Origin of the sequence: Sorangium sp. So ce362, assembly GCF_051519845.1 — a bacterium.
GTDB lineage: Bacteria > Myxococcota_A > Polyangia > Polyangiales > Polyangiaceae > Sorangium.
Genome location: NZ_CP150332.1, coordinates 9827501 through 9885171 on the forward strand (window position 1 = coordinate 9827501; position 57671 = coordinate 9885171).

The 57671-nt window shown below is 71.6% G+C and carries 45 protein-coding genes (2 of these 45 running past the window's edge); 27 read left to right on the top strand and 18 right to left on the bottom strand.

The features are described 5' to 3' along the window. On the top strand, positions 1 to 541 hold the 3' portion of the coding sequence (locus WMF17_RS37845; RefSeq protein ID WP_437645852.1) for a hypothetical protein. 293 nt of this gene lie to the left of the window's left edge; only the last 541 of its 834 coding nucleotides appear in the window; its start codon lies off the left edge, out of view; the stop codon is at positions 539 to 541. Then, positions 538 to 1215 carry a hypothetical protein gene (locus tag WMF17_RS37850; RefSeq protein ID WP_437645854.1) on the top strand — a complete coding sequence of 226 codons (678 nt, stop codon included), beginning with the start codon at positions 538 to 540 and terminating at the stop codon, positions 1213 to 1215. Before WMF17_RS37845 ends, WMF17_RS37850 begins: the two co-directional genes overlap by 4 nt. A 19-nt stretch (positions 1216 to 1234) precedes the next feature. On the opposite strand, the gene nadA is transcribed toward WMF17_RS37850, so the two are convergent. Then, entirely contained in the window at positions 1235 to 2194 is a 960-nt protein-coding gene (gene nadA, locus WMF17_RS37855; protein WP_437598244.1) for a quinolinate synthase NadA, read from the bottom strand. A 131-nt stretch (positions 2195 to 2325) separates the two neighbouring features. On the opposite strand from nadA, the gene WMF17_RS37860 reads away from it, so the two are divergent. The 4 genes from WMF17_RS37860 (at position 2326) to WMF17_RS37875 (ending at position 8214) form a co-directional block, all read left to right on the top strand. Next, on the top strand, positions 2326 to 2709 hold the full coding sequence (locus WMF17_RS37860; RefSeq protein ID WP_437645855.1) for a DUF3634 family protein: 384 nt from the start codon (positions 2326 to 2328) through the stop codon (positions 2707 to 2709). Between the two features lie 43 nt (positions 2710 to 2752). Further along, positions 2753 to 4144: an ABC1 kinase family protein gene (locus WMF17_RS37865; protein ID WP_437645857.1), complete on the top strand. Its 1392-nt coding sequence runs from the start codon at positions 2753 to 2755 to the stop codon at positions 4142 to 4144. Positions 4145 to 4252: 108 nt separating this feature from the next. Beyond that, on the top strand, positions 4253 to 6310 hold the full coding sequence (locus tag WMF17_RS37870) for a protein kinase domain-containing protein (RefSeq protein WP_437645859.1): 2058 nt from the start codon (positions 4253 to 4255) through the stop codon (positions 6308 to 6310). Between the two features lie 17 nt (positions 6311 to 6327). Further along, positions 6328 to 8214: a hypothetical protein gene (locus WMF17_RS37875; RefSeq protein WP_437645860.1), complete on the top strand. Its 1887-nt coding sequence runs from the start codon at positions 6328 to 6330 to the stop codon at positions 8212 to 8214. Positions 8215 to 8285: 71 nt separating this feature from the next. On the opposite strand, the gene WMF17_RS37880 is transcribed toward WMF17_RS37875, so the two are convergent. Then, positions 8286 to 10232: a ribonuclease R family protein gene (locus WMF17_RS37880; RefSeq protein WP_437598251.1), complete on the bottom strand. Its 1947-nt coding sequence runs from the start codon at positions 10230 to 10232 to the stop codon at positions 8286 to 8288. Positions 10233 to 10551: 319 nt separating this feature from the next. Here WMF17_RS37880 and WMF17_RS37885 point away from each other — a divergent pair, with 319 nt between their 5' ends. Next, a complete protein-coding gene (locus WMF17_RS37885; protein WP_437645862.1) occupies positions 10552 to 11085 on the top strand; it encodes an FHA domain-containing protein in 534 nt (177 codons plus the stop codon). Between the two features lie 19 nt (positions 11086 to 11104). Here WMF17_RS37885 and WMF17_RS37890 read toward each other — a convergent pair whose 3' ends face one another. Next, complete coding sequence (locus WMF17_RS37890) at positions 11105 to 12793, bottom strand: PEGA domain-containing protein (protein WP_437645863.1); 1689 nt, start codon at positions 12791 to 12793, stop codon at positions 11105 to 11107. Between the two features lie 161 nt (positions 12794 to 12954). Next, positions 12955 to 15729 carry a serine/threonine-protein kinase gene (locus WMF17_RS37895; RefSeq protein WP_437645865.1) on the bottom strand — a complete coding sequence of 925 codons (2775 nt, stop codon included), beginning with the start codon at positions 15727 to 15729 and terminating at the stop codon, positions 12955 to 12957. A 372-nt stretch (positions 15730 to 16101) separates the two neighbouring features. Between WMF17_RS37895 and WMF17_RS37900 the strand changes: the two genes are divergently transcribed. Next, positions 16102 to 17499: a cytochrome-c peroxidase gene (locus tag WMF17_RS37900; protein WP_437645867.1), complete on the top strand. Its 1398-nt coding sequence runs from the start codon at positions 16102 to 16104 to the stop codon at positions 17497 to 17499. 54 nt (positions 17500 to 17553) lie between these two features. Here WMF17_RS37900 and WMF17_RS37905 read toward each other — a convergent pair whose 3' ends face one another. Both WMF17_RS37905 and WMF17_RS37910 read right to left on the bottom strand, forming a co-directional pair. After that, entirely contained in the window at positions 17554 to 17871 is a 318-nt protein-coding gene (locus WMF17_RS37905; RefSeq protein WP_437598255.1) for a hypothetical protein, read from the bottom strand. A gap of 116 nt (positions 17872 to 17987) precedes the next feature. Continuing rightward, positions 17988 to 18542, bottom strand: a complete 555-nt coding sequence (locus tag WMF17_RS37910; RefSeq protein WP_437645869.1) for a hypothetical protein — start codon at positions 18540 to 18542, stop codon at positions 17988 to 17990. A gap of 289 nt (positions 18543 to 18831) precedes the next feature. On the opposite strand from WMF17_RS37910, the gene WMF17_RS37915 reads away from it, so the two are divergent. Beyond that, entirely contained in the window at positions 18832 to 19542 is a 711-nt protein-coding gene (locus WMF17_RS37915) for a caleosin family protein (RefSeq protein ID WP_437598257.1), read from the top strand. A gap of 511 nt (positions 19543 to 20053) precedes the next feature. Here WMF17_RS37915 and WMF17_RS37920 read toward each other — a convergent pair. Continuing rightward, on the bottom strand, positions 20054 to 20755 hold the full coding sequence (locus WMF17_RS37920; RefSeq protein WP_437645871.1) for a M23 family metallopeptidase: 702 nt from the start codon (positions 20753 to 20755) through the stop codon (positions 20054 to 20056). Between the two features lie 41 nt (positions 20756 to 20796). Between WMF17_RS37920 and WMF17_RS37925 the strand changes: the two genes are divergently transcribed. The 3 genes from WMF17_RS37925 (at position 20797) to WMF17_RS37935 (ending at position 22988) form a co-directional block, all read left to right on the top strand. Next, positions 20797 to 21021, top strand: a complete 225-nt coding sequence (locus WMF17_RS37925; protein ID WP_437645872.1) for a hypothetical protein — start codon at positions 20797 to 20799, stop codon at positions 21019 to 21021. Positions 21022 to 21337: 316 nt separating this feature from the next. Beyond that, positions 21338 to 21544, top strand: a complete 207-nt coding sequence (locus tag WMF17_RS37930) for a caleosin family protein (protein ID WP_437598262.1) — start codon at positions 21338 to 21340, stop codon at positions 21542 to 21544. A 76-nt stretch (positions 21545 to 21620) separates the two neighbouring features. Continuing rightward, a complete protein-coding gene (locus tag WMF17_RS37935) occupies positions 21621 to 22988 on the top strand; it encodes a glycosyltransferase family 87 protein (protein WP_437598263.1) in 1368 nt (455 codons plus the stop codon). Here the strand turns inward: WMF17_RS37935 and WMF17_RS37940 are convergent. Then, complete coding sequence (locus WMF17_RS37940) at positions 22951 to 24309, bottom strand: hypothetical protein (RefSeq protein WP_437598264.1); 1359 nt, start codon at positions 24307 to 24309, stop codon at positions 22951 to 22953. The genes WMF17_RS37935 and WMF17_RS37940 overlap by 38 nt on opposite strands. Positions 24310 to 24398: 89 nt before the next feature. Between WMF17_RS37940 and WMF17_RS37945 the strand changes: the two genes are divergently transcribed. The 3 genes from WMF17_RS37945 to WMF17_RS37955 all read left to right on the top strand — a co-directional run bounded on the left by WMF17_RS37945 (position 24399) and on the right by WMF17_RS37955 (position 28845). Beyond that, positions 24399 to 24854: a PIN domain-containing protein gene (locus WMF17_RS37945; RefSeq protein WP_437598265.1), complete on the top strand. Its 456-nt coding sequence runs from the start codon at positions 24399 to 24401 to the stop codon at positions 24852 to 24854. A gap of 260 nt (positions 24855 to 25114) precedes the next feature. Continuing rightward, complete coding sequence (locus WMF17_RS37950) at positions 25115 to 26371, top strand: putative metal-binding motif-containing protein (RefSeq protein ID WP_437645874.1); 1257 nt, start codon at positions 25115 to 25117, stop codon at positions 26369 to 26371. Positions 26372 to 26598: 227 nt separating this feature from the next. Then, complete coding sequence (locus WMF17_RS37955) at positions 26599 to 28845, top strand: glycoside hydrolase family 2 protein (protein ID WP_437645875.1); 2247 nt, start codon at positions 26599 to 26601, stop codon at positions 28843 to 28845. 22 nt (positions 28846 to 28867) lie between these two features. Here WMF17_RS37955 and WMF17_RS37960 read toward each other — a convergent pair whose 3' ends face one another. Beyond that, complete coding sequence (locus tag WMF17_RS37960; RefSeq protein WP_437645877.1) at positions 28868 to 29722, bottom strand: hypothetical protein; 855 nt, start codon at positions 29720 to 29722, stop codon at positions 28868 to 28870. A gap of 366 nt (positions 29723 to 30088) precedes the next feature. Here WMF17_RS37960 and WMF17_RS37965 point away from each other — a divergent pair, with 366 nt between their 5' ends. Both WMF17_RS37965 and WMF17_RS37970 read left to right on the top strand, forming a co-directional pair. Then, entirely contained in the window at positions 30089 to 30856 is a 768-nt protein-coding gene (locus WMF17_RS37965; protein WP_437598269.1) for an SDR family NAD(P)-dependent oxidoreductase, read from the top strand. A gap of 218 nt (positions 30857 to 31074) precedes the next feature. Beyond that, positions 31075 to 31437, top strand: a complete 363-nt coding sequence (locus tag WMF17_RS37970) for a GFA family protein (RefSeq protein WP_437598270.1) — start codon at positions 31075 to 31077, stop codon at positions 31435 to 31437. A gap of 776 nt (positions 31438 to 32213) precedes the next feature. On the opposite strand, the gene WMF17_RS37975 is transcribed toward WMF17_RS37970, so the two are convergent. Beyond that, on the bottom strand, positions 32214 to 33476 hold the full coding sequence (locus tag WMF17_RS37975; protein ID WP_437645878.1) for a ferritin-like domain-containing protein: 1263 nt from the start codon (positions 33474 to 33476) through the stop codon (positions 32214 to 32216). A gap of 490 nt (positions 33477 to 33966) precedes the next feature. On the opposite strand from WMF17_RS37975, the gene WMF17_RS37980 reads away from it, so the two are divergent. Continuing rightward, entirely contained in the window at positions 33967 to 34746 is a 780-nt protein-coding gene (locus WMF17_RS37980) for a DUF4328 domain-containing protein (protein ID WP_437645880.1), read from the top strand. A 54-nt stretch (positions 34747 to 34800) separates the two neighbouring features. Here WMF17_RS37980 and WMF17_RS37985 read toward each other — a convergent pair whose 3' ends face one another. Continuing rightward, a complete protein-coding gene (locus WMF17_RS37985; protein ID WP_437645882.1) occupies positions 34801 to 35733 on the bottom strand; it encodes a hypothetical protein in 933 nt (310 codons plus the stop codon). A 484-nt stretch (positions 35734 to 36217) separates the two neighbouring features. Here WMF17_RS37985 and WMF17_RS37990 point away from each other — a divergent pair, with 484 nt between their 5' ends. Continuing rightward, positions 36218 to 36340 carry a hypothetical protein gene (locus WMF17_RS37990; RefSeq protein WP_437598276.1) on the top strand — a complete coding sequence of 41 codons (123 nt, stop codon included), beginning with the start codon at positions 36218 to 36220 and terminating at the stop codon, positions 36338 to 36340. Between the two features lie 126 nt (positions 36341 to 36466). On the opposite strand, the gene WMF17_RS37995 is transcribed toward WMF17_RS37990, so the two are convergent. Further along, complete coding sequence (locus WMF17_RS37995) at positions 36467 to 36802, bottom strand: hypothetical protein (RefSeq protein WP_437598277.1); 336 nt, start codon at positions 36800 to 36802, stop codon at positions 36467 to 36469. Between the two features lie 901 nt (positions 36803 to 37703). On the opposite strand from WMF17_RS37995, the gene WMF17_RS38000 reads away from it, so the two are divergent. Then, a complete protein-coding gene (locus WMF17_RS38000; RefSeq protein ID WP_437645884.1) occupies positions 37704 to 39023 on the top strand; it encodes a DUF4041 domain-containing protein in 1320 nt (439 codons plus the stop codon). 55 nt (positions 39024 to 39078) lie between these two features. Here the strand turns inward: WMF17_RS38000 and WMF17_RS38005 are convergent, their stop codons facing one another. Then, the gene (locus WMF17_RS38005; RefSeq protein ID WP_437598280.1) at positions 39079 to 39924 is read right to left on the bottom strand and encodes an AraC family transcriptional regulator; all 846 of its coding nucleotides are present in this window, start codon (positions 39922 to 39924) and stop codon (positions 39079 to 39081) included. A gap of 148 nt (positions 39925 to 40072) precedes the next feature. On the opposite strand from WMF17_RS38005, the gene WMF17_RS38010 reads away from it, so the two are divergent. The 5 genes from WMF17_RS38010 (at position 40073) to WMF17_RS38030 (ending at position 44325) form a co-directional block, all read left to right on the top strand. Further along, positions 40073 to 40822 (top strand): siderophore-interacting protein, encoded by a 750-nt coding sequence (locus WMF17_RS38010; RefSeq protein ID WP_437598281.1) that lies wholly within the window; start codon positions 40073 to 40075, stop codon positions 40820 to 40822. 66 nt (positions 40823 to 40888) lie between these two features. After that, positions 40889 to 41587 carry an O-methyltransferase gene (locus WMF17_RS38015; protein ID WP_437645886.1) on the top strand — a complete coding sequence of 233 codons (699 nt, stop codon included), beginning with the start codon at positions 40889 to 40891 and terminating at the stop codon, positions 41585 to 41587. A gap of 596 nt (positions 41588 to 42183) precedes the next feature. Next, on the top strand, positions 42184 to 43257 hold the full coding sequence (ada, locus tag WMF17_RS38020; protein WP_437651433.1) for a bifunctional DNA-binding transcriptional regulator/O6-methylguanine-DNA methyltransferase Ada: 1074 nt from the start codon (positions 42184 to 42186) through the stop codon (positions 43255 to 43257). Further along, positions 43161 to 43409: a 2OG-Fe(II) oxygenase gene (locus WMF17_RS38025; RefSeq protein WP_437645888.1), complete on the top strand. Its 249-nt coding sequence runs from the start codon at positions 43161 to 43163 to the stop codon at positions 43407 to 43409. Before ada ends, WMF17_RS38025 begins: the two co-directional genes overlap by 97 nt. A gap of 148 nt (positions 43410 to 43557) precedes the next feature. Then, complete coding sequence (locus WMF17_RS38030) at positions 43558 to 44325, top strand: hypothetical protein (RefSeq protein WP_437645890.1); 768 nt, start codon at positions 43558 to 43560, stop codon at positions 44323 to 44325. Positions 44326 to 44361: 36 nt separating this feature from the next. Here WMF17_RS38030 and WMF17_RS38035 read toward each other — a convergent pair whose 3' ends face one another. From WMF17_RS38035 to ypfJ, 3 genes are all read right to left on the bottom strand, one after another. Beyond that, on the bottom strand, positions 44362 to 44949 hold the full coding sequence (locus tag WMF17_RS38035) for a Uma2 family endonuclease (protein ID WP_437598285.1): 588 nt from the start codon (positions 44947 to 44949) through the stop codon (positions 44362 to 44364). 228 nt (positions 44950 to 45177) lie between these two features. Then, positions 45178 to 49815, bottom strand: coding sequence for a capsule biosynthesis protein CapB (locus tag WMF17_RS38040; RefSeq protein ID WP_437645892.1), 4638 nt, complete (start codon positions 49813 to 49815; stop codon positions 45178 to 45180). A 336-nt stretch (positions 49816 to 50151) separates the two neighbouring features. After that, positions 50152 to 50988 (bottom strand): KPN_02809 family neutral zinc metallopeptidase, encoded by an 837-nt coding sequence (gene ypfJ / locus WMF17_RS38045; protein ID WP_437598289.1) that lies wholly within the window; start codon positions 50986 to 50988, stop codon positions 50152 to 50154. Between the two features lie 386 nt (positions 50989 to 51374). Here ypfJ and WMF17_RS38050 point away from each other — a divergent pair, with 386 nt between their 5' ends. Continuing rightward, a complete protein-coding gene (locus tag WMF17_RS38050; RefSeq protein ID WP_437598290.1) occupies positions 51375 to 51956 on the top strand; it encodes a peroxiredoxin in 582 nt (193 codons plus the stop codon). A 19-nt stretch (positions 51957 to 51975) separates the two neighbouring features. Here the strand turns inward: WMF17_RS38050 and WMF17_RS38055 are convergent, their stop codons facing one another. Both WMF17_RS38055 and WMF17_RS38060 read right to left on the bottom strand, forming a co-directional pair. Continuing rightward, entirely contained in the window at positions 51976 to 52989 is a 1014-nt protein-coding gene (locus WMF17_RS38055; protein ID WP_437598291.1) for an ADYC domain-containing protein, read from the bottom strand. A 136-nt stretch (positions 52990 to 53125) separates the two neighbouring features. After that, a complete protein-coding gene (locus tag WMF17_RS38060) occupies positions 53126 to 57082 on the bottom strand; it encodes an nSTAND1 domain-containing NTPase (protein WP_437645894.1) in 3957 nt (1318 codons plus the stop codon). A gap of 342 nt (positions 57083 to 57424) precedes the next feature. Here WMF17_RS38060 and WMF17_RS38065 point away from each other — a divergent pair, with 342 nt between their 5' ends. Next, positions 57425 to 57671, top strand: partial view of a type VI secretion system Vgr family protein gene (locus WMF17_RS38065; RefSeq protein ID WP_437598295.1) — the start only. 1952 nt of this gene lie beyond the right edge of the window; 247 of the gene's 2199 nt are visible here — the first part of the coding sequence; it begins with the start codon at positions 57425 to 57427; the stop codon falls past the right edge of the window.

Consider the following 57671-nt stretch of genomic DNA (forward strand, 5'->3'; position numbering starts at 1 on the left):
CGGTCTCGGCATCCACGCGCGCTGGGAAATCCTCGAGCTCCTGCGCTTCTCCGCCTTCGTCGTGCTTTCCCGGCACGAGCTCGCCCTGCAGCAAGGCGCGCTGGGGCAGCCCGGCGCCATCACGGCAGAGCCGCGCGAGGACGGCGCGCCCGGGGTGCGCGCCCTCGCGCTCGGCGCGCGCCTCGCGCCGACGCTGTCGCTCGGCGAGCGCGCCCGCGCATGGGCGTCGGTCGGCGTCGGCTACGACCGGTTCGACTTCGGCCGCATGCGCGTCTCCGACCCGGGGGGCGAGTTCACCATCCGCGAGCGCGGGGCCTCGTATGTCGCCGTCCCGCTGGGGCTCGGGGTGTCGTTCGACCTCATCCGCGACTGGCTCACGATCGAGCTGGAGACCTCGGGGGCCTTCGTGCTCGGCCGGGGCGGCGACGCCACGCGGGAAGGCCAGGCCATCGACGGCCTGGGGCTGCGGCGCACCATCGGCGCGCTGCCGCAGGTTCGAGGCTCGTTCACGCAGACCCTCGGCCTGTCCCTGGTGCTGTGATCGCCCGCGCGCGCGGCAGGCGGGTGGTCCTCACCGCCGCGGTCGCTCTGGCGGCCACGGCGTGCGGCGGGCCGGCTCCGAGGGGACGCCCGCCAGCGCCGCCGCGATCGCCCGCTCTCACGGCGTCGTCGGCGCGCTCGCAGCACGGCGCCGGCGGGACATCGCACGCGGGAGGCCAGGGCCATGCCCCGGCGCGAGGCCAGGGCGATGCCCCGGCGCGAGGCCAGGGCGACGAGCCGGCGCGAGGCCAGGGCGACGAGCCGGCGCGAGGCCAGGGCGACGAGCCGGCGGGTTCCAGGAAAGACGCCGCCGCAGCGCAGCCGCGGGAGCGGCCATTCTCGGCCGCCTGCGCGGGCGACGCGGACTGCGGTTACGATCCCGCGAGCGAGCGCTGCGGCGCCGATCCCCGGCTGAACCGGCAGCCGCCCGTCACGGATCAGGGGATCGTCTGCTACTGCGACGCGGGCGCGTGCGCGCGGCTCCGCGTGCTGCCCGTGCCGTGCGAGGGGGACCACGACTGCGCCGTGGCCCACGAGCCGCGCGCCCACCCTGTCCGCGCGACCCGGGAGCGGCCGCACGAGAAGGGGCGCCCCTGCCGCGACCTCACGCTGTCGACGACGTGCGAGCGGACCAATATCTGCACCCTGCACCGCCACGCGTGCCCGGGGCGGTGAGCCGCGTCGCCAGGCGAGCTCAGCTGAGGGCCAGCATGCGATCGATCGGGACGCGCGCGCGCTCGCGCAGCTCGGGCGCCATCTCGAGGCGCGGGGCGAGGTCGCGCAGCGCGAGATAGATCTTCTCGAGCGTGTTGAGCCGCATGAAGGGGCACTCGTTGCAGGCGCAGTTGCCCTCGGGCGGCCCCTCGATGAACTCCTTCTGCGGCGACGCCTTGCGCATCTGGTGCACGATGCCGCTCTCCGTCGCGACGATGTACTTCGTGGCGTCGTCCGCGATCGTGTACTTGAGCAGCGCGGTCGTCGAGCCGATGTAGTCGGCCATCCGCAGGATCGGCTCCTCGCACTCGGGGTGCGCGATGAGCTTCGCGTCCGGGTGGCGCTCGCGCAGCCCGATGATCTTGCGCAGGCTGAACGTCTCGTGCACGACGCAGCTGCCCTGCCACAGGCGCATCGGGCGGCCCGTCCTCTCCACGAGCCAGCGCCCGAGGTTCTTGTCGGGCGCAAAGAGGATCTCCTGCCCCTCGGGGATCGCGCGGACGATCTTCTCGGCGTTCGACGACGTGCAGATGTAGTCGCTCTCCGCCTTCACCTCGGCGGAGCAGTTGATGTAGGAGATCGCGACCGCGCCGGGGTACCGGGCGCGCCACGCGCGGAAGCGGTCGGCGGGGCAGCCGTCGGCGAGCGAGCAGCCAGCCTGCATGTCGGGCACCACGACGATGCGCTCCGGGTTCAGGATCTTCGCCGTCTCGGCCATGAAATGCACGCCGGCGAACAGGATGACGTCCGCGGTGGTCTTCTTGGCCTGCTGGGCCAGCTGCAACGAGTCGCCAAGGAAGTCCGCGAGATCCTGGATCTCTCCATCCTGGTAGTAGTGGGCCAGGAGGACGGCGTTCCTCTCCCGCTTCAGGCGGCTGATCTCGTCGTGCAGATCCAGGCGCGGATCGATGGCGGCAGGCTGGGGCGCGGCGCTCGTCATGGGGTCCTAGGGTAGGCACCGCGCGCCGCGCTGACCAGGCCCCGCGGTCCGGGCCGCGCTCGCAGGCGCCCCGGAGCCCGCCGCGTCCAGCGTTGACAACGGCCGGCACCGGTTCACGATCCTGGCCCGCGGTGAGCCTCTGGGGGGGAGGCGCGCTCGTCGTGGGCGGCCCCCTCATGTCCTTCCTGATCCCCCTCGCCCTGCTCGCCGTCGTCGTGCCGCTCATCGTGGCCCTCCTCCGCGCGAATGAGCTCTTTTACGTGCGCGTCGAGGGGCGTAACGTCCGGCTGCTCCGCGGCCGGCTGCCGCAACGCCTGCTCGACGACATCACGGACGTCCTCCGCGCTGCGCCGGTCGGGCGGGGCGCGGTGCGGGTGGTGGTCGAGGACCGGCGGGCCCGGGTCCATGTGCAAGGGGACATCTCCCCGGAGCAGGCTCAGCAGCTGAGGAACACCGTCTCCCTCTGGCCGGTTCCGAAGATCCGCGCGGCCCCGAAGCGCCGCGTCGGCGCCTGACCTCTCCGCGCCGACCCACGCTACCCTAACGAGTCAGTCCCGCATGGCCGACGACAAGCCCAGAGACAAACCGCCGACCTCCAAGCTGGGGCGCCTCGCGCGCCTCGCCGGCCTCGCGCCCCGCACCATCCCGTTCGCCATCGAGGGCGCGAGGCGCGCCCTCGGCGCGACGCGGACCGAGGAGGAGGAGACCGAGGCGCGGCGGAAGATGACCCGGGAGGTGAAGAAGACCGCCGAGGCGATGCTGAAGACGCTCGGCGAGATGAAGGGCCTGCCGCTCAAATTCGGCCAGATGGCGAGCTACATCGACGGGCTCGCGCCGCCGGGGTACGAGGAGAAGTTCCAGGCCACGCTGAAGAAGCTGCTCGACAAGGCGCCGCCCCTGTCGCCCGAGGCCGCGGAGCAGATGGTGCTCCAGGAGCTCGGCACCCCGCCGCACGAGGTGTTCGCGGCGTGGGAGCGCGAGCCGTTCGCCGCGGCGAGCATCGGACAGGTGCACCGGGCCACGACGAAGACGGGGGACCGGGTCGCCGTCAAGGTGCAGTACCCCGGCATGGACAGGGCCATCGAGAACGACCTGAAGAGCGTCTCGATGCTCGAGGCGATGATGGCGCCCATCGCCAAGAAGCTGCACGCCCGGCAGACCGTCGACGAGCTCCGCAAGGTCTTCCTGTCCGAGCTCGACTACGCCCGCGAGGCCGAGATGGCGGACCTGTTCCGCCGCATGAACGCCGGGGACGAGGACATCTACATCCCCCGGATCCACCACAGCCTCACGACGAGACGGGTCATCACGCTCGAGTTCGTCGACGGCATGAGCTACGCCGAGTTCTGCGAGCGCGGCAGCCAGGAGGCGAAGAACCGCGCGGGCCTCTCCATCTGGCGCTTCACCTTTCGCTCGATGCTCCGGTACGGCTGGCTCTACGCCGATCCGCACCCCGGCAACTACCGATTCCACGAGGACGGCCGGGTCGCGATCCTCGATTTCGGCTGCGTGAAGCAGCTCCCGCCCGACCTCGTGGAGGGCATGAAGCGCTACATGCGCGCCGCCATGGACGCGGACTGGAAGGAGTTCGACCGCGCCTGCGTGGAGGTGCTCGGCTACGATCCGAACGACGAGAGCTGGGATCTCTACCGGAGCTACACGATGGAGCTCATGGTCCCGCTGTGCGCGCAAGGGACATGGAAGTGCTCCCCGGAGAAGGCGCGCGAGACCGTGGCGTACCTGACCCGCGGCATCCGGGGGCTCGCCTTCAAGGAGGGGGAGAAGATGCCCACCATCCCCCACGTGCCGAAGATGCCGCAGGACTTCACGTTCGTGAATCGGCTGCAGTGGGGGCTCGCGTCCGTGCTGGCGGGGCTCCGGACCGAGGCGGCGTTCCGGCCGACCATCGATCCCTGGGTGCGCGACGGGGTGTACCCGATCCCCGATTGAGCCGGGGACGCTGGCAGGCTCGTCGGCACGGGGAAGCAAGACGATGTCGCCCTCGCCGCGGCTCTCACCTTGACCTTGATCCCGCGCGCTGTGACATTCGATCGGGGCATGGACGACGAGAGGGCGACCTGCGAGAGGCGCGTGGGGACGACCCTGCGGGGCAAATGGACGATCGATCGCCTCCTCGGGATCGGCGGGATGGCCGCCGTCTATGCCGCGACCCACAAGATCGGGCGGCGCGAGGCGATCAAGATCCTCCACCCCGAGGTCGCGCGCTCGAAGGACCTGCGCGCCCGGTTCGAGCGGGAGGCCCAGGCGGTCAATCGCTTCCGCCACCCCGGCGTGGTCGAGATCCGCGACATCGACATGGCCGAGGACGGCGCGCCGTTCCTCGTGATGGAGCTCCTCGACGGCGAGTCGCTCGCCGACCGGCTCCAGCGGCTCGGCCACGTCGAGACGGGCGAGATGCTGCGCCTGATGGACGAGCTGCTCGACGTGCTCGGAGAGGCGCACGATCAGGGGATCATCCACCGCGACATCAAGCTCGACAACCTGTTCGTCGAGCGGACCGGGCGCCTCAAGGTGCTCGACTTCGGCATCGCCCGCATGCGCGACGGCGTGAAGACGGCGATGCGGACCCGGACGGGCGCGACGCTCGGGACCGTGTCGTACATGGCCCCGGAGCAGGTGCGCGGCATCTCGGTCGACCACCGGGCGGACCTCTTCGCCGCCGGCGCGACGATGTTCCGGCTGATCGCGAAGCGGCGCATCCACGAGGCGCGCACGGAGTCCGAGCTGCTCGTGAAGATGGCGACCATGGCGGCGCCGCCGCTCGCGAGCGTCGCGCCGGAGACGCCGCCGGGGCTGTGCGCCCTCGTGGACAGGGCGCTCGCCTTCGATCGCGACCGGCGCTACCCGGACGCCCGCACGATGCAGGCGGACATGCGCGCGCTCCTGCGCGGAGAGCCGCCGCCGTTCGCGTCGGCGCGCCTCGCGGCGGGGGACTCGCCGTCGGCGGGCGCGCCGCAGGTCTCGCCGATGCTCGCGGCGGCTGCCGCCTCGATGGAGGCGGCCGAGCCGCCGCCGCGGGCGGCGGCCCCCTCGGGCGCGAGGTGGAGCGAGAGGGGCTCGGCGCCCGCGCTCGGACCGGAGTCCGGCTCCGGCGGAGCGACCGCGTGGGAGGCCCCCACGATGGCGGCGCCCGGGGCCCGGGGCGGGAGCGTCATGGATGCCGCCCAGGCGCACGGAAGCCACCCGAGCATGGCGCAGGCCGGCCCCGGAGCGCCGAACGGACCGCCGTCGTCCCTGCACAGCACGGAAGCAGGCCACGCCGGAATGCACGGCCCGCCCGCCTCACATCACGGCGCCAGCATGCCCCACAGCGCGCCCGCCTCGCTCCACAACACCGGCGCGTCCTACGGCGCGCCCGCCTCGCTCCACAACACCGGCGCGTCCTACGGCGCGCCCGCCTCGCTCCACAACACCGGCGCGCCCTACGGCGCGCCCGCCTCGCTCCACAACACCGGCGCGTCCTACGGCGCGCCCGCCTCGCTCCACAACACCGGCGCGTCCTACGGCGCGCCCGCCTCGCTCCACAACACCGGCGCGTCCTACGGCGCGCCCGCCTCGCTCCACAACACCGGCGCGTCCTACGGCGCGCCCTCCGCGCCGCACGCCGCCAGCGTGCCGCACGGCGCGCCCGCCTCGCTCCACAACACCGGCGCGCCCCTGCACAACAGCGGCTCGTCCTACGCCGCACCCTCGTCGCCGCACGCCGCCAGCGCCCCCTACGGCGAGCCGTCGGCTGCCGGCTGGGCGCCGCGCCGCGCGCAGCCGAAGCAGCCGTTGACGCTCATGATCCTGCTCGCGATCGGCGGCGTGGCCCTCGTGATCGCGAGCGTGGTCGCGGTGTGGGTGGCGCTCCGCGACGAACCCCAGAGCGACGCGGTTCGCCACGATCTGCTGCCAGCGCAGAGCGCAAGCGCCGGGCCGACCCAGCTGTCCCCCTCCGAGAGCACCGACGAGCCGCCGCGCGACCCGGGCGAGCCGGAGACGATACGCCCGAACCCACCGAAAGCCTCGGCGAGCGCGCCGCCGCCCGTCAACACCATCATCATCGATTTGCCAAAAAAAAAGCGCAAGACGAGAAAATCACATCAGGATTGAAGTCAGAACCGCCGAACATGGAGCTCCGCCCCCTGATGGTCACGAGGACAACCCTGCGCGCTCGATCGATGCTCGTCGGGTCTGCGCTCGTGCTCGCGGGCGCGTGCTCGGAGCCGGCGCCATTCAACCCGGGGCCCGGTGGCGGTGGCGGCGGCAGTGGCGGCGGTGGCACCGGAGGCGGCGGTGGCACCGGAGGCGCGCCGTTCTGCAGCGTCGGCGAGGAGCAGCCTTGCTATCCCGGCCCGGCGGACACCGAGGGCGTCGGCGTGTGCGCGGCGGGGGTGCAGAGGTGCCAGCCGGACGGCCAGAGCTTCGGCGAGTGCGAGGGCGCCGTGGTCCCGAGGCCGGAGGACTGCAGCACCACCCTGGACGACGACTGCGACGGCGAGACGAACGAGCCCGACGCGGAGTGCGTGTGCACCCCGGGCCAGATCGAGACCTGTTACAGCGGCCCCGAGGGGACGAACGGCGTCGGGCTCTGCGCGGCGGGGCTGCGAATGTGCGACATCTCGGGGACGTCGTGGCGGCCGTGCGAGGGCCAGGTCACCCCGGCGAGCGAGACGTGCGCGGACGACACCGACGAGGACTGCGACGGCTTCGCCTGCAGCGCGCCGCTCTGGTCCGCCCTCTACGGCGATTCGAACATCCAGAGCGCGACGAGCGTCGGCGTCGACGCGCACGGGAACATCTATATCGGCGGCACCTTCTCGGGGACCCTCAACCTGGGCGGTGAGACCCTGGTGGCCATCGGCACCGCCGACGTGTACGTCGCGAGCTTCGACGCGACCGGAGCCCACCGCTGGAGCGCGAGGTTCGGCGGCAGCGGCGCCGAGACGCTCAACGCGCTCGCGGTGACGCCCGACGGCAACCTCGTGTTCGGCGGGACGTTCTACGGATCCTTCACGTTCGGCAGCGCGACGTTGCGCAGCGTCAACGCGCTCGACAGCTTCGTGGCCACGCTGGGCGCAGACGGCACCCCCGGCTGGGCACGCCAGATCGGAAACAGCGCGGATCAGACGCTGCGCTCCATCGCGGTGGACAGCGCCGGGAACATCGTGATCGCCGGCTACTTCAGCGGGTCGCTGCTCTGCTCGACGGGGCCCGTCCCGGTCTGCGTCGACAGCCAAGGCGGCACCGATATCTTCGTGCGGAAGTACGATCCGCTCGGGGCCGTCCTGTGGACCAAGATCTACGGAGACACCTCGAACCAGTTCGCCACCAGCGTGGCCGTCGACGCCGAGGGCAGCGTGTTCATCACCGGCCGGTACAACGGCACGCTGGCCGTCGGGGCCCGGCAAGTGAGAAACACCGGGCTCGGGCCGAACCTGTTCGTCCTCAAGCTCGACAGCGGTGGGCTCGGCGTCTGGCTCTCGGACTACGGGGACACGGCCTCGCAGGCAGGCACCGGGATCGCCACCACCCCGTCCGGCGCGGTGCTCGTGACGGGGACGTACTCGGGCGAGCTCGACTTCGGCGCTGCAAACCGGATTCGTGCCAACGGCGCGCCGACAGCGTTCGTCGTGTCGCTCGACCCGAGCGGCACGCCTGTGTGGGCGCGGTCGTTCGTCGGTGATGGCTCGCAGGAGAGCACGGCGGTCGTCGCGGACGCAGAGGGCAACGCGGTGGTGACCGGCGCGGCGCAGGGCGTGATCGCCCTCGGCGACGAGGCGCTGCCGAACGGCGGCGGCTTCGACGCCTTCATCGCGAAGCTCGACCCGCAGGGCAAGACCGTCTGGGGGAAGATGCTCGGCGCCGCCGGCAACCAGAAGGCGAACGCGGCGGCCATCTCGCCCGGGACCGGCACCATCGTGCTCTGCGGTACGGCCGAGGGGAGGATCGACTTCGGCCTCGGCGAGCACGAGGCGAACGGCACCGACGCGTTCGCCGCGAGCCTGTCGCCGTAGCCGCCGCGGCACCGGCGCGTTCGCCGCGAGCCCGTCGCCGTAGCCGCCGCGGGTGCGCGCCGCGGCCCAGGTCACGCGGCGCCGCGAGCGCCCGCAGGGACGAGGTCGACGCGCCCGAGCTCCTCGTTCGTCGACGCGATGGCCGCGCGGATCGGCTCGCCGATGCCGTAGCGACGGGTCGCGCCGATCAGCGCCTGGGCGGCGACGTCGAGCCGATAAGGGCCGTCCGGCAGCGCCTCCAGCGCGATCGTGCCCGTCGCGCCGGACTCGAGCATCTGGACGACGAGGCCGAACGGCTTGATGGACACGATGTTGCCCTCGATCTCCTCGCCGATCCGGGTGGCGAACAGGCGCGCCACGAGCATGCGGTGCCGCTCGGTCTCGGCCTTGCCGGCGCTGCGCGCCCGCGCGTTCAGGTGGTGGGCGAGCGACGCGAGCGCCTCGGAGTCCGCGCGCGGATCGCGGTGACCCTGGAGGTAGCGCTTGACCACGCGATGCACCGCGAGGTCGGCATAGCGGCGGATCGGCGAGGTGAAGTGCAGGTACAGCGGGGCGCCCAGGCCGAAATGCAGGCCCGGGGCGGCCGTGTAGCGCGCGGGGCCGAGCGCCTTGCCGAGCACGGTGCGGATGGCGGGCGCGAGCTCCGAGCCCCGGAACTGCGCCTCGAACGCCGCGAGGCCGAAGGGGCTCAGGCGCGGGCCGAACCCGGCCTCCACGCCGAAGTTGTGCGCGAAGTGCTCGAGCGTCCGGACGCGCTCCTCGGTGGGCTCGTCGTGGACGCGAAAGACGCAGGGGAGCCCGCGCGCCACGAGCCAGCTGGCCACGGCCTCGTTCGCCGCCACCATCAGCCGCTCGATGAGGCGGTGCGCGCCCGTGTCGGCGCGCGGCGAGACGCCGGTCGGCTCGCGCGTCTCGGCGTCGAGCGTCACATAGGCCTCCTCGCGGTCGAGCTCGACCCCGCCGCGCGCCCCGCGCACCGTCGACAGCCGCGCGGCCGCGGTGCGGAGCCAGCGCACGACCGGGCGGGCCGCCTCGGGGATGACGGCGGAGCGGCCCGTCGTCAGGAACTCCTCGACGGCATCGTACGAGAGGCGAGCGTGCGAGCGGATCACGCTCTCGTGAAGGTCGATCGAGGTGACGCCGCCCTCGGGATCGACGCGCAGCTCGATCGTGACCGCGAGCCGATCGATCCCCGGGAGCAGGCTCGCTCCCTCGCTGGAGATCGCGTCGGGGAGCATCGGGATGACGCGGCCAGCCAGGTAGACGCTCGTGCCCCGGGCGCGGGCCTCGAGATCGAGCGGCGAGCCCTCCGGGACGAACGCGTCCACGTCGGCGATCGAGACGAAGACGCGGAGCGCCCCGTCGGGCCCTGCCGGCAGCACGGAGACGGCGTCGTCGATGTCCGTGGTGACGGGCGCGTCGATCGTGACCGTGACGAGATCGCGCAGATCGCGGCGGCCGCGCGCGAGCTCACGCTCGACCGACGTCGCCGCGACCGCCGCGCGCGACGCCTCGACGACCTCGCCCGGGAACACGGCGCGCACGCCGTTGCGGGCGAGGCAGCGCTCGATGCCGAGATCGGCGCCCGGCGCGACGACCCGCGCCGGGACGACCGCCGCGCCCTCGATGAGGGCGACCACCGACGTGCCCTCGGCGAGGTCGTCGGCGGTGCCCGGCTTGAACGGCCAGTCCGTGTTGGAGACGAGGCGATCAACCCGGAGGTGCGGCCGCTTCGCGTGCGAGACGACCGTCCCGAAGAGCTCGGCGCGATCGCGATGGACGAGCGCGAGCTGCGACGCGCCGTAGCGACCGGGCTCCGCCTCCACGACCACCGCGTCCACGACGTCGCCGTCGAGGAACGGGTTCAGATCGGGCGGCGTGATGAAGGCGGTCGCCGGGGCCAGGGCAGCCCCGCCCGGCTTGCCCGGCGCACCGCCCTTCTCCGGAGAGGCCTCGATGTTCAGGAACCCGAAGCCGCGTGGGTTGACCGAGATGCGTCCACGAACCAGTGCGTGCATGGGCGCGGAAGGTACGCCAGGTTCCGGCGTTTTCGAGCGCAGTCTGTCCGGCGAGCCGTCGCGGCCGCCTCACCGGTGCTCGATGCTCACGAATTACCGCGCAGCGGTAATCAGAGGATGCGCGATCCCAGGGCACCGCGATGCGCACACATCGGAGCACCGACTCGGGCTCACGGAGCTCCGCGCCGCGCCGCGGAGACGCGATGTGCCCTGGCTCGGTCACCGCGAGATCCACGCTGCGGAGATGTGGGTGATTCGCGGCAGCAAAGTGGGGCCACCAACATTCCGCTCCTCGGGTTCGGCTTATACTCGGCAGATCGTGGAAGAATCAGGGGACATCATCGAGCTTGCGCGTGTGATGCCTCGGGACCGCTTCGTCCGCAGGGTGACGAGCCTGCTCCTCGTGGTGTCCGAGGCGGGTCCGGACAGCCAGCCATTTGCCTTCCGGACCGTCGCCGCCTCGCCGGCGGCGCACCGGAAGCCGCCGCTTCCGCCCGGTCCGAGCAGCGAGGTGTTCGAGGTCGTCAAGGCGAAGGGCAATCCCTATCCCGATCAGATCTCGGTGGGCCGCACGCGCAATTGCGACGTGGTGCTGCGCCACCCGTCGGTGTCGAAGCTGCACGCGCACTTCCGGCGGCTGGATGCGCAGGGGCAGCTCGTGCTCATCGACAACGGCTCACAGAACGGTACCCGCGTGAACGGCGCGCTGCTCTCCGAGAACGAGCCGCAGGAGGTCGCGGTGGGCGATGTGATCCAGTTCGGCCGGCTCACGGCCTCGCTGCTCGACGCGTCGCGCCTCTTCGACCTCGTGCGCGAGCAGGCGCGCCTCGCGCGGGACCAGGCGAGCCGCTGAGCGCCGCGCGCGGCGGCGCTCAGAAGCGGTATCCCGCGGCGATGTTCGGAAAGAACATCGTGAACGTGCCGTGGGCCAGCTCCTCGAACACGACCTTCTTGCCCGGCGCGCAGTCGACCGTCGGGTCCGTCTCGTTACATTCGGCGTCGACCACGTAGGTGTTGCCCGTCTCGAGGGGCGGGCCGTCGACGAGGAAGAAGCCGACACCGAGGCCCGCGCTGGCGGTGAGCCGCCCGAGCTTCAGCCGGAGCCGGAGCTCCGGCATCGCGAACGGGGCGGCGGAGCGGACGGCTCTGCCCGCGTTGTACACGGCCACGCGGACGGTCCTCCGCGCGTCGGACGCCGTGCCGGTCACCTCGTCGCTCATCTCGGCCAGCACCACGCCGAGCCCGAGCGCTCCGCCGACGTCGAACCAGGAAGACAGCCCGTAATGGTAACTGCCGCCGACCATCACGGTCACGCCGGCCAGCTCGATGTCGTCCTGGAAGGTGTACCGGATGGGGAGCCGGTCCATGCTCCCGTCCGGCGCGGCGTACGTCGCGTCGAGCGAGCGCGCGAGCGTCGTGCGGAGGCTCAGGTATCCGGCCGTGAGCTCGATGGCGGCGCCGGTCGGGAACTCGTAGCTGCCGCGCAGGCCGGCGAGGACGCCGGAAGGGCGCGAGACGTTGGAGCAGCGGTAGCTGCCGCAGCTCAGCTCGGCGTCGCTCTCGAGCGACGGGGCGAAGGCATAGCCGCCGACCGTCTCCAGCCGGAAGACACCGACCCTCCGCCCCCAGCGCGGGTGGCCCTCGTCGATGGCGAGCGGCAGGACGATATCGCCCCTGGTCGTCCGGTCGACGGTCGTGCGGAGCGTGCGCGCGAAATAGCCCGGCTCGTGCGCCTCGAAGGTGTGGCGCCCGAGCGGCAGCGCCCCCCGCCACTGCCCCTTGCCGACCGGGACGCCGTTGATGGCCAGATCCGCGCTCAGCGGCTGGACGACGACGTGGACCTCGTCGCCGAGCGGACCCGCCTCGACCGTGGCGACGGCGAGCTGCCCCGCGACGACGTTCGCCTCGCGCGGCGCGGAGCCGAGGTTGCCCCGGCGCACCGAATAGAAATGCGGGCCGGGCGCGAGCGCTCCCTCCCACGGCAGCTGCCCGATCAGCGCGCCGTCGATGATGAGATCCGCGCCGACGAGCCGCTCGTCCTCGACCTTCAGCCGGCCCGTGTCGGCGAGCGGATCGAGCCTCGCGTCCACCGAGGTGGTCTCGGCGACCCGGACGGTCAGGATCGTCTCGAACGTGCGCCAGCCATCCTTGACGACGCGGAGGGTGTGGCCGCCGGGGAGCAGCCGGATCGGGCCGGAGACGGGGAGCTGGCCGCGCGACCTCCCGTCGATGAGCACCAGGCCATCGACATTCGACGAGACGAGGACGCTGCCGATCCGCCCCCGCAGCCCGGCGATCGTGGACGCGACGCCCTTGCGCTCCGGCTCGCCGAGCTCCGCGCGGAGCTCCGTGAGCAACGCCTCGTAGAGCTCGAGCGCCTCGTCGTAACGCCCGAGCTGATCGAGGCAGAACGCGGCGTTGAGGGTGTTGGGCACCGACGCGACAAGCTGGCGCGATCTCACATAGAGCTCGAGCGCACGCTGGCAGTCGCCGATCTTGCGCAGCTCGTTGCCCTCCTGAAAGAGCGCCTTGGCCCGGGCGAGCGTCTCGTCGTCAGACACGGAGGGCTCAGGCGGCGCGGAAGGCGCGGAAGGCGCGGGCGGCGCGGAGGGCGTTGCCGGCTCGGGCTGCGCGAGGGCCGGAGACGCAGGCGCCGCGAGCGCCGCGGCGAGCGCGCACACCGCGAAGGAGCGCCGCGTGGCGCGAGGGGCGGGCGTCCGGATCACCACCGGTCGACCGGCATCACCGCGGTCGGGGCCGGCGGGGCCACGGGCGCCCCCGTGGAGGACGAGGCGACACCGACCGGCGGGGAGGCGTTGCGTGGCGCGCGGCGCGTCCGGTCGCGGCGCGGGGCCGCCTCAGGGACCGAGGCCGAGGCAGAGGCCGGCGCGAGCGGCTGGAGCTCGATGCGATCGGGGCGGAGCCGGCCGTCGCTCAGCATGAACACCGTCTCCCTCGTGGTCGCGCCGTCGCGGCTCACCTCGAGCTCGAACGTGTCGCCGGCCTTGCCGGTCAGGTCGAGCCGGCCATCGCTCACCGGGCGCGCCGCGCCGTTGACCCGCACCGTCGCCTCCTTCGGGAGCGTCACGGCCGCGGTGAACGACGCAGGTGTCGGCGCGGGCGCAGGCGCGGGCGCGGGCGCGGGCGCGGGAGCGGCGGGCTCGCCCTGCGCGGCGACCGGCGCGCGCCCCTCGCCCCCCGTCGAGGCGCGCAGGGCGAAGCCGCCGCCGATCGCGGCGAGGGCGACCGCCGTGACCGCCGCCCCGACGAAGCGCCTCCGCGCGGCGCCCGCGGGCGCCTGCGCCGCCGTGAAGGAGCTGCCGCCGATCGAGCGCTCCTCCCCCTCGACGGAGCGGGCGAGCCTCGACTCGCGGCGCAGCGCGGCCACCGGGGTCGCGCCGGCGCGCCGCTCCGCGTCGATGCCACGCAGCTGGTCCAGCGTGACGATGTCGGTGCCCTCCGCGTGCAGCTCGAGCGCGACGATCAGCTCCTCCATGCTCTGCCAGCGCTCCCCGGGATCGCGCAGGAGGCCGCGGTGCACGACGGCGGCGAGGGCCGGATCGAGCCACGGCGCGGCCGCGGCCAGCGGCGGCACGCGCTCGGTGCAGATCGAGAGCAGGAGCTCGGCGAGCGAGGCGTTCGGATCCCAGGGGCAGCTCCCGCAGAGCGCCTGGTAGAGCGAGACGCAGAGGCTCCAGATGTCGGAGCGGCGATCGACGTCCCTCGCCATCTTCGCTTGCTCGGGCGACATGTAGATCGGCGACCCGAGCACGCCGCCGGCGCGCGTGAGCTCGTGCGAGACGCCGTCGCCGGTGCGCTTCGCGATGCCGAAATCGCAGACCTTGACCACGAGACGGCGATCGCTCGAGGACGGCGGGCGGATCGAGCCGGACGAGCGGCGGGTGGAGGACGGCGGGCGGATCGAGCCGGACCGACGCTGGCCGGACGGCGGCGACGCCGCCGAGAGCGGGGCGCGCTGGGTGGACGGCGGCGACGCCGCCGAGAGCGGGGCGCGCTGGGTGGACGGCGGCGGCGCGATCGAGCTCGGCGCCCGGTAGGTCGCGCCGTCGAACGGCGCGTGCAGGAAGAGGTTCGCCGGCTTGATGTCCCGGTGCACGACCCCCGCGGCGTGCGCCGCCGCGAGCCCGCGCGCCGCCTGGATGAACACGCGCACGACCGGCGCCGGCTCGAGCGGCCCGCGCATCCTGAGGAGCTTGGCGAGGTCGACCCCGTGCAAGAGCTCCATGATGATGAACGGGGTGGCGAGCGTGAGATCCGTCCCGAGCTCGAACGTCTTGACCACGTGCGGGCTCTGGTTCGCGGTCACCGCGCGCGCCTCGCGGATGAAGCGGCGCACGGCGTGGTCGTCCTGCCCGACGGCGCTCTTGAAGATGACCTTGGCCGCGACCCGCCGCCCCTCGGGCGACTCCGCCTCGTAGACGGCGCCCATCCCGCCGCGCCCGATCAGGCGGCGCACCGCGTACCGGCCGCCGAGCTGGCGGCCGACGAGCGGATCGGTCTCGGCGCCGGCGCGCTCGGCGATCGCGTCGCGCAGCTCGGGATCGAGCGGCCTCAGCATGTCGATCGTGATCCCCTCCTCGCCGCCGGAGGCAGCGCGCAGCGCCTCGGCGAACGCCTCGATCGACGGGTAGCGCCGGTCCACGTCGCTGTGCAGCGCGAGCGAGAGCGCGGTCGCGAGGCGCGCCTCGATCCACGGGGCGCGGTCCTGGATCGACGGGAGCTGCGCGAGCGTCGGCGGCGGCGCGTCCGCCCCCGAGTCCGCCGGGCCGAAGTCGGCGGTGTCCGGCGTGACGTCGAGCTCGGCCCACGGCGAGACGCCGCAGAGCATCTCGTAGAGCGTCGCCGCCAGGCCGAAGACGTCGCCCCGGACGTCCGCGGCGCGATCCCGCGGCCCCGATTCGTCGCGCGGGCGACCGGAGCTCCTCGCCTTGCCCGGGTCGGAGGTGGCCGTGTCGTAGCCCTTCGAGAGCCCGAAGCCGAAGACGCGGACAAGGATCTCGCCGCTCGGGAGGTGCTCCAGGAAGAGGCGCGGCGGGCGAACGTCGCGGTAGACGAGGCCCGCGGCGTGGACCGCCGAGAGCCCCGCGGCGGCCTGGAGCGCGATCCGCACCGCGACCTCGGGCGCGAGCGGCCCCGTCTCGGCGAGGAGGGCGGCGACGTCGGTGCCGTCGAGCAGCGGCATCACGAGGTAGGCGAGATCTCGCTCGAGGTCGTGCCCGGCGTCGGCGATCGGGACGACGTGGGCGTTGTCGAGCTTCGCCGTGACGCTCGCCTCGCGGCTGAGCCGCGACAGCGTGTCCTCGGTGACGACCTCGGGCCGCAGGACCTTCAGCGCGACGCGGCGGCCAGAGGAGCTCCGGGCCTCGAACACGACACCGAACCCCTGCGCGGAGAGGACGCGGACGATCCGATATCCGCCGGTGAGCGCGCCCCCCACGAGCGCCGTCGGATCCGCCAGAGTTGCTGTCCGGCCCATAGCGTCAAGCATACGACGGCCCATCGCTCCCCACAAAGCATGAGTCTCAGGCGACCTCGGAGGCGCACTGCGCCAGGCCGCCGCACCGACGCGGAGCGCCGGCCACGCACCTACAACGACGCCAGGCCGCGCCGCGCCGCAGCGTCGCCGCCGAATGTAGGCACGACAACCGCAGATAGCGCGGTGACCAGACCCTCGGACACGCAGTAAGCCTGTTGAATCACGGAAGATTGTTCTTGCCGTCCACCGACTCGCAACATTAGATTCCCATCATCGGATTCACCGCCGCTCGGTCAGGCCCTGGGCAGGACTGGTTGATCTCACCGACGCACAGCGATGTGCGCCTCCCCCGCCGGGGGAGCTGGAGGCACCATGACCCTGCGATGGATCCGGCGGGCGCTCGCCGCCCTGGCGGCATGTCTCGTCGTCACGCTCCTCCTCGCGCGCCCGGCGCGCGCCAAGGGCTCTCCCGTCGATGAGCAGCTCGCGGAGACGCTCGCCCGACACGGCTTCACCGGAGAGATCGAGTCGACGCTGGAGTCGCGGCTCGGGCGGAAGCTCGACAAGAAGCTGGCGAGGCTCGGGCGTGAGCTGTTCTACGACAGCATCCTCGGCCTGAACGAGGACAACTCGTGCTCAGGGTGCCACTCGCCGACAGCGGGCTTCGCCGACACGCAGTCGATCTCGATCGGCATCGAGAGCAACGGCGTCGTCGGGCCGGGCCGCGCGGGGCCCCGCAACCAGCGCCGCGCGCCGTCGGTCATCAACACGGCCTTCTATCCCACCCTGATGTGGAACTCGCGGTTCTTCGCCGTGTCCGGCGACCCCTTCGACAACAGCGAGGGGTTCTCGTTCACCTCGCCGGAGGGGATGTCGCTCTCGTCCTTGTCGCACCTGCTCACGGCGCAGGCGTTCATCCCGCCGACCGAGATCACCGAGATGACCGGGTACCAGGCGCCGACGTCGCATGATGTCGTGCGCGAGGAGGTCGCGGCGCGCGTGAACGAGGTGAAGGCCTACCGCCGCCGGTTCGGCAAGCAGTTCAACGCGGTGAAGCGAGGAAAGCCCATCACCTATGAGATGATCGCGGCCGCCATCGCCGAGTTCGAGCTGTCGCTCACGTTCGCCGACGCGCCCATCGACAGGTTCGCCCGCGGCCGCCGGAAGGCGATGACGCTGGAGCAGAAGCGCGGCGCGCTGCTCTTCTTCGGCGAGGCGGGGTGCGTCCGCTGCCACGCCGTGTCAGGGCCGTCGAACGAGATGTTCAGCGACTTCCAGCAGCACGCCATCGGCGTGCCGCAGATCGCGCCGACCGACGACCCGGCGCTCTCGAACGTGATCTTCGACGGCCCGAACGCCGATGAGGACTTCGGCCTGGAGCAGGTCACGGGCGACCCGGCCGATCGGTACAAGTTCAGGACGTCGCCGCTGCGCAACGTCGCCCTTCAGCCCACGTTCTTCCACAACGGCTCGTTCACGTCGCTCGAGGGCGCCATCCGCCACCACCTCGACGTCTACGAGTCGGCCACCGAGTACACGAATGCTCACCTCGCTCCGGACCTGCGGGGCGACATGGGCCCGCTCGCCCCGGTCCTCGCCGCCGTCGACCCGCTGCTGCAGGAGCCGATCGAGCTCACCGAGGAGGAGATCGGCTGGCTCTGCGCCTTCGTCGGGGAGGCGCTGCTCGACCCGCGCGCGACCCCGAAGCGCCTCGAGGCGCTCATCCCGGACGAGGTCCCGAGCGGGCATGCGGTCCACCACTTCCAGTAGCCGCGGCTGGGTAGCCGGTGCTCACCGGGCCCTCCAGCTCGCGGGAGGCTCCCCTCAGCGGCGAGCCAGGCAGCTGTTCAACGACTCCAGCTGGATGCTGCACTCTTCGTTGTAATTCTCCGGAATGCAGTTGTCGTCGGCGTGGTTGCGGCACTCGAGGTAGGACTCCCACGCGTCCTCGCAGGCGGCCTCCTCGGCCGCCTCCGTCTCGGCGCCGCAGGCGTCCAGACAGGCGTCCTCGGTCATGGGCGCGCCCGGGCACTCCACCGCCCGCTCGCAGAGCTCAGGGCACCCCTCCTCGCCGTGGCCGTCGCTGCAGCTCAGGGCGGCGAGGGCGAGCCCGACGAGCGCGATGCTGGTCATCACCTTCATCGGGCCATCGTACCATGAGCGCGACGCGGCGCGCGGCCCGCGCGGGCTCGGGGGGAGTGTCCCCGCCGCCGCGGCAGCGCCGGGGGCCGCGGCGCCCTCCCCGGAGAGGGCGCGGCTCAGGGCAGGAGCCGGGAGATGAAGCTCCACTTCGCCGAGCGGCCGGACTTCATGGCGAGGATCGTGGTCACGCCGATCACCCCCGCCGTGAGGGCGATGTTGAGCGGCCCCATGACATTGAGGAGCTGCTGCAGCCCCGCGGCCTTCGCGGGCGTGCGCGGCGACGGCGTGTCGCCGTCCCGGACCGGCACGGCGTGGCCGGGCGCCTGCTCGCTCATCTGACGTCCGCTCACCATGTTGACGAGGCTCGTCGCGAGCGTCGCGCCGAGCAGGACGTCCTTCAAGCGCACAAGATTGCGGGTCTCCTCGTCGATCGACCGCCCCGAGATTATCGTCCGCCCGATAAACCAGGTGGCCGCGGCGGTGCCGAGCGAGATCGCGTTGACGAGGTTGTATCGCTGCCAGGCGTCGGCGAGCACCTTGCCGCGCTCCGCCTCGGAATGGATATCCTTGACCGCCTGGTGCAACGCCAGCCGGCCGAAGAGAGGGCCGCCGAACCCCGCGGCGAGACCGAGCTCATGTAATACCCATGCAGACGTCGAGAGTGTAGCCATGTCGTTCCACCTCGTCGCGACGCACCAAGCAAGATCGTGCCCAGGGCCGGACCGCGCTCCGTGCTCCAAGCCGTCGCAGACGCGCCGGCTCAGCAGCGCCCCCGCGGTCACTCTGTGATCGTCGGCCACCCAGCGAGGCAATTTGTCTCACACGTCGGCGATCCGGCCACGCGGGCGCAGCAGATTGCGCCGCGCCGCCCCGTTCCGCACCGCGTCGGCCCGCGTCGTGCTTTCGCACCCGGGCCAGGATGGACGCGGCCAGGTCGCGCAAACGCGGGAGAGGAGCACCATGGACGAGCGAAACGGCAGGCTGAGGACCTTCGAACCAACGCAGCTATCGGGGTCGCCCTCGGCGGACGCGAGCCCGCCGCCCCACGGCGAGGGGCGGGGGCCGGAGCGGTTCGTGTCGGCGTCGGCGACCCGGGACGTGTACGGCACGCAGCCGGCGGCGCTCGGCGACAGGACGGCGCTCGAGTTGCACTCGGCCTTCTTCGACAGGAACCATGATGGGGTCATCACGCTCCGCGAGACCTACGAGGGGCTGCGCGCGCTCGGGATCGGGCGGGTGATCTCCGCGTGGTTCGCGCTCGCCATCAACGGGGCGCTCGGGCCCGCGACGTCCCGATCGTTCGTTCCCACGCTCTCGATCACCCTCGAGAACATCCACCGAGCGAAGCACGCGAGCGACACAGACGTCTACGACAAGGACGGCAGGTTCGACCCGCAGAAGTTCGACGAGCTGTTCGCGCGCTGGGACAAGGACCGCGACGGCGCCCTGAACGCCCGCGAGCTCGTGGCGCGCGCGCTGGGAGATCGCGACCTGGGCGATGTGCTCGGGTTCCTGGCGTCAGCAGGCGAGTGGTCGGTGCTCTACGCGCTCGCCGGCAAAGGGGGGAAGCTGACGCGCGAGCAGCTGCGCCGGATGTACGACGGGACGCTCTTCTACGAGCTCGAGCGAGAGGGGCGGGCCGCCCGAAGCAGCAAGAGCGCCGCGGCGTGATCCGCGGAATCGGCGGAGCTTTCGCCCCGACCAGGACACTTGACGTCCTGGATCGACACAACAGAACGTGAGCGCCGTGACAGCGCTCGCAGCCGCCGCCGAGAAGCGCATCTCGGGCAAAATCCCGTGTTATCTCGCGACCTTCGCGTTCTCCACGGCTGCCGCCTTGCCTTGCGCCCTCGACATCGTCCTCAAGCCGTCGGTCGCGATCGATTTCAATCGTGAACCACTATCCGAGCCACATCTGCGCGCTCGCGCGTGCGGGCCGGCTCGACGTGTTCTTCTGGATCTACGTGCTGATCAACGGCCTCTACCTGGCGAAGAGGTGGCTCGGACTGCTCCTCAGGTTCGGGCGGCCGTGGCTGGCAGGGCCGAGGAGCCGCGTGGACGGCGGTGAGCTCGACGGCTCTCGCCCGCGCCCCCGCGGCCCTCGCGCCGCTCCTATCGTCGTGCTGGGCGTCCGGCGCCTGGCGCGCCAAGCTCGACAGCGTCGCCGGACGCCGCGGCCCGACTACCAGGTCCCCGTCGTCGGCGCCTGTCCGGTGTTCCAGAGATCGATGCTCAGCGCGCCGGCGTCGATGCTGTACGCCCTCCAGCCCCACGGATCGAAGCCCGCCGGCGGATCGAAGCCGTAGGGCTCGATCACGTTGCGCCAGCCGTCGTTGCCGGCGGCGTCGATGGTGAGCGTCTCGGTGCGGTCGGTCGCCGTGTTGTTCATGCGGATGACGGCGAAGTGCAGGTGCGACTCCGACGAGCACCCCACCCACCCGACCTCGCCGATCTTCTGCCCCTTGGTCACCGTAGCTCCGTCCGCGACCGAGAGCACATTGAGATGGAAGTAGGCGGACGTGAACTTCTCGGTGTACGTCGACGGGGAGCGCGTCACCTCATGATCGATGTAGACCTCGCCCTGGGTCGGCGAATTGGAGTTGGTACAATTGGTAGTGAGCCACCGCGACTTGCGCACGACGCCGTCAGCCACGGCGATGATGTCTCTGCCTGCCGGCATGGTCCAGTCGTGGCCGTTCGTCGTAGGCAAGCTGGAGCGGCCAGCCGCCGGTGCTGACCCAGATCGTGACGCCGCCGTCGCAGCGGGCGACGACGTTGTTGACTCCGGAAACGGAGTAGACGCCGGCGCGGCGGATCGTGCCGCCGGGGACCATATTGCCCGGTGGCCGTGGCGCACGGATCGCTGTTGGCGCCCGAATCCCACAGGAACACCCAGCCCCCGTTGGGCCAGGTCACGCTGCAGTAATGGCCCATTCCGGATACGGTGATGGGCTGCGCGGCCTCGGCGACGGGCTCATCGGCCTGCTCGTCGAAGAGGGCCGGCATCGCTTCCTCGTCGGTCCCATCGGCGGCTACGCAGCCCGCGAGCGGCCCGAGGGCCGCCGCGCCGATCGCCAGCGCGATGGAATTGAATCGTTGGTGCATAATCAACAACCTCCCTACGTCGCTCCACACCGTGTCATGACATGAAAACGTTCCTTGATTCCCGTCTCGCGCGGCAATCAAGACACATAGAGGCTCAGGCGCACGCGCTTTCGCTGGTGCGGAGACACGCTGCTGCACGAGGTCACTGAGGCGGACGGGCTGCGGTTCGAGCGCCGACACCACGTCGACGCCGAGAGGATAACCCGCGCAAAGCCATTTCGACCTGTTAAGAATTTTCCGCCAACGACCGGCATTTGACAAGAACGTACAAAAAGTACGGATCCACTGATCCGCCTACAAGAAACCAATAGATCCAACGAGTTCACTCGGCTGCGCAGTATTGCCTACACCACGCTGGCTCGTGGCGCGCGCGCTGGGAGATCGCGACCTGTTCGATCTGCTCGGGTTCCTGGCGTCAGCAGGCGACTGGTCGGTGCTCTACGCGCTCGCTGGCAAAGGGGGGAAGCTGACGCGCGAGCAGGTGCGCCGCATGTACGACGGGCCGCTCTTCTACGAGCTCGAGCGAGAGAGGCAGGCCGCACGGAGCAGCGCAAGCGTGCCGGCGTGATCCGCGGCATCGGCGGAGCCGGTCCCCGGCCAGGATACTTGACTTCCTGGACCGACACGGCAAAAATGTAAGCACCGTGACAGCATTCGCAGCCGCCGTCAAGAAGCGCATCTCGGGCGAATTCTCGTGTTATATCGCGATATTCGCGTTCTCCACGGCTGCCGCCTGGCTCTGTGTCCTCGATATCGTTCTCAAGCAGTCGGTCGCGATGGATTTCAAGTCGTTCTACGCGGCCGCCGTCGCGGCCCGCCGGGACCTCGACGTGTACGACGTCAAGGTCCTCGGGTCGATCGCGAAGGAGATGCGGCTGCCGCACGTCCCGGTGTACCCCTACCTGTATCCGCCGTTCTTCGCGCACACCTTCTCGTGGCTCACCCGCCTGCGCCCGAACATCGCACAGCAGGTCTGGTCGAGCATCGCCGTGGTCAGCTACGGCCTCGCCGCGACGTTCGCCGTGGTCGCCGTCCGCCGCGCGACGCAGGACCCCCTCGGCGCGGCCCGCCGCATCGCGGTCCCCACCGTCCTCATCGCGCTCATCGCCTTCCTCACGTGGGGGCTCAACCTGCGCAACAGCCTCGGGATGGGGCAGGTGAACCCGCTCGTCCTCGCGTTCATCTGCGCCGCGCTCGCGCTCTCGGTCGCGCGCAAGGACACCGCCGCAGGGCTCGCCCTCGCGGTCGCCGCGGGGATCAAGGTCACGCCGATCCTGCTCGCGCTCCCCTGGATCATCCAGCGGCGCTTCCGCGCGCTCGCCGGCCTGGCCGCCGGGCTCGCCGCCCTCGTCCTGATCAGCTTGCCGTTCGGCGCCGCGCCGGCGTGGCTCGAGTTCCTGCGGCGGCTGCCGCGCATGTCCCACGGGGCCAAGATCCCGGGCCTCTTCGACGCGGGGTCGGCGCCGAATTTCTCGGTCGCCGGCTTCTACGCGCGGCTCTTCGGCGAGGACGCGGCCGCCATCAGGACCGCGTCGGTGATCACCATCCTGCTCCTCCTCGGCGGCGCGCTCGCGCTGGGCGGCCGCTCCCCCTCCCCGTCGCGCTCGCTGCGGCTGCTCCTGCCGCTGCTCGTCACGATGATCGTGGCGAGCCCGTTCACCTACGTACACCACGTGCTCTACCTCTTCCCGGCCGCGCTCTACGCGCTGGACCGCGCGGCGGAGCAGGAGCGCCGGATCGAGATGGGCGCGCTCGTGGTCCTGTTCTCGCTCGCCACCATCGATTTTCCGTACATCTATGACCGCTTCAAGGGGTCTTTGCCGCGGATCGCTCTCTCGGTGAACCTGTATGTGCTGCTCGTGATGTACGCGCTCGGCATGTTCCTGCTCTGGCGGGAGCGGCGCGAGACAACGACAGGGCGCGAGCCGCCCGCGCCGAACAGCCCAGGCGAAGGGGCGCTCCTCGACGCGAGCTTCACGTCGTCAGGTACGTCGTGCCAGCGCTCAGGATGACATTCCCGCAAGCGCCGCCAAGCTCTCGATCTGCTGACGGAAAGTGCGAGGCAACGAGCGCGGCGGCGGCCGGGCGGAGCACGTCGGCGATGGCCTGCTGTCGCATCCGGTGGAGCTCGTCGGCGGGCAGGAAGCCGTGGGACAGCGGGAGATCGCGGCCGGCGCTGCCGGGCGCCTCGGAGGCCACCTGGTCGAGCGCGCGCGCGAAGGCCACGGCGACGCGCGCACGAAGGCCCGCGCCGCCCGTGGCGAGGGCCCAGCGGACGAACGCCCAGGCGAGCTCCGCGTGGCGCGCCTCGTCGCGCGCGATCGCCTGGAGCGCCATGCGCACCGCCGGCGGCTGCGCCGCCTGGGCCGCGACCTCCGCCTCGATGGCCGAGAGGGTCTCTCCGACGCAGCCCTCCACGACGGTGGCAAGCGTGAGGGCCTCGAGCGAGCCGATGTCGTCGAGCACGCCGTGCAGGGGCAGCGGGCCCACGCCCACCGGCGCTCCTGCGTAGGCCGAGGCGATCGCCAGCGCGAGGCGCGCGTGCCGCACCTCGTCGACCGCGGCGCGGTGCGCCGCCTCGAGCAGCTGGGGAGGCGCGCCGTGCGCCATCAGCCCGAACGCGAAGCGGCCGAAGGAGGCGACCGAGGCGTGCTCGTTCTGGCCGCGCTCGGCCCAGCGCCTACCGAGCTCGCGGCGCTCGTCCGGCGTGAGCTCGCTCAGATCGGTGTCGGCGAGCTCGCGCTCGAAGCGCCGCAAGGCGGTGTGCGACCAGGCGCTCGGGGCGCGCGCGAGCGGCGCGACGCGAGGCTCGCCGCGGACCAGGAGGGGGCGCCCCTCACAGCTGATGGCTCCGACGAGATAGCAGCAGCTCGCGGGAGCCGACGCCGTGCGGTTCGCGTAGGGGCCCTGGATCGCCTCGGCCCCGCCCTCGCCGCCGCCGTCGCACATGCAGGTTCCCGAGCCGGGCGGGAGGTCGTCGAGGTGCGGCGCAGCCTCGGAGGCCGCGGGGCAGGCGCCGTCGACCGGCGCCGCGCAGTGCACCTCGTAACAGCACCGGCCGTAATAGCCGCCGTCGTGCTCCGGCCCGACGCAGGTCGGATCCGGGTAGGGATCGAGCGGCGCCGAGGCGTCGGGAGGGCCGGGCTCGCCGCCGCCCCCGGACTGCGACGATGCGCCTCCCGACGAGGTCGAGCCCCCGCCGGACTGCGACGATGCGCCTTCAGGCGGGGTCGAGCCCCCGCCGGTCTCGACTTGCGGGCCGCAGCCGGAGGCCAGAGCGAGGCTCGCGCCCCACTGGGACGCGACGAGAATGCGGAGGAGGAAGGTTCGCATGAGCGGTGATAAGCAAGGCATGTACCGTAGAAACACACGTGTTTCCGGCCGACAGGGGCCCCTCGCCGTGCCAGCGTGTGCCATCCATCATGCGGATCGTGCTCGACAGCTCCGTCGCCATCGCCTCGATGAAGCCCGCCGAGGCCGGGCACGCGGACGCGCTCGCCTTTCTCGAGCGCGCCCGCGCGGCCGTGGCCGCGGGCGCGGCGCGCGTGCTCGCGCCGCCCGAGCTGTGGCTGGAGGTGTACGTGGCCGAGCAACGGCTCGCGGCCTCGCGCCGTGGCGCGCCCGCGGCCGCGAGCGCGCTGAGAGGCCTCGAGGTCGAGCTGGTCGCGCCCGCGGACGAGGGCGCCGTCACCGAGTTCCTCGCCCTGCTGACGAAGCGCATGCGCGGCCGCAGGCCCTTCGCCAACGCCACCGACCTCGTGTATCTGTGGGCCGCCCACCGCACCGACGCGACCGTCGTGACCCTCGATGAGGGCCTGCTCAAGTACCACGGTGTCGTCTGCGACGTGACGCGGCCGCAGCACGCCCGGCTCGCGTAACGCGCTGACGCGTCGCGCCGAACGGCGACGCGCTCCGCGACACCCGCTGCCCCGCGGGCGCCGAAACGAGAACAGCGCTGGATGGTCGATGGTCGATGGTCACAGCACAATGTTTCGCTCTGCGCATACGCGCTTGTCGTGCCCAGCGAGGGCGGCTATCCCTGAGCTTCGCAGCGGAGCGCGCGGAGCTCGCGAGCCCGAGCTGCGCGGCGAGACGCATGCGAAGTACATCGCTTTCTTCACCGGCCCTCTCGGTGAGCGTGGCCCTCTTGGCCACGCTGGTCGCGTCGCAGGCTCATGCGCGCCGCAACGGGACGGCGGTGGAGGGGTGCAACGGCTGCCACAGCGGCGGCGCGACGCCCGGTATCACCATCGACCATAGCCCGAAGAACCCGGCGGCCGGCGAGGCAGTGACTCTGCAGGTGCAGATCCAGGCCGCCAACTCGGGCGGCATCTATCTCCGCACCGGGACGGGTCGGCTCTCCCCCATCGCCGGTCAAGGCACCCGCCTCATCGACGAGCGGCAGCTCGTCCACGACGCGCCGAAGCGGGCGAGCGGCGGGGTCGTTCGCTTCGACGCGCAGTGGATCGCGCCGGGAGCGCCGGGCGGCGTCGTCGTCGAGGTGTGGGCCGTCTCGGCCAACGGCGACAACGGCTCTCGCGGAGACGGCGCGTCGGCCACCAGCGCCGCGTTCGCGTACGGATGCGAGGGAGTGACGTATTACCTCGACCGCGACGGAGACGGATACGGCGACTCCGGCGTGCCCAGGGTCGATTGCGTCCAGCCCGCCGAGCACGCCCCCCGCGGCGGGGATTGCGACGACTACAGGGTCGACGTCCACCCCGATCAGGTGGAGGTCTGCAACGGGCTCGACGACGACTGCGACGGCGAGATCGACGAGGACCTGGTGGTGACCACCCAGTACGAAGACGCCGACGGCGACGGATACGGGTCGCTCTTCGGCGCGACCGTCGAGGCGAAGTGCCCTCCCGCCGGCTACGCGCCGAGCGCGAACGATTGCAACGACAAGTCCCCTGACGTCCACCCGGACGCGGTCGAGACATGCAATCTGTACGACGACGACTGCGATGGGCGGGTGGACGAGGGCGTGCGCGAGGTGTGCGGCGTCGGGATGTGCGCGCGCGAGGCGATCGCATGCACCCCTGGGTCGTGCACGCCCGGAGAACCGAGCCCCGAGGTGTGCAACGGGGTCGACGACGACTGCGACGGCGAGACCGACGAGGATCCCGGCCTCTGCGCGCCCGGCGAGGGCTGCCCGAACGGCACGTGCAGCGGCGGGAACGGTGGCGGGACCCCCGGCAGCGCCGTCAGCGCCGTCAGCGCCGGCGTGGGGTCCTCCGGGGCCTCGGGCGGCGGCGCGCCCGACGAGGGCGGCACGAACGGCGGCGGCTGCGCCGTCGACCCCCAAGGCGGGTCGCCGTGGCGGCTGCTCGCCCTCTCGCCGCTCGCCCTCCTCGCGTTGCGGCGCCTGCGGAGGGCCGTCACGGCGCGGTAGCTCCTCCTCCCGAGCCCGAGGTGACACGCATGCTCTACCGCCGCGTCGGCAAACACTGAGTCTGGGCCGGCGCCGGCGCGAGGCGCGCGACCACGCTGACGCGATGTCCCCGCGTGACCGCGCGCGGCGCCCCCTGTGCGGCGTGCAGTGTGCGGTTTACCGTTTGCCGCTCGCCGATCTTCATCTTCCGGACGGCGCGGCGGAGCGCTATGAACGGGGCCATTCCCATGCCCAGCACCTCACGCTTCGCTTCGGAGCACGTCGCCGCCTCGTACCCGCTCGCCCCGCTGACGTGGGAGGTCGGGTTCACCAGGGATCCCTCCGTCCCTCCCGCGGAGCTCGTCCCCGCGAAGGTCCCTGGCGCGGTGCAGCTCGACTGGGCCAGGGCCAAGGGGCTCCCCGACTACACCGTCGGGGACAACTTCCGGCAGCTTCGCTTCGCCGAGGACGTGTACTGGGTCTATCGCGCGCGGCTCGAGATGCCGCGGGCCGGGGCGGGCGAGCGCGTGGTTTTCTTTTGCGGCGGCGTCGACTACCGCTTTCAGGTGGTCCTCAACGGCGAGCTCTGCCACGACCAGGAGGGCATGTTCACGCCGTTCGAGATCGATCTCACCGGTCGCGCAAAGACGGGGGATGAGCTCTCCATCGTGATCTTCCCCGTGCCCAAGGCCACGCCGTCTCCGGAGGACCGGACGCAGGCGCGCCTCTCGAACAAGCCGCCCGTGAGCTACGGCTGGGACTGGCACCCGCGGCTGATCCCGTGCGGGATTTGGCAGGAGACAGGCCTTCAGGTGCGCCCGGCGCGCCACTTCCGCTCGGTGGATTTCCGTTACCGCCTGTCGGACGACCTCACCACGGCCGATCTCGACGTGCGGATCGAGACGAGCGAGACCGGCGCGGGCGCGGCCTGCGCCTCGTATCGGCTCCTCGACCCGGAGGGGAACGAGGTGGTGTCGAGCGAGCGGCCCGAGGCGCGGCTCCCGGGCGTCCGGCTCTGGTGGCCGAACGGGGAGGGCGAGCCGGAGCTGTACACGCTCGAGGTGCGCCTCGGCGGCGCCGTCGTCCACACGCGCAAGGTGGGCTTTCGCCGGGTGCGGCTCGTGATGCACGAGGGCGCCTGGGACGAGCCGACGCGGTTCCCGAAGAGCCGGAGCCGGCCGCCGGTGACGCTCGAGGTGAACGGCCGGACGATCTTCGCGCGCGGGTCGAACTGGGTCTGCCCAGAGATCTTCCCCGGGATCGTCGATGAGGGCGTGTACCGCCCGCTGCTCGAGCTGGCGCGCGACGCCCACTTCAACCTGCTGCGCACCTGGGGCGGCGCGATCATCAACAAGGAAGTGTTCTACGAGCTCTGCGACCAGCTCGGCCTCATGGTCTGGACGGAGTTTCACCTCGCGTGCAACCTGTACGAGGGCGAGCCGGGCTACCTGCGCGTGCTGCAGCAGGAGGCAGAGAGCACCATCCGGCGCGTCCGGCAGCACCCGTCGCTCGCGCTCTGGTGCGGGGGGAACGAGCTCTTCAACGTCTGGTCCGGCATGACCGACCAGTCGCTCCCGCTGCGCCTCCTCAACAAGCTGACCTACGAGCTCGACCGCGACACGCCGTTCATCCCGACCGCGCCGATCGACGGCATGGGGCACGGGGACTACCGGTTCCGCGACGAGCACGGCCGGGAGCCTCACCAGATCTTCGCCACGGCGAGCAACACGGCCTACTCGGAGTTCGGGTGCCCGGGGCCGTCGGACGTGGAGTACCTGAAGACGTTCATCCCCGAGGCCGAGCTCTTCCCGCCGCGGAAGGGCACCGCATGGGAAGCGCACCACGCGTTCGCCGCCTGGAGCACGGACCCCGGGAGCTGGCTTTGCCAGGCCACCCTGGAGCACTACTTCGGCCCCGCGAGGACGCTGGAGGAGCTCGTGGAGAGAGGGCAGCTCCTCCAGTGCGAAGGATACAAGTTCATCTTCGAGGAGGCGCGCCGGCAGAAGCCGGTGTGCGCGATGGCGCTGAACTGGTGTTACAACGAGCCGTGGCCGTCGGCCGCGAACAACAACCTCATCAGCTGGCCGCACCGGCCGAAGCCCGCGTACCACGCGGTGAAGGCGGCGTGCAGGCCCGCGCTCGCCAGCGCCCGGGCGCCGAAGTTCGGCTGGAAGAGCGGGGAGGAGTTCCGCGCCGATCTGTTCGTCCTCAACGACGCTCCGGAGGGCGTCGCGTCAGGCACCGTCGAGGCCCGCGTCGTCTGCGCGGGCCGCTCCGTGACGCTCGTCAGCTGGCGCTTCCCCGACCTCGCGCCGCGGCGCAACGAGAAGGGACCCACGCTCTCCTTCGTGCTCCCCCGGTTCGAGGGAGACACGTTCCGGCTCGATCTCGTCGTGGCGGGCCGCGAAGCGCTCGACTCGAGCTACACGTTCGCATACGCGAGCGTCTCCGAGCAGCGCAGGCCCGCGCCTGGCGAGCGGCTCCTCAACGGCTGAGCGAGGCGCCCCGCCGCGCCGGTCACGAGGCCCTCTTCTGGCGCTTCGGCCAGAAGACGTGGAAGGTCGCGCCGGCGTACGGCGCCGACTCGAGCGCCACGCGGACGACGAGGCGCGTCTGGGGAGGCGGCGCGTGGAGCTCGATGCAATCGGCGATGAGCGCGTGGGCGAGCTGCTCGGCCTCGGCGAGCGCCGCCTGCTCGCGCGCGACGAGCTCGGCCCGCTCCTCGGCGCGGAGGCGCTCTTCCTGGTAGGCCCGGGCGCCCGAGATCGTCGTGGCGATGTGGCCGGCCGCGAGCTCGAAGAAGTCGCCGTAGGCGGCGTCGAGCGCGCGGCGCGGGCTGACGCCGACCACGAGGAAGCCCTGGAGCGCGGCCTGCCCGGACCGCGACAGCGGCAGCACGACCGCCTCGCGGCAGGGCTCGGGCCACCGGCCGCCGGGAGAGAGCCGCGAGGCGGCCGCGAGGCGGGCCGCCGCTCCGCCCGGCTCGATCATGTACACAAGCGCGAACGGCACGTCCGCGGAGCTCTCGGCGAGCGTGCTCACCGAGCGGGCGAGGGTCTCCGCCGGCGAGACCATCGCCGCCGCGGCGGACTGGGCGCCGAGGGCGCGCAGCGCCCGGAGGCGGCGCTCGCCGAGGACGCGCCCCGTCGTCTCGGCGCAAGCGCAGAAGATGCCTCCGACGGCGCCGTCCTCGATCAGGACAGGAGCATAGGAGAACGTGAAGTACGTCTCTTCTCGATAGCCATTGCGCGAGAGGATCAACTGGAAGTCTTCGGACCATGTCGCCTGCCCGGTGGCGCGCACCCCGTCGAGCATCGGGCCGATGACGTCCCATATCTCGCTCCAGCACTCGCGCCCCGGGCGGCATCTCACCGTCGCCGGCGAGGAACGGCGCGTCGCCGGGCCGGGCGGCCCCGGGGAGGTGGCTGTCCTGCATGGCTCTCGGTATACAATAGATGTACGTGAAGCCCTGTCACACCTCCTCGCCTGCCCCGATGAGACCTGCCCCGATGAGCCCGGCGGCGCCTGGGCGAGACCCGCCCGCTCGCGCTGAGCCCGCTGAGCCGCTGCTGGGGCCCGCGACACGAACATGCTAGAGAAGGCAGGGGCGGCGAGAGGCCCACGCCCGAGACGAGCAGCGAGCTGAAGGGCGCGAGCGGATCGCGGGAAGTGGGGAGTCACGCTCCGCGCGCCATCGCGGGGCGCGGAGGCACGACCCCGTGGAGACAGGAGGTCACCATGAGATTGCAAGGCAAGATCGCGCTCGTCACCGGTAGCAGCCGGGGCATCGGCCGCAGCATCGCTGTTCGCTTCGCCCGCGAGGGCGCCGACGTGGCGCTCACGTACCACAAGAGCAAGGAGGGCGCCGAGGAAGCCCGAGCAGAGGTCGAGGCCGCCGGACGGCGAGGTCATCTGTTCGCCGTCGACGTCGCCTCCGTCCAGAGCGTACAGCAGCTGATCCAGGACGTCGTCGCGCGCTTCGGCCGGCTGGACGTGCTGGTCAACAACGCGGGGCTGGAGAAGCGGGCGCCGTTCTGGGAGGTGACCGAGGAGGACTACGATCAGGTCGTGAACACAAACCTCAAAGCGGTGTTCTTCGGGAGCCAGGCGATGGTCCGTCACCTGCGCGCGGCGGGGCGCCCCGGCAAGATCATCAACATCAGCTCGGTGCACGAGGATCTGCCGTTCCCCAACTTCGCAGCGTACTGCGCCAGCAAGGGCGGCGTCCGCATGCTCACGCGCACGCTCGCGGTGGAGCTGCGCGGCACCGGGATCACCGTGAATGCCATCGCGCCGGGCGCGATCGCGACGGAGATCAACGCCGACCTGCTCAGGGACCGCGACAAGCTGAGCGCGCTGCTCGGGCAGATCCCGCTCGGCCGCCTGGGAAAGCCGGAGGACGTGGCCGGGCTCGCCGTGTTCCTCGCCTCGGCGGACGCCGATTACGTGACGGGCTCGACGTACTTCGTCGATGGCGGGCTGACCTGGAACTACGAGGAGCAGTAGGCGAGACACCGGCCCCGCGCCGAGAGTCGGGGATCGCTCGATCAGCCCGGCACCGAGAAAAGTTGTCGACAGGAGGCAATGCGTGACGGCGGAGCCTGGCGCCGGCGACCTGCCGCTGCGCCTCGGGCCCGCTTCCGCTTCCGACTTCCGGCCACAGGCAGCCGCGGCGGTTCGTGTTTTTGCGGCACGCGACCGGCCGCCTGTGGCACCATGCGCCCATGACGGAGCTCAAGACTTATACAGGTGGCTGTCACTGCGGAAAGGTTCGCTACGACGTAAGGGCGGACCTGAGCGCGCCAGTGGGCGTGTGCAACTGCTCGCGCTGCTCGAAGCTGGGCGTGGTCCTGGCCTTCGCGCCGGTGGACCAGTTCACGCTCAAGCAGGGTGGAGACTTCCTCACCGACTACCAGTTCAACAAGAAGGTCATTCACCACATGTTCTGCTCGGTCTGCGGCGTCGAGTCGTTCGCACGGGGAACCGGGCCGGACGGGAAAGAGATGTGCGCCATCAACGTCCGCTGTCTGGACGACGTCGATATCGATTCTCTCAAGACAATGAAATTCGACGGCAAGAGCGTATGATCACGGCCGCGCCGGCCGGGTCCGGGCGGCCGCGGCCGGCGCGACCGGGGTCCGCGGGCCCAGGTCGCGGGGCCCGCGGCCCGGTCATCGCCGGCCCAGCCCCTCGCCCCCCTCGCCAAGAGCTGGTCGCCGTCAGCCTCGCTCGCGGCCGCGCGTGACACTCCGTGAGCTGCGATGACGGCGACGCGTGTACGCAGGTGGGTACGTGCCAATCGGGCGAGCTCATTTGCGCTTCATCAGTTTGTAGGCTCCGCCGCACTTCCGGCCTTCGACCTCGTTCTTCGCGTAGATGCCGCTCTGCGCGTTCTTCTCGCGCGTCTTCAGGATCTTTCCTTCCGCGGCCTCGACGATCAGGATGTCGTGGAAAGGTGCCCGCCTGCCGCGTTCGCTGGACGACGCCTCCGCCGCGCGCCGCGGGGTGCGGCCCGCGCGCCCTGGAGAAGGGCTGCGCGACCCTGGCCGGGTGCGGGGGGAGCAGGCGGGAGAAGGGCTGTGCGATCTTGGCTGGGTGCGGGGGGAGCGCGCGGGAAGAGGGCTGTGCGACCTTGGCTGGATGCGGCGGGCGTGCGGCCGGCGGGGCGGGCCTCTTCTTGATCATCGGCGCGATGATGAGCAGGGCGGCCGGCGCGGGCAAGAAGGCGCGTGGAGCTACCGATCCCCTGCTCACGACCGAGCGCCGAGGAGCCCGCTACGCCGCCGCGCAGGCGCGCAGATAACGATTCACGTGGTCATACGGGTTGCCGAGCCCGCGGAGGGAGAACGGCTTGTCGCGCTCATCATGCCGAGCGCGGCGCGAACGCCGGACGCGGCGTGGGCGACGTGGGCGACGTGGGCGACGTGGGCGACGTGGGCGACGTGGACAGGAGCGCCTGAGCGCACGGCCCGATGACCTCCCGTACGGCGTCGAGATGGCAGCGCGCCCGCTCCGCCTCGCTGAGACGGCCGTGGTCGCGCCACGCGGCGGCGTCGACCCCGGCGCGCTCCGGGCCGCGCGCGGCCCGCACCTCGGCGAGCGCCTCGTCGAACGCGCGCGCCACGGCCGCGCGCACCGGTTCGCCGCCGCGCGCCACGGCCCAGCGCACGAAGGCCCACGCGAGCTCGGCGTGGGCGGCCTCGTCGGCGGCGATCCGGTCGAGGGCGCGGCGGACCTCGGGGTCGCACGCGCGGCGCCGTTGCTCGTCGGCCTGCAGGGCGGCGAGCGTCTCGCCCACGCAGCCCTCGCGCACCGCGCTGGCCGCGGCGCTGGCGAGCGTGGGCGCGTCGAGCGCGCCGCCCGTGGCGAGCGCCCCCGGACCGAGCGACCGGCCGGCGTAGCGGCTCGCGAGCGTGAAGCAGTCCCGCGCGTGCTGGAGCTCGTCGGCGAGGGCGCGCTGCGCGGCGTCGATCAGGTCGGGCGGCGCGCCGAGGGCGAGCAGATCGAGCGTGAAGCGCGCGAACGACGCGATCGACGCGTGCTCGAGGCGCGCGTCGGCGAGCCACGCCTGCGCGAGGGCGGCGCGCGTCCTGGGATCGAGCGCCAGCGGCTCGTCCGCCGCGGCGCCGAGCACCCAGTCGGCCCGCGCATCGACGCCGGCCAGGCGCGGCTCGCCGCCGACGAGGAACGGGCGGCCGCAGCCGCCGACACCGGTATCGAAGTTGTCGTAGCAGCACTGGCCGTCCTCGAGCCGGCCATTCTCGTAGTGCATGCAGTACTCGGGCGCCTGCCGGAACTCGCTCGGACAGGCCTCGGCGTGTCCATTCTCGCCGCCGCCTCCGACGACCCCGCCGCTTTCACTGCCGTCACTGGCGTACTCCCAGGCATCTTCAGGAGAAAAGCACCGTTTCTCATAGAGGCCGCCGCCCGCGCCCCCGTGGCCGCCCGCGCCCCCGTGGCCGCCCGCGCCCCCGTGGCCGCCCGCGCCGCCGTGACCGCCCGCGCCCCCGTGACCGCCCGTACCGCCGGCCCCCCCTGTGCCTGTTGCCGCGCCGCCATCGGTATGGCCCTGGCAGCCGACCGCCAACGACAGGCCTGCGAACATGCCGGCTCCCAGAACTTGCATGATGCGCGCATGTAATTCTCTGCTCATGATCATTGCACCTCCCTGATGCGCGGCGCGATTCGGCAACAAACATGCCAGCCCAAGCTCCCGCCCGGCCGCTGCCACGCTCGGAGGGACAGATGCCTTGCTGGAGCGAGTCCCCTCTGCTCTCGCAGAGATCATCGGTCGAGCGCCGGTCGATATGACCTCATCGAGCAGCACACCGGATCTCGTCGCCCGCGGGACCGCTCCCCGGCCGCGACGCGCGCGTGAGCCATCTTGGGCCGTTTTGCGTCAAGACGTTCAGGGCTCATGCCTGCTCCCGTTCCCGGCGCGTGGGTTCGCGCGCGCCCGGTGACCGCCCCCCGCGACAGGCGCCCGTCAGGTTCATGATTCCTACGAGCGTTCCTCTGCCACGTCGCTTGCGATGCGGCGAGAACTACCGATATCCTCGGTCGTTGTGAGGGGCTGGGCCGAAGCTCGGGAGGGGTGGAGCCGCGACGTCCGCGTCGTGCGCCGGCGCGCGCGTGCGGCGATTGCCGGGCTGGTCGCGATGGGGGCGGTGGCGGCGTTCACGGCGCTGGTCGGGGCCTGGCACATTGTGCTGCTCGGCTGGTCGGAGGTCTCGGCGTCGACGTGGCAGCTTGCCAGTACGTTCCGTGAGGCCGGGGGTTTGCTCGAGCTGGGGCTCGGGCTCCTCGCGGGTGTGTTGTTCCTGCGCTGGCTCGCGAGGGCGGTCGCGTTGGCTTTCGTGCTGGATCCCGTGCGGGGTTTTCACTGGACGCCGGCCGAGTCGGTTCTGGCGTTCTTCATTCCCGTCGTGAACCTGGCGCAGCCGTACAGGGTGCTGCGTGATCTCCACGACGGACTTGCTCCACCGGGCGTGCCCGAGCCTGCGCCGCGCCCTCTCCTGGACGGCGCGGGGGGTTATCGGCGCGTCGAGATGGCGCACGCCCCGCGGGCTGGCGCGGTGCACCATGCCGCGCTCGGCGCGTGGTGGGGGCTCTATGTCGCGAGCCGCGGCTTCGGGTGGCTGGCCTCTGTCATGCCGGATCTGACCGTGGCGGAGTTCATCCGGTCCCGGTATGCGTTCATCGCGTCCGACGTGGCGTCGATCGCTGCTGCGTGGCTCGCGGTGCGCATGGTCCGCGCGATCGACAGCCGGGTCGCGGAGCGCCATCGAAGATTGGCGCACGCTTCCGACGAGGAGCTCGGTCGCCTCCTCGTGGAGCGTGATCTCCAGCTGCGCCAGGACCTCGCGAAGATCACCGACTTCGACGCTCCCGAGTAGGACCCACCCCTACCGCCGTTTCAGAGCGAGAGCTCGGCGCGGGTCCACATGGAGCTAGACGGCATCGTGTCGTGTTCTCGATCGATACCGCGACACGGCGGCGTCCACTCCTGATTGCGAGCTGCTCAGGACGGGGATCTCGAGGTGGCGGACCAGCTCGGCTGCGGGGGCCATCGACGCCTGCGCCAGGAGCACGAGATCGCCCGGGCGCGCTGTCGCTTCGATGGTCCTGGCGATCTCGCCAGCATAGCCAGGATGGTCACCCGTCTCGAAGAGCCGCCATGCTCGCCCGCACAGGACTTCGCCGACATCGATCGAGCGCCTCGCGTCAGACGCTATCTGGCGCAGCAACGCCACGGTGGGCTGGAATGTGCTCGGAAGCGCGGCCAGCACGAGGATCCGGCGGCCGCTCGCGACGGCTTGCTCTGCCATGGGGCGATCGACCCGCATCACGACACAGTCCGAGACGGGGACCGCCTCCGCGACGCCGCCGAGGGTCGAGCAGGTGCACACGACGACCTTCGCGCCGTCGTTCGCGAGCGCCTGAACGACCATGGTAGTCGCCGAACGGATGCCGTCCGTGATCGCGCCGGCCTCCAGCGCGTCCGCAAGGAGGCGCTCCTGGACCTCATGCCGCGCCGGAATCGTGTCGTCCACGTTCCGAACAAGACGGCTGAAGGTCTCGACGTGGACGCGGGCAGTATGAAGAAATGCAATCATGCTCCTCGGTGTTCGGGAAATTCGGTGATCGCTCGCCCAGCGGCTCGCGGGTGTGCTGCGGGGCGCCGTGCCGTCCGCACCTTCGAGATCGTAGAGCGCGGGGCGCGTCGCCAGGCGAAGCAAGAGCTCGCGAAAGAGCGGCGTCACCGACACCGCGCAGCAATCCGGCGGGAGGTTCGGCGCCGCGCCGGGCTCGATGAAGACGCCGTAGCCCTCGAGCGGCGCGCGCGCGCGCGGATCCGATGCGTCACGGACCCGGGGATCCACAGCGCCGAGCGCGGCGGCACGATCCAGAGGGCGCTCGACGCTTCGCAGATCAGCTCTCCGCGCACCAGGTACATGAGCTGCGATTCGCGGTGCGCGTGAGGCTCGCTCTCGAGCCCGCCGCTCGCCATGCTGAGCCCGATCGCGTTCGCCGGTCGCGCGACCGCGGCTTGATCGTGCCGGTGCTCACGCCGGCGGCGCGCGCCAGCTCGACGGCGCTGTAGCCGCACGGGGCGACGGGGGGCGCAGGGACCAGGGGCATCGAGACATCCTAGCCAACGAACAAGACAAAAATCGACGAAATCTAGAGATTCGATCCTGGATTCTAGGTGTACGCAAGCTACATCCAGAGTTTCGTCGCTAAACTCTGGCTAAATAAAGGCTATATTCAGATAATTAACCCAAATATTCAGGCAAATTTACCCCGAATCCAGAAAAATTGCTCGAGAATCAAGCGAACTGGGCTGCTCCGAATCGAGCCCGCTTGATGCGCACACGCGCCTGGCTCGGCTTCCGGCTGCCGGCGTACCTGTTCTCGTCACGGATGGACGACAACTTCACGATCCAGGTCGCCGCCGCGGCCGCGGTGACGATCGCCAGCGCGGGCTGACATAAGCAGTCTTATGGCCAATCTCGAGCGCGAGGCGGTCGAGGTACTGTCTCATGAGCTCGGCCCGTCGCGCGTCTTCGCGGCGCCCGGCCGTGGTCCTGAGGCTCTCATCGGTCTTGGACAGCTTCACACAGCTCCTGGGCTCGATTCCGACGCTGTACCTGTGGCCTCGATGGCATGGGCGATATCCGCGAGCAGTCCTTCGGGGGAATCAATGCGCCGGAGGAAGCGCAGAGCCTCCTCCGCGGACAGTCGCGAGGCCTGGGAGCGCCTCGGACCGTTCTTGGGGATGTTCACGCGGTCGTGCAACCAGGCTGCGGGGACGAAGATCCCCGGCCTGGCCCGTTCGTCCGCGCTGAGAGCCTTGGCCGAGGCGACGACCCTGGTGAAATGGGCCAGATCGTGGGCCAGATCCTGGCCGAGGTCGGTCTCTCGAGCTTCTTTGCGAAGCTCGCTTCCCATCGATTCATGCGCTGCCTCTTATCCGCGGACGCGGGGGCGCACAACGGGGACAGGATGAGCAAACGCGCCGTCCAAGCTGGAGCACAATCTGCCAGCCCGGTGTTCGGGCGGGCCAACCTCTTGTGTCCAACCACGGCGCCCGAGGCATGGCGATGCATATCGAGCTCTGCGGATGCTCTCGGTAGGTAGGAGTGAGTATCCGCCCTGCTGCAGAGGTCGAGCTGCGGGTGTTCGCGAGCGAGCGCCACCGCGATGTGGTGTATGCTGGCGTAGGACCTGGTGCGCGCGGACGCGATGTCAGGCGATCCTGTAGCGATGAGTGTCGAGAGATGTTTCCACCCTCGGCAGGCGCGCACCAAACATCGAATTTGAGGTGGGACGCGCTACGCGGTGTTCAAGTACTCTGAAGGCGCGGCACCCAGCTGGCCGCAGGGGGAGCATCGTGGAGCTCGTTCTCATCGTCTTCGTCGTAGCTGCGCTCACGGCTGCGGCGTTCCTCGCGTCCAAAGCGCACAAGACCAGCGGCTCGCTCCGGCAAGTACAGAACGCGCTGCGGCAAGCGGAGGGCTCGCTGCGGCAAGCAGAGGGCTCGCTCCAGCAGGTGAGAGGCGAGCTCACCCTGGCGCTCGACACGAATGGAGATCTCAGCCGACGCATCGCGGGCCTGCAGGAACAGCTTCAGCGCCTGAGCCGCTACCAGACGATCGTCGATGTCGAAGCGGCCGCGGCCGCCATGCGAACGCAGACCGAGGTGTGGGCAGCGGGGTTACGGGCGCACGCGCAGGCAGCCGCGGCCGAGCTCGCTGCCGGCGCCCGCCGGGAAGCGGATCGCGTCGTCGCCGACGCGCGCGCCGAGCACGCGCAGGCGCAAGCCGCGGCCGACGCCCTGAAGGCGCAGGCCGTGGCGGAGGCGCAGGCCGCCCAGGCTGCGGCGCGCGCTTCCGTGCAAGCGACGCTCGCGCAGGCCGCCGCGGATGCGGCGCGGCTCGTCGACAACGCGAACCGACGCGCCGAGGAGGTCGCCGGCGCAGCGCTCACCGCGCAGCGGGAAGCGACGCGCCTCGAGCAGACCGCACACGCGATGAAGAACGTGATCGAGGGCTACGGCGACCGCTATGTGCTGCCGACTACGGGGCTTCTGGACGAGCTCGCCGAGGAGTTCGGATTCGCCGAGGCAGGACAACGCCTCAAGGCCGCTCGTGGCAAGTGCCGCGACATGATCAGCCTCGGTACCGCAGCGACATGCGACTACGTGGAGGTGAACCGACGCACCACGGCGATCTCCTTCGTGCTCGACGCGTTCAACGGCAAGGTCGACACGATCCTCGCTGACGTTCGGCACGACAACTTCGGAACATTACAGCAAAAGATTCGAGATTCGTTCCTGCTCGTGAACCAGAACGGACGCGCTTTTCGTGACGCGCGCATCCTGCCCGAGTACCTCGACGCGCGGCTCGAGGAGCTCCGATGGGCAGTGATCGCGCAGGAGCTGAAGTTGAAGGAGCGCGAGGAGCAGAGGCAGATCAAGGAGCGTATTCGCGAGGAAGAGCGAGCTCAGCGCGAGTTTGAGAAAGCAAGGAAGGACGCTGAGAAGGAGGAGGAGGCGCTCCGGAAGGCGATGGAAAAAGCGCGCCGAGACGTGGAGAAATCGAACGACGACGAGCGCGCCAAGTACGAGCAGAAGCTCCTTGAGCTCTCCGAGCGGCTCCGCGTGGCGGAGGAGAAGAACCAGCGCGCCCTCTCGATGGCGCAGCAGACCAAGACCGGGCACGTATACATCATCTCGAACGTCGGGTCGTTCGGAGAGCACGTCTACAAGATCGGTATGACACGGCGGCTCGAGCCCCTGGACCGTGTCCGGGAGCTCGGCGATGCGAGCGTGCCATTCGAGTTTGACGTGCACGCGATGATCCCGAGCGCCGATGCTCCGGCGCTCGAGCGCGCGCTCCACCAGCGCTTCGTGCGGAACCAGGTGAACAAGGTGAACCCCCGCAAGGAGTTCTTCCGTGCTCCGCTCCACGAAATCCGTCAGGAGATTGAGGGGATGGCTGTGGAGGTGACGTGGACGTTGACCGCCGAAGCGCGAGAGTTTCGAGAGACGCAGGCCGTCGAGCGCGCGATGGCGAACAAGACATTCAATGAAACCGCCTGGCTGGAGACGCAGGCGAAGGCCGAAGCCGCATCCGCCTTCGAGCGCGATCTCGCCGAAGCGACCGTCTGACCCCGTCGCTCAACGGATTCTCGGCCAAGCAGTCGGCGCCCTTCCGTCGATAAAGTCAAGCTGGCGCGGCCAGGCGGCTCGCCATGTACCGCGCGGGCGACATTCCAAGAGCTTTGCGAAACATGGTCACGAAGCTGCTCGCGCTCTCGTAGCCGAGGTCCAGCGCCACGCTTTGCACGGTCGCGCCGCGGGAGAGCTTCTGGATGGCGAGGATGATGTGGAGCTGCTGGCGCCAGCGGCCGAAGCTCAAGCCCGTCTCCTCGACCAGGACACGGTTCAAGGTGCGCTCGCCGACGCCGATTCGCTGCGCCCACGTCTTCGTCGTCGCGCGGTTCGCCGGATCGGCGGTCATCGCATCCACCAGACGACGGAGCCGCGGATCGATCGGCATCGGCAGGCGATGCTTCTCGATCGAGACCGTCGCGAGCTCGTCGAGGAGCACGCTCACCAGGCGCGCGTCCGGTCCGTCGAGATCGTAGAGCGCGGGGCGCGTCGCCAGGCGAAGCAAGAGCTCGCGGAAGAGCGGCGTCACCGACACCGCGCAGCAATCCGGGGGGAGGTTCGGCGCCGCGCCGGGCTCGACGAAGACGCAGTAGCCCTCGAGCGGCGCGCGCGCGCGGATCCGGTGCGTCAGCGACGCGGGGATCCACAGCGCCGATTGCGGCGGCACGATCCAGAGGGCGCTCGACGCTTCGCAGATCAGCTCTCCGCGCACCAGGTACATGAGCTGCGATTCGCGGTGCGCGTGAGGCTCGCTCTCGAGCCCGCCGCTCGCCATGCTGAGCCCGATCGCGTTCGCCGGTCGCGCGACCGCGATCTTCCAGCGCCCGCGCGCATCGAGCACCACACGGCTCGCGAGCGACTCGAGCGACGCCGCCGCGCCACGGGGCTCGTTCGCCACCTGGACGTCTCCGCGAATCGTCCAGCCCGTCGGATGCGCAATCCGTGTCGCCCTCGAATTCCGCCGCTTCGCTGCCATGGCCGTCCTGAAAAACATTTTGTCTTGATTGCGCAATGCGGTCAACCGCGCCAGTCGCTATGTTCTTCTCGTGCCCCCACCTTCCACCGCGCCTTTGGGCGTCGTCGAGTCCGCGTTCCATCGGCTCGTCTCGCGCCGCGCCAGGGTTCGCGACGTCGAGCCCGTGGGCGATGCGTTCCGCCTCGTCACGCTCGTCGGAGAAGATCTCGAAGACCGCCGCTGGACCCCCGGCGACATGATCCAGATCGGCTTCGCCGGCCTGGCCGGGCGAGCGTACACGCCGCTCTCCTTCGATCTGCGAGCCGGCACCACCCGGTTTCTCGGTTACGTCCACGGCCACGGCATCGCGTCGAGCTGGCTCGCGTCGGCGACGATCGGAGAGCAGCTCTTCCTCGTCGGCCCGCGCTCGGCGCTGGACCTCGGCGCCGTGAATCGGCCGATGATCTTCTTCGGCGACGAAACCTCGTTCGGCACCGCGGCCGCGATTCGAGCGACGCCGGAGGGAATGCGAGGAGTTGCGTTCTCGTTCGAGGTGGAATCCGAGGGAGCCTCGCGCATCGCGCTCGAGCGGATCGGCGTCACCAACGGTGTGACGCTCACCACGCGTGAGCCGCAGGATCGTCACCTCGATCGCATCGAGAGTGACCTCACGAGCGCGCTCGGCGCTGCGCCGCAGACGCGATGCGTCTTCACCGGGAGGGCGTCGTCGATCCAGCGCCTCTACAAGGCGGTACGGCGAGCAGGCGTCCCCGCGAAGCAGGTCACCAACGTGGCCTACTGGGCCCCAGGACGGAAGGGGTTCTCCGGTGTTCAGCGCTAGCGGCAATGCCAGTGAGGAGGGCGAGCGAATGCTCCGAGAATATGTGTCCTTGACCCGAGGCCGACCATGAAGTCCGATCCCTTCGCTGTCCTGCCCGACGGGCGGGTGCGCGCCGTGCTGCGGCGCCTCCACGACGAGGCCGACCGGCAGGTGCCGGGCGTCCTCCTCCACTTCCTGCCGCAGCTGCCGCGGATGCTCCTCGGCCGCCGCGTCGACGCCCCGGGGACGGAGCTCGACTTCGCCGACAAGTACCTCGCGCTCGGGCGCGACCAGGGCGCCTTCTGCTACCTGACGGCGCGGGCGCTCCGCGCCAGGACGATCGTCGAGTTCGGCACGTCCTTTGGCGTCTCGACGCTGTGGCTGGCGACGGCGGTGCGCGACAACGGCGGCGGCCGCGTCATCGGCACCGAGCTCCTGCCGGAGAAGGCGCGGCGCGCGCAGGCGAACCTGGAGGAGGCAGGGCTCGCGTCCTTCGCCGAGATCCGCGTGGGTGACGCGACGGAGACCCTGCGGGCGGACCTCGGCGAGGTGGACTTCATGCTCAACGATGGGTTTCCCCTGCGGGCCCTCGACGTGCTGAAGCTCGTCGCCCCGGCCCTGCGTCCGGGCGCCGTGGTGGTGACCGACAACGTCGGCGTCTTCAAGGCCGACTACCGTGACTACGTCGCCTACGTGCGCGATCCGCGCCACGGTTTCGCGTCGATGACGGTGCCCTTCCGCTCGGGCACCGAGTACTCGGTCCGGCAGCCGACGCGCCCGGGCTGACCACCGCAGCGAGGGCGGGGCCTGGATGCGGAGGGCCCGCAGGGGGCCTTTGGCGCCGGGGAAATGGCGCCGCGGCCCACACCGAACGCGTGCTCCTCAGCACGCCGTGCCGCAACCAAGGCGCCCGTCTGGGCACGTCACGCCGGGCGTGCCATCGGCGCCGCAGCTCACGTTGCATTGCGCCGCCTCGACGCACGTCACGACACAGTCCGCGTCGCACGTGAGGTCGCAGGTACTCCCGCCCTCACAGCGGATCGAGGCGCCCGAGCCCAGGTTGAGCTTGCACACTGGCGTTCGCCGAGTCGCCTCCTCCGAGCGTGGGGAGCTCGCAGGTTAAACGTAGACGGCGCGCGACTCAACCCGACAACGGCCCGCCGTGTCCGCTCAAGAGGAGCGGCGGCCCTCGGGCGCCACTGCTGAAGCCGCGCGGACGCGAGATCCAGGGCGAGCCCGGCGGCTCGCCGGGTCCGCCAGGTCGAGCTCCGACACCTCGCCGGCGTCGACGAATTCGAGAGCAAGACCCGGAGTGCGGCGATCTCGGCGCGGGTTAAGCTCGCCTCGTGACCCGCAAGAAGCGCCGGAAGGAGGCAGACGACATGCCGGGAAAGGCCCATGGGCTCGCCGTCGTGGTGGAGAGCGACCCTCGCTGGACAGCCGTGATCTCCCGCGACGCGAGCGCCGATGGCAAGTTCTTCTACTCGGTCAAGACGACGGGCGTGTACTGCCGCCCGTCGTGCGGCGCACGCCCCGCGAGGCCCGAGAACGTCGGCTTTCACCCGACCGCGGCCGCCGCCGAGCGGGCGGGCTTCCGGCCGTGCCTGCGCTGCAAACCGGACCAGCCCCCCCTGGCCGAGCGCCAGGCGGCCCAGGTGGCCGAGCTGTGCCGGCTCATCGAGAGCAGCGAGGAGGTGCCGAGCCTCGAGGAGCTGGCGCGCCACGCGGGACAGAGCGTGTTCCACACGCATCGTGTCTTCAAGGCCGTGACGGGGGTGACGCCGAAGGCGTACGCGGCGGCGCACCGCGCCCGGCGGGTGAGGGCCGAGCTCGGCAAGGACGGCACCGTGACCGCGGCGATCTACGCGGCCGGGTACGGCTCGGGCGGGCGCTTCTACGAGCAGTCGAACCAGGTGCTCGGCATGACGCCCACGAGGTACCGCGCCGGAGGGGCGCAGATGGAGATCCGGTTCGCGATCGGGGAGTGCTCTCTCGGCTCCATCCTGGTGGCCGCCACCGCGCAAGGCGTGTGCGCCATCCTGCTCGGCGACGACCCGGAGGCGCTGGCGCACGATCTCGAGCGCCGGTTCCCTCGGGCCGACCTGATCGGCGCCGATGCGGGGTTCGAGCAGCTCGTCGCCAAGGTGGTGGGCCTCGTGGAGAGCCCGCGCGCCTCGGTCGAGCTGCCGCTCGACGTCCGCGGCACGGCGTTCCAGCAGCGCGTCTGGCAGGCGTTGCGGGACATCCCTGCCGGTACGACCGCGAGCTATGCGGAGATCGCCGGCGCCATCGGCGCGCCGAGGGCGGTCAGGGCCGTGGCCCAGGCATGCGCGGCCAACGCGCTGGCGGTGGCGATCCCGTGCCATCGTGTGGTGCGGAACGACGGCCGGCTGTCAGGCTATCGCTGGGGGGTCGAGCGCAAGCGCGCGCTGCTCGACCGGGAGGCGGGCGCTTGAGCGCGTGTGGCAAGGTCGTCCCCACCCGCGAACCGCGTGGACGAGCGCAGGGCACGCGGGGGGTGTACCGGGTCAATATGCGACACGGTGTCAGCCGTGTGCGCTCGGGACATCGTCACACGGCAGGTATCATCTTTCACGACGCCACGTGAGGATGCGCGAGGGGAGCGCGGATGAGCCCCTCGTGCGGCGAGCTCGTTGCTGTAGCCCGCCGGTCACCTCGTTGTTGTAGCCTGCGATGGCTGGTGTCCGGTCGGCTCTCGCTGAGCCGGCGGGACAGGCGTGAGTCATCGAGGAGATATGAGCAAAAACTGGATGGTGGTGGGGGTTTGCGCGTGCGCCTTGCTCGTCGCTTGCGGCGGCGATGACACAGACGGGAGCGGCGGCGCCGGCGGGAGCGGCGGCGCCGGCGGGAGCGGCGGCGCCGGCGGTGAGACGCGCCTCGTCGAGCTGTACCAGGCGGCCGTCGCCGACGCCGAGATCGCCGAGGAGAGCGAGCGCGTGGACACGTTGACGGCGATCGACGACGAGAACGCCGAGCTCCTCCGCGACGCCGACGATCGTGTGCTGATGGTCACCTGGACGTCGTACCCGGGCTATGACGAGCTCGTAGGCGAGGAGACCGAGCTCGCCGTCGAGGTCTGGACCTCGGCGGCGGCCGCGCTTCAGACGTTCTGCCGCGCGAGCGGTCTCGAAGAAGCGGAGCTCTCGCTGCGGCTGGAGCAGCTGCTCGGCCTGCCGCCGGGCAACGGCAAGGACCGCGTCGTGGCGCTCTGGGTACCGGCCGAGTCGATATTCCGCCCGACCCCGGACCCGGAGATCGACGACTCGACCGCCGATCTCGACTTCCCGGCCGGCACGCCACAGGAGCACGTGGACTGGTTCAACGCCCTGAAGGCGACGTCCTACGGCGAGAATGGGTATCCGTGGACGCGCCTCGGCTACACGTACGACTGGAGCCCAGAGGGCCAGAAAGTCGGCCTGAGCGAGTTCGTGATCAGGAAGGGCACGACCGTCGTCGTGGAGTCGGTCACCCCGCAGGACGAGTACTGCCGTCCAGCGCAATGACGCGCGCCGCGCCCGGAGCCCCCCGAGGAGAGCCGCTCAGTCGACCGCGGAGGGCGCGAGCGGCACCTTGCGGTAGAGGCGATCCACGTCGATGACGACGCCGACCGACTCGAGCTCGAGGTGCAGCCCGGGGCCCAGGATCGCGAGCAGCCACCGGCCGTCCGGCTGCCGCTGGAAGTGCTCGACACGCACCTCCTTCTGGGAGACGAGCACATACTCCATGATCGACGGGACGCTCCGGTACTGCGCGAACTTGTCCCCACGATCGTAGGCCTCCGACGACTCGGAGAGCACCTCGACGATCACGCTCGGATTGATGAGCGTGTCGAGCTCCGCATCCTCGAACACGGGATCGCTGCAGACGACGGAGGCGTCGGGGTACACGTAACGCCCCGTGGACGTGATCTTGACGCGCAGATCGGAGGTGTGGACCTCGCAGGCGCGATCGAGCAGCGCATTGCCGAGCTCGCGCTGGATGTTCCCGGCGAGCAGGCTGTGCGCCCGGGTGCAGCCCGCCATCGCGAAGATCTCGCCGTTCGCGTACTCGTGCTTCTGCTCGGAGGCCCGCTCGAACGCGAGGTACTCCGCGGGCGAGAGCCCGGTGCGCCTGGCAGCCTGTCCCATGGCGGACAGCGTACGGCATCCGCCCGCTGGAGGCGAGGCTCCCGCCCCCCCCCCCCGGGAGGTCCGACGCGCACGCCGCCGCCCTCCTCCCGGCGCCTGCCCTGCCCGCGCCGGCGCCGCCCGCTCTGCCGGCTCCTCTCCCCCCAGCCGCCCCTCCAGCGGCAGCAGCGCTCTCCTCCCCGCCCGTCCCCGCCCGTCCCCGCCCGTCCCCGCCCGCCCGCGCCCGCGTCACCCCTGCTCCGTCGCCGGCGCCCCCGGCGGCGCGGCGGCCTCGGTCTTCTTCGGCTTCTTCCGCCGGCTCTCCAGCCACGCCCGGCGCTTCTCGACCCACTTGGCGAGGTCCTTCGCCAGCCAGCCGCCCTTCTGCCGCCCCACGATCTCCCGCAGCAGCAGCGCGGCCTGGCCGTGGCCGATGCGCATCGCGAACAGGTCATCCATCACGATCTTCGCCCACCGCGTGCGGCGCACCGAGTCCATGTGATCGACGAACTGCTCTACCCGGAGCAGCACCTTCGTCCCGACCCCCGTCTTGCCCGTCACCACGAGCGCCGCCGTCTTCTCCTTGTCGAGCGCCTCGAGCCTGCGGATCGCCCCGTCGATCAGGTTCGCGTGCTCCACCCACCCGGCGCCGCCCTGCTCCTTGGCCGCGCGCACCGCCGCGAGCGCCTCGCGGAGATCGATCAGGCCGAAATCCGAGTACGACAGGAAGAACGTCAGCACCTCGCGCCGCGCCGACGGGTTGCTCTGCAGCCGCTCGATCGCGGTCCGCACCCGGTCCATCGAGAGCCACCGGTAAACGAAGTCGAGCCCGGTCCCCTTGATGTTCTGCGATCCCATCAGCCGCGCGTCGAACCCCGGCGGGATCTCGCGCGTGAGGAAGTCGATCACCTTGTCCCCCTTCGCGTCGGCGTTCCACAGGACCGCGATGCGGTCGAGGGACAGCTCGCGAAACGCCGCCCGGAACGCCTGGTTGGCCTCGGCGTCCGCGCCCCGCGACAGCGCCGCCTCCACCTCCGCGCGCGCCTTGTCGCGCCGGGCCAGCCGCCGCGACAGCCGCGCGGCGTGGTGGACGATGTCCGGGCGGATGTCATCCTCGCCCGCAGGCGGCGCGTGCGCCTCCAGGGCCCTCTTCACCGCCGCCTCGATCGCCTCGGGCTCCCCCTTCTTCCCCGCCACCTCGGGGCCGCCCACGATCGCCGCCGCCGCCGCCTCGTCGAGCGTCGGCAGCGCGCGCAGCATCCGGGTGAGATCGTCCTCGAACGCGCCCGCGCGCGCCGGGACGCCCACCTTCTTCATCTGCTCGTCGAAGCGCTCGAGCGCGCGCTCCTTGCCCCCGTCGCCCGTGATCACCATGTCGCGCAGCCGCGCGTCGAGCCCCTCCGTGATGAACTGCATCATCCCGCCGAGGTTCGAGTTGATCAGCACCACGTGATCGACCCCGATGTCCTCCACGACGATCTGCGCGAACACGCGCGACCGCGCGACCCGGTCCGCGCGGTTGTTCACCACCACCACCGTCGCCTTGCCCGGCGTCGCGTCCATGTCGTGCTTGTCGAACGCGAGCCGCGTCCAGTTCGACATGAACCCGGCGCGCTCGTTCGCGCTCATCCCGTTCGAGAACGTCAGCTTCCGGCCCCGGTACTGCACCGTCGGGTACGTCTTCAGGACGCCGAGATCGAGGATCACGTGATCCGCGATCTCGACCAGCGCAAACTCGCGATCGACCCCGAAGTGATCCGCCAGCGCCAGCACCAGGGCCACGTTGCGCGGGTGCTCCTGGTACGGGAGCCGATCGAGGAGGTCGACCGGCAACAGGTCCGCGTCGATCGGCGGGATCGCGACGAGGTTCGTCCCCTTGCGCTGCGCCTGGTCCTTGAGCAGCGGGAGCATCTGCTCCTCCGTCGTGAACGACAGCCCGTCCGTCGGCATGAAGCGCGCGATCACCCGGGCGACGTCCTCGCCCCCGGGGCCCTGGATGTCCTCGTGATCCGGGTAGGCGTTCGTCAGCGTCGTGATCTCGTCGCGCATCCACTCGGAGCAGAGCGTGTCCACGAAGAGCGGCTGGAGCGCCATGCACTCCCACAGGAACACCTGCGCGCGGAGGTTCCTCCCGGCAGCGAGGATGTTCCGCTGCTCCCAGATCGTCGCCTTGTCGTAGGGGCGGTAGATGAAGATCTCCTGCGCCGGCATGTCGCGCATGGCGTGGATGAACATCGCCTCGCAGCCGGTCGTCTTCACGACGACGTCGTACCGGAGCGCGTGGAACAGCGCGGCCTTGAGCCGCTCCGAGCCGCTCTTGCCGCGCGTGCCCCAGCCGCCGATCGAGAGCGGGATGCCCCGGCGCGCGCGCTCGATCTGCGTCATGATCCACGCGGCCCGCAGCACCATGTACGCGAGGACGAGGAACACGACCCACGCGAGCTGCGTGGGGACGTTGCCCGCGGGCGACACGAGGTACGAGAAGAAGCTGTCGATCCAGACGGGCACCGACGGGCCGACGAGCCAGTCGCGTCCGATCTGGAACGCCGAGGGCAGCGCGACGGAGAGGTACTTGCCCGGCAGGTGCGGCTCGATCGCGTACGGGCGGCCGTCGACCTCGCCGCCGGTGTCGCCGAGCGCGACCGTGAAGCCGAGCTCGCCCGTCATCAGCGTGAACTTCTTCTGCTCGGCCGGCTCCTGCGCCACGAGCGCGCGCATGCGGGCCTGCGCGTAGCGGTCGTAGCGCAGCGTGAGCAGCGCGCGGGCGCGCAGCCGGTGCGCGAGCTTGGCCGGCGCGCGCACCGTGACCGTGCCGCGCGCCGTGATGAGGCGGATCTCGCGCTGGGTCAGGCTGGCGGCGGCGAGCAGGTCGTCGATGCGGGGGACGAACGGCCCCCAGCCGCCGACGGGCGGGTAGACGTGCCGCTCGCCCGGCACGCGCGTGGGCGTGACCTCCGCCATGCCGACCGGCGGCGCGACGAGCTCGCCCGCGAACAGGCGGCCGCTCGAGTGGATCCACCCCTTGCGCTTGTCCGGCATCGGGGTGCGCATCTCGTGGAGGAGCCGCCAGAGGCGGAAGCCGCGCGGCTCGCCGCGCGTGAGCACGTACCGGCCCCGGCCCCTGCGCCGGAGCGTGTAGGTCATGTCGCCGCGCGACGCGACCACGAGCGCGCGCTCGATATCGCGGGGCTCGGCGTCGGCCGGGATCTCGACCGGCGCGCTCTCGCCCTCCAGGAGCTCGGAGGCGACGGCGACGAGCGCCTGCCGGATGTCCTCGGCCACCGGGCGGCTCTCGACCTCGAGCAGCCGCAGCGCCGCGGCCGCCTCGTCGGACAGGTCCGGCGAGATCGCCGGGCGGCTCGCGAACTCGGCGAGCAGGTCGACGAACGTCGGCGGCGACAGCGGGGCGTAGGGCCCGGCGCAGAGCGTGCGGACCGCCTCGAGGGCCGCGCGGGACACGAGCGGCGGACCGGGCTTCGCGAGGGCAAGGCGGACGGTGCGCTCGGCGTACGGGGCGGCGTCCGCGTGGTCGGTCGCGAAGCGCGAGAGCTCCCGCATGGCGTAGCCGCGGACGCGAGGCGACCCGTCGCCCTCGGCGACCTCGGCGAGCGCCGTGAGGGCCTCGGGGCCGCCGAGCGCGAGGAGCTGGCGCACGAGCTCCTGGCGGACGTGCTCGCTCGGGTCGTCGCGGGCGAGGAGCGCGATCGCGAGCGGGTCCGCGCTCGTGTGCGCCGCGCGGGCGGGCGGCGCGCCCGCGGCAGGCTCGGCGCTGAGCCGGGGCGCCGAGTCGGGCGCGGGCGCCTCGGGCGCCTCGGCGCCGTCGGGGCCGTCGAGGGCGCCCCCGGGGGCGGCGACCTCCGGCGCGACGCTCGGCCTGCTGCCGCGGCCGGCCTGCGCGCCGTTCCAGCGGCGCGGGTCCTCGGCTGCGCCGGCGCGGCGCGCCGGGCTCGCCGCGCGCGCGTCGCCGAGCGGGATCACCGGGGCGGACGGGCGCGCGGCCGCGCCGAGGAGGCGCAGGGCGTTGCGGCGGAGGATGGGGCCGTCCTTGTCCGCCGGGTCGCGGGTGCGGATGCGATCGGCGAGCAGCGAGAACGCCTCGTCCGGAAAGAGGAGGACGCCGATCTCGAGGGCGGCGATCTGCACCCAGCGGGACGCGCCCACGCCGCGCGCCCACGCCAGCACCGAGCGGGCCGCGTCGAGCCCGAGGTGGCCGAGCCGCTCGCGCGCCGGGATGCGGTGCAGGAGGGCGACGGCCGCGAGCAGGGCGGACCGGCGGACGGGCGCGGGGCGGCTCGGCTCGGCGTGCGCGACGGCGAGCCGGAGGACGCCGCCGTCGCGCACGACGTGCAGCGCGTCGGGCGGGTCGAGGTGCTGCGCGAGGTGGGTGAGCGCGTGGTAGGCGACCTCGATCTCGTCGAGGCGGTCGGCGATGGCCGTGGCGAAGCGCTCCTGGGCCGCCTCGAGGTCGAGGTTGCGGGCGAGCGCCGAGAGGTCGCCGGTCTGCTCGACGCGCGCGGCGGCCCAGCCGAGCAGGGAGGCGGCGCCGCCCTTCTTGCGCTCGCGCGCCCAGACGCGGAGCTGCCGGGCGAGGAGCTCGCGCCGCTCGGCCGGGGTGGCGGCCGACTGGTAGGCGAGCACGAGCGCGGACTCGGCGCTGCGCAGCCGATCGACCTCGGCGGCCGCGCCGTCGGCGCACCGGGCGAGCGCGGCGAGCAGCGCGGGCCGCGGGTGCTCCTCGTCGCCCAGGTCGGCCGTGACGCGCGCGACGACCGTGGCGATGGCGCGCGGGCGCAGGCGGACCTCGATCTGCGGGAGGCTGTCCTCGATGACCTCCGCGATCGAGCGCGGCGCGGCGGTCCAGGAGTCGGTCGCCTCGCGCAGGCTCACGGCGTCCCCTCGCGAGCACGATCGCGGAGGGGGCGGCCTTGCGGCGGGAAGCGCGGGACACCGTGCGGCGACACCATCGGCGGGCGAGCAGGGTACACCGTCGCGCGGAGCTGTCGCGAGCCGCTCTTCATGTGCTCTGGGCTCTCCCGGTCCGGACGAGGAAGCGCGAGCTCGGCAGGCCGTCTTCGTGGTTGTCTCGAACACACCACGACAGGACGGAGGCCGTCCGGCGCACGCGGCGCCCTGGGCTGGCTCAGCGGCTGTCGTTTATTGTGCAGCGCCGTTCAGCGCCGGCGGACGCGGGGGCTCGGGCCGTCTCGGGCGCGCGCCGCGCTCTCAGGGCGAGCCTTCTGCGAACGTATCGCAGTCCTCGACACGGCCGCCTTTCATGCCGCGCTTGAACCAGGCGACCCGCTGCGCCGACGAGCCGTGCGTCCACGTCTCCGGGTTGACCCTGCCGGTCGCGCTCTTCTGCAGCCGGTCGTCGCCGATCGCGGACGCGGCCTGGAGGGCCTCCTCGACGTCGCCCGCCTCGAGCAGGTCGCGCTTCGCCGTGGAGTTGGCCCACACGCCGGCGAAGCAGTCCGCCTGGAGCTCCATGCGCACGGAGAGCGCGTTCCGCTCGCCGGGACGCGCGGCTTGCTGCTGGCGCATGCGGCGCTCGATCCCGAGCACGTTCTGCACGTGATGGCCGATCTCGTGGGCGAGCACGTAGGCCTGGGCGAAGTCGCCGGGCGCGCCGAACCGCGCCTTGAGCTCGCGGTAGAAGCCGAGATCGATGTACGCTGTCCGGTCGGCCGGGCAGTAGAACGGCCCCATGGCCGACTCGCCGACGCCGCAGCCCGACCTCACGGAGTCGGTGAACACCGTCAGCTGCGGCGCCGGATAGGTCTGCCCCGTCCGGCTGAACGCCTGCTTCCACACGGCCTCGGTGTCATCGAGGACGAACGAGACGAAGTCGACGAGCCGCTCCTCCTCGGGCGAGCTCGCGCGCTCGTTCCCCGCGCCGGGGAGCGAGACGCCCTGGCCGAGCCCCGAGGAGAGGAGGTCTTTCCCGAAGACGAGCGAGAGCACGAGCAGGATCACCGTCCCGCCGACGCCGAGCTTCGCTCCGCCGGAGACGCCGCGGAGATCTCGTAGGTTCGCACTGCGTTTCCCGGGTGTCCAGCGCATGGCAGCCGCAGATATAGCGTGGACTGCGCATCGGGCGCCACCTTAGCTTTCGGTCAGGACGTTTTTGCATTGCTCGCTCGAACGTGGGGCCGGCGAGGTCAGCGTCGTTGGCGCCTGGCGTATGTTGCGCGGCTCGTAGTCTTCTCGTCCGAGCACCGCTCTGGCGTGATGTTCGAATCGAGCCGCCGGACGCCCGAAAGGGAGATTGACTCACGGTGTCTTCAGGCATCCTGCCGGCGAGTCTCCTCGAGTCGCGCGCGCTCTCGCCAGCGCCCCTGGACCGCCTGCAAACGTCAGCATGGCGCTGTCCGCCTCGGCCGCAGCGCGCGCCGTCGTCCGATGCTCGCTTGCCGTCCGTGGAGGCCGGTGGGACCATGCGCCTCATCATGACGAGCAGAACGCACCTCGCCTCCCTCCTCGGCGTCGCGCTCGCGGCGCTGGCCCTCGCCGCCGGCTGCAACGAGCCTTCCAGCGCGCCCGGCGGGGCCGCCGAGAAGCCCTCGCAGGCGGGCGCCTCCGCCCAGCCCGCCGCGCTCAAGCCGGGCGACGCCGCGCCCGACGTGACCTTCACGCTGCACGACGGCCGAGAGGTGAAGCTCTCGAGCCTGCAGGGCAAGCAGGTGCTCGTCTACTTCTATCCCAAGGACGACACGCCGGGCTGCACCGTCCAGGCCCAGGGCCTGCGCGACGGCTGGGCCGATCTCCAGGCCGCCGGGCTGGAGGTCTACGGCGTCTCGACCCAGGACGCGCAGAGCCACCAGGCCTTCATCCAGAAATACGAGCTCCCGTTCCCGCTCGTCGTCGACGAAGGCGGCGCGGTCTCCAGCGCATTCCGCGTGCCGCTGCGCAATGAGTTCGCCTCGCGCCAGTCCTTCCTCATCGACAAGGACGGCAAGGTCAAGCAGGTCTGGCTCGAGGTGGATCCCAAGGAGCACGCCGCGGCGATCCTCGCCGCCGCGAAGAGCTGAGCGCGGCGCGGCGGTGCGCCTACAGCGGGCTCACGTTCGTCGTGAACGACGCGTTCCGCAGGATGCGCCGCTCGGCGAGCGGCGTCGTGAAGCCGGTCGCCTTGTGGAACGTCGAGGAGCTCCCGCCGCAGCTCGGGTCGCTCCCGGCCCATCGCTCCGGGCAATGCGCCATGACGTAGTCGAGGTCCGGGTTGCTGCCGCCGAGGCCCCGCCACCGCGTGTGCCGGATGCAGGCGGCGCCGTCCACCGTCCACTCGGCCTCGAGGCTCATGCCAGAGTCCGCGGTCTCGGTCTGGATGCCGAGCGCATCCCAGACGTCGATCGCCGTCCCGGGCTGCGTGTGCGGCGCGCCGTCGCCGCAGTAGTCCGCGCGCACCATGCGGATGCACGCCTGGTGGAAGTAGGAGAGATCCCTGCTCGCGCAGGTCTTCCCGTCGCACTCCGCCTTGGTTGCCCAGTCCCTGTAGCCCCACTCGGCGCACTTCGCGATCACCGCGCCCTGGCAGGCGAACGTGAACGAGCTCCCGTCATCCGAGAAGGCGCCGGTCACCGGATCCCAGGTCCCGTTCACCGGGATCGCCCCGAGGCCCTCGCCGCAGACGTTCGCCCAGATCCCGGGGGCGGCGAGGTACTTCACCGTGTAGTACGTGAGCCCGTTGCGCTCTGCGATGCCCATGATGCGGACAGCCAGCGTCGACCGATCGTCCAGGATCGCCTCGGCCTCCGCGCCGAGGAAATCGATCCCGTCGACGGGCGCGCCGTCGCTCGCGCGCGTCCCGATCAGCGTCGTCGCGTTCAGCGAGACGCCGTTGAAGCGGACCCCGTTGAAGCGGACCCCGTTGAAGCGGACCCCGTTGAGCTGGGAGCCGTTCAGGTACGTGCCGTTGAAGGTGAGGTCGTTGAGCGCCCGCGCGGCGAGCGCGCTCTCCGCTGGCTCCTCCTCATCCCCGCCGCCGTCGATCTCCGCGATGCACCCGACGCCCACGGAGATGAGCCCGACCATCGCCCCTGCCAGGAACCCTCGCTGAAACATGATCGCCTCCCAAGGCTGACGCTGAAGCCATGACGCCCGCGCATCGACGATCTCCCTCCCGGCTGTCGGGCTCCGGTCGCGCGAGTCACGCGGCCTGAGGCGGCGCTGCACGGGCGCCGCAGATCCTCGTCACCCTTTACGGAGGAGGAGGAAAGGAGGCACAGATGCGGAGCCCGATCACCGGATCGAGGAAGGTGCCGTCAACGACGGTCCGATTGTCACTGCGGACCGATGTTTGATCGTAGAGGTAAGCCCCGCCGCGCAAAAGAACTTTGTCGGCCTCTATCGACGAAATGGCCCACTCGAGGACGTTCCCCGCCATGTCGTCGACCCCGAAGGGGCTACGTGAGGCAGGGTGCGAGCCCACCTCATCTGGACCCATCGTGGAGCTCTCCTTGCCATAGGTCTCATCGAAGTTGGCGTCGCCGGGAGAGAGCGTGTCCCCGTGTGGGAAGATGCGGCTGTCGGCGCCGCGCGCCGCGCGCTCCCACTCGTGGTCGGTGCACAGCCGAGCTCCACGGACGCGGCCTGTCGTATGGAGCCACGCGGCATACTCGGTGGCCTGCGCGAAGGAGATGCCCGTGACCGGGAAACGAAGCCAGTCCTGCTGCGCCCGGACCGACCGCGAGGGGTAGACGAGCGGCTCGCCGGCGTGCGCCGTGTACGCCTGCACCGTGGGTTGAATCGTGAGCTGCCATACGCCGCTAGGCAAACGGCGCAGCCCGAGGGCGCCTGTCATGGCGCCGTTGCCCGCCTGGATGGAAGACGGCCCGCGGGACTCCCTCGGGAGCGCCTGGATGTAGTCGAGCCACTCCTGAAAGGTCGTCTCGTGCCGCGCGATGAGGTACGCGCCCGTGCTGATCTCGTGGAGGGGAACGGTGGAGAGGAACGCCCACCGGTACATGTCGTCCAGGGCGGCGCCGAAGAGGAACCGTCCAGGCGGGATGTAGATGAAGCCGGAAGGGACGTCCCCGGCGGGCGGCAGCGGGATGGAGAGGCGCAGGGACTCTCCGCGGCGGACCAGGAACGGATAGCGCACGATGGTGCGGTTCCGCGCCTCGCAGGTGAGCAGGTAAGAGCCCTGCGCGAGCGCGATGCCCGAGAGCGGCGCCGTCCCGACGATCCGCTGGCCGACCAGCTGCCGGCGCCCCTCCGCGTCGCTCTCGTACCGCTCCAGCATGAGCTCCGCGCCGGGGGGATCGGTCTCGATGGCGACCTCGGCGGGCGCGTTCCATCGCGCTCGGCGCTCGCCGTCAGGATCGTACGTGATCATGCGCTGGAGCAGCTCCTCGCGCAGCGAGGGGTGGCCCCTGCTGTCCGCGGCGAGCGCGCGCTCGTAGAGCACGTCGCCGAGCAGGTCGCGCGCGTCGCTGCGGGCGCCGTCGAGCGTGAGCACCGCCTCCAGCTTCTGGCTCGCCTGCAGGTGGAGCCGCTCGGACTCGGCGGCGCGCCGGCGCGCGCGCTCCCAGAGCGCCTCCCCCTCGTCGCGGCGCCGGCCGTCGAACGCCGCGAGCGCCTCGGCGCGGAGCGCCTCGGCCGCGGCGCCCTCGCGCGCCGCGGCGGCCGAGGTGGCCGCGGCCTCGTCGATCTTCCTGTCCGCCCGCGCGGCGATGTGGCGCGCCGCCCTGAGCTCCAGCGCGCCGTAGAGCAGCGCGGCGACGAGCGGGACGCCCACGGCGAGGGCCCACCGGGCCGCGCGCTGCGCCAGGACGGCGCCCCGCGACGCCCGCAGGAACGCCGCCTCGCGCGGCGGCAGATCGCCCGGGTCGAGGCCCTTCGCCTCCTTCAGCTGGCGCGCGCTGAACAGCGCGTCGCGGCGCCGGCCGAGCCGCTCCCACTCGGCGGCGGAGGCGTCGAGGCGCTGGCGCGTGGCGCGCTGCTCGCGCTGCTCCTCGAGCCAGTGGCGCAGCGTCCCCCAGCCGTGGATCAGCGCCTCGTGGGCGATCTCGTAGACCGTCCCCTGCTCGCCCTCGCGGGCGAACAGGAGGCGCCCCTGCACGAGCGCGTCGAGCGCGGCGCGCGCGGCCTCGTCGCCGCACCGCTCCGCGAGCTCGGCCTCGGCGCGCCGCGCCCGCGTGCCCTGCGGCGTGATGAGCTCGCCGAGCAGCCGCCGCGCGGCCGCGTGGACCGCGGGCGGCATGCGGCCGAGCACGCGATCGGCGTGGCGGGCGAGCGCGCCCTCGACGCCGCCGATCTGCGCGAGATCCGCGCTGCTGAGCGGCGCGTCGGGCGCGGCGCGGGCGTCCCACAGCTCGGCGAGCGCGAACTGGAGGAGCGGCAGCCCGCCCTCGGCGCGCGCGGTCGACTCGACGAGCGCGTCGACGACCGCGTCGGACTCGAACGCGACGCCCTTGGCCCGCGCCGGCCCTGTGATGGCCTCGCGCAGCTTGTCCGCCGACATCGGGCGGAGCAGGTAGAGCGCGCGCTCGATCTCGTCGCCCAGGCCCGAGATGCCGGCGACGCGCGCGAGGAAGTCGCCGCGCACCGTGGCGAGCAGGCGCAGGGAGGGCGAGCGCGCCGCGAAGGCGCTGAGGACCTCGCCGACGAGCGCCGCCTCGCCGGGGCTGCTGAGCGTCGCGAGCTCCTCCAGCTGGTCGATGAACAGCACGAGCCCGCCGCGCTCGCCGAGGCGCGCGCGGAGGTCGCGGGCGAGCGAGCCCGGCGCCGCGCGCACCGCCTCGGCGATGCGCTCGGCGGGCGCGCCGAGGACGGGCTCGAGCGCGGCGGTCAGCGCGGCGAGCGGGTGGCGGCCGGGCACCATCATGGCCGCCTGGAAGGCGCGCCCGCCGCCGAGGGCGCCCTCGAGCACGAGCGAGAGCACGCCGGCCCGGCAGAGCGAGGACTTGCCCGAGCCCGAGTCGCCGGCCACGACGATCATGGGCTCGGAGCGCAGCCGGTCGAGGATCGTCCCCGTCTCGGAGCTGCGCCCGTAGAACACCGCGCGGTGCTCGACGTCGAAGACGAGCAGCCCGCGGTAGGGGTTGCCCTCCGGCGCGATCGAGGCGTGCCGGCTCCGCGCGAGCAGCTGCTCCAGCGCGTCGCGCAGCTCGTCCCCCGAGGCGAAGCGGGCGGCGGGGTCGATCTCGAGGCACCGCTCGATGACCGCCGCGAGCCGCGCGTCGACGCCCGGCGCGAGGGCGGCGAGGGGCCGGGGCCGCTCGCTATGGACGACGTACGAGAGCTCGTTCATCGGCACGTCGTCGTGCGGCGGGACGCCGGCGCAGAGCTCGAAGAGCAGCGCGCCGAGCGAGTACACGTCGGAGCGGCGCGTCGCCAGCTCGCCGCGCCACAGCTCGGGCGGCAGGTAGTGCGGCGTGCCGCCGTCGACGCTCGTCGTCGCGTCGAGCAGCCGCGACGCCATCTCGGCCGCCTCGCGGATCTCGCTGTCGAGCGGCTCGTCGCCGTGCGCGAGCGCCGGCTCGCCGTCGCCCGGAGCCTGCAGCGGGGCCGCGCCGCCGCGGAGCGCGGGCCCCTGCGCCGCCGGCTCGAGGAGCTTGGCGAGGCCGAAGTCGAGGAGCTTCGCCTCGCCGTCCTGGGTGAGCACCGCGTTGGCCGGCTTGATGTCGAGGTGCAGCACCCCCCGGCGGTGGGCGGCCGCGAGGCCCCGCGCGAGCCCCGCCCCGAGATCGAGCACGCGCTGCCAGGGCATCGGCACGGCGACGCGGTCGAGGCTCTGGCCGCGGACGAACTCCGAGACGATGAACAGCTGTCCCCGGAGCTCGCCCACGCGGTAGACGGCGACGACGTTCGGGTGCTGGATGCGCGCGGCCGCGCGCGCCTCGGCGAGCAGCCGCGCGCGCACCTCGGCGTCGGCCGTCTCGGCGCGGATGAGCTTCACCGCGACCATCCGGTCGAGCAGCGTGTCGTGCGCGAGGTAGACGTCGCCCATGCCGCCGCTGCCGAGCTTCTGGACGAGCCGGTACTCCTCGAAGCGGCTCGGCAGGCTGAAGCTCGACGGGCTCAAGCTCGACGGGCTCAAGCTCGACGGGCTCAAGCTCGACGGCGGCGACGCGTCGGCCGCCCGCGGCAGCGTCTCCGCCCCGACGGGGCGCCGAACGGCCTGCGAGAGGGTTTCAGCTGTCTTCTCTTTCACGGTGACACGCCTCGCCCCCGGTGTCGGAGGAATATACCCCGGCCGTGCGTTCCCGAAGGAGCTCACGGCCTGTGTCGACGCGCGAGGTGGCCGTGCTTGCTGGTGCCGCGCGCGTTGACGGCCTCGCTGCCCGATCGAGTCAGGCTGCAAGATCGCCGTCTCCGTGCTCTCTCCCCTCGATCAGCTAGCCAGCGGATGTGCACATCTGCTCTGTTGCACACACTGCCCCCGGCGGTGTCGGATGCCCAGGAGCGCTCTGAAGATGGCAGCGAATTCACGTAGATCTCGGGGAGATGACGGCGGGATCCCTCGCGAAGGCCGGTCGCTCCGGACCAGGAGACCATGAACGACATCGACGTCCGGCTCGTCTGCGAGCCGCTCGGAGAGTGCGTTGTGCTGGAGTTGAGTGGACGGGAGGCGATGGCAACCCTCTCGTCCTGGGAAGCGCGCGTCGCCGTCCCCGACGAGGTGGATCTCGCCGCGCTGCTCCGCGCCCCGGCCACGCTCGCGATCGTCGATCCGGCCGAGGGCTCGGAGCGGCTCGTCCGCCTCCTCGTCATCGAGGCGGGCTACGATCTCCGGCGCGGAC

What these genes read in the sequence shown, in the direction of transcription:
- WMF17_RS37895 (WP_437645865.1), bottom strand. Translation starts at nt 15,729, where the DNA reads ATGGGCCGGACAGCAACTCTGGCGGATCCGACGGCGCTCGTGGGGGGC.
- WMF17_RS37915 (WP_437598257.1), top strand. Translation starts at nt 18,832, where the DNA reads ATGGACGAGCGAAACGGCAGGCTGAGGACCTTCGAACCAACGCAGCTA.
- WMF17_RS37905 (WP_437598255.1), bottom strand. Translation starts at nt 17,871, where the DNA reads ATGAAGGTGATGACCAGCATCGCGCTCGTCGGGCTCGCCCTCGCCGCC.
- WMF17_RS38050 (WP_437598290.1), top strand. Translation starts at nt 51,375, where the DNA reads ATGACGAGCAGAACGCACCTCGCCTCCCTCCTCGGCGTCGCGCTCGCG.
- WMF17_RS37955 (WP_437645875.1), top strand. Translation starts at nt 26,599, where the DNA reads ATGCCCAGCACCTCACGCTTCGCTTCGGAGCACGTCGCCGCCTCGTAC.
- WMF17_RS37940 (WP_437598264.1), bottom strand. Translation starts at nt 24,309, where the DNA reads ATGCGAACCTTCCTCCTCCGCATTCTCGTCGCGTCCCAGTGGGGCGCG.
- WMF17_RS37975 (WP_437645878.1), bottom strand. Translation starts at nt 33,476, where the DNA reads ATGCAAGTTCTGGGAGCCGGCATGTTCGCAGGCCTGTCGTTGGCGGTC.
- WMF17_RS37995 (WP_437598277.1), bottom strand. Translation starts at nt 36,802, where the DNA reads ATGGGAAGCGAGCTTCGCAAAGAAGCTCGAGAGACCGACCTCGGCCAG.
- WMF17_RS37875 (WP_437645860.1), top strand. Translation starts at nt 6,328, where the DNA reads ATGGAGCTCCGCCCCCTGATGGTCACGAGGACAACCCTGCGCGCTCGA.
- WMF17_RS38055 (WP_437598291.1), bottom strand. Translation starts at nt 52,989, where the DNA reads ATGTTTCAGCGAGGGTTCCTGGCAGGGGCGATGGTCGGGCTCATCTCC.
- ypfJ (WP_437598289.1), bottom strand. Translation starts at nt 50,988, where the DNA reads ATGCGCTGGACACCCGGGAAACGCAGTGCGAACCTACGAGATCTCCGC.
- WMF17_RS37925 (WP_437645872.1), top strand. Translation starts at nt 20,797, where the DNA reads ATGGCCCATTCCGGATACGGTGATGGGCTGCGCGGCCTCGGCGACGGG.
- WMF17_RS38015 (WP_437645886.1), top strand. Translation starts at nt 40,889, where the DNA reads ATGAAGTCCGATCCCTTCGCTGTCCTGCCCGACGGGCGGGTGCGCGCC.
- WMF17_RS38030 (WP_437645890.1), top strand. Translation starts at nt 43,558, where the DNA reads ATGAGCAAAAACTGGATGGTGGTGGGGGTTTGCGCGTGCGCCTTGCTC.
- WMF17_RS37910 (WP_437645869.1), bottom strand. Translation starts at nt 18,542, where the DNA reads ATGGCTACACTCTCGACGTCTGCATGGGTATTACATGAGCTCGGTCTC.
- WMF17_RS37900 (WP_437645867.1), top strand. Translation starts at nt 16,102, where the DNA reads ATGACCCTGCGATGGATCCGGCGGGCGCTCGCCGCCCTGGCGGCATGT.
- ada (WP_437651433.1), top strand. Translation starts at nt 42,184, where the DNA reads ATGCCGGGAAAGGCCCATGGGCTCGCCGTCGTGGTGGAGAGCGACCCT.
- WMF17_RS37865 (WP_437645857.1), top strand. Translation starts at nt 2,753, where the DNA reads ATGGCCGACGACAAGCCCAGAGACAAACCGCCGACCTCCAAGCTGGGG.
- WMF17_RS37970 (WP_437598270.1), top strand. Translation starts at nt 31,075, where the DNA reads ATGACGGAGCTCAAGACTTATACAGGTGGCTGTCACTGCGGAAAGGTT.
- WMF17_RS37990 (WP_437598276.1), top strand. Translation starts at nt 36,218, where the DNA reads ATGCGCACACGCGCCTGGCTCGGCTTCCGGCTGCCGGCGTACCTGTTC.
- WMF17_RS37945 (WP_437598265.1), top strand. Translation starts at nt 24,399, where the DNA reads ATGCGGATCGTGCTCGACAGCTCCGTCGCCATCGCCTCGATGAAGCCC.
- WMF17_RS38035 (WP_437598285.1), bottom strand. Translation starts at nt 44,949, where the DNA reads ATGGGACAGGCTGCCAGGCGCACCGGGCTCTCGCCCGCGGAGTACCTC.
- WMF17_RS37880 (WP_437598251.1), bottom strand. Translation starts at nt 10,232, where the DNA reads ATGCACGCACTGGTTCGTGGACGCATCTCGGTCAACCCACGCGGCTTC.
- WMF17_RS37965 (WP_437598269.1), top strand. Translation starts at nt 30,089, where the DNA reads ATGAGATTGCAAGGCAAGATCGCGCTCGTCACCGGTAGCAGCCGGGGC.
- WMF17_RS37870 (WP_437645859.1), top strand. Translation starts at nt 4,253, where the DNA reads ATGGACGACGAGAGGGCGACCTGCGAGAGGCGCGTGGGGACGACCCTG.
- nadA (WP_437598244.1), bottom strand. Translation starts at nt 2,194, where the DNA reads ATGACGAGCGCCGCGCCCCAGCCTGCCGCCATCGATCCGCGCCTGGAT.